Here is a 56,512-nt window from a genome sequence, read left to right as displayed (position 1 = left end):
TGACCGGCGGCATCGGTTCCGGAAAGTCCCAGGTCAGCGCTCTGTTTGAAGCGTTGGATGTTACCGTGGTAGACGCCGACCTGATTGCCCGGGAGGTTGTCGCACCGGGTACTGAGGGACTGGCCGCCATTGCGGAACACTTTGGTGCAGAGATCCTTGAGGCCGATGGCAGCCTTAACCGCGCTGCGCTGAGAACCCGGGTGTTCAATGATGAAGCGGAGCGCCGCTGGCTCAACGCCCTGACCCACCCACTGATTCGGAGTGAGATGGTGCGACGCTGCCGGGAGGCCCCCAGCGAATACGCCTTGATGGTGGTCCCTCTGATGGTGGAAAATAAGCTGCACACTTTGGTGGACCGCCTGTTGGTGGTGGACCTGCCGGAAGATCAGCAGCGCCACCGAACCGCCAGCAGGGACAACACCGAAGGCAGCGAAGTGGATAAGATCATCGCCCGCCAAGCGTCTCGAGCCGAGCGTCTGGCCCTGGCCGATGACGTCATCGACAATAGCGGCTCAGTTGAGGCGCTGTCACCCCAAGTGCGACGTCTGCACCAACAATACCTGACAATGGCGAGGAACCGCTCCAGTGCTACTGGTGTATGAACAACCCCTAAACGAAAAGATCCGCAACTATCTGCGGATTGAAACCGTTGCCGCCCAGGTGGATGCCCACAGCCTGTTTGGCCACCCCGGTGCCGAACTGGCCTTTTTCCGCAGCCTGTTTGAACTGATCGAGCTGATGGAACGCGCGGACCTGCGCACTGACATTCTTAAGGATCTGGAGCGACACCTTGGCCAGATCGCGTTCTGGCGCCAGTCCGAAAACGTCGACCAGACTCAGCTTGAGAGGCTGGAGTCCCAGTTTAAGGGACTTCAACAGCGCCTTCATGGCCAGGCCCGTCCCGGCCAGCTCCTGAAATCGGATCGATTTCTCGGTGCGGTGCGTCAACGCATGAATATCCCCGGTGGCTACGGCAATTTCGACCTGCCGCAACTGCACTTCTGGCAGGCCAAACCTGCTGAGGAGAAGACGCAGGAAGCCAGCCAGTGGCGCCAGGAGCTCTCACCGATGGTGGACAGCATCCGTTTGCTGCTGACCATGCTGCGTGAAACGGCGCGTTGGTGCGACAAGATGGCCATGAACGGCTGCTACCAGGAGAGCTGCGAGCAGGGCCTGGAGCTACTGCGTGTTCAGGTTAAGCAGGAGTACGGGGTGTACCCCACCATCAGTGCTCACCGCCACCGTTTTACCATCCATCTGATCAACTACGAGACCGGCAAAGCGGACACCCGCAACCTGCCTCTGCGTCTGTCTCTGTCCATGGAACCAAAATGACCCTGAAAGTCGAATGCCCCACCTGTCAGGCGGAAGTGACCTGGGATGACCAGCACCCCTTCCGCCCCTTCTGCAGCGAGCGCTGCAAGCTGATTGACCTTGGCGAATGGGCCGAGGAGCGTCACGCCATCCCCGGCAAAACCGAACTGCCCGATGAGTTTGATATCAGTGAGCCGGACTTCTTCCTGCAAGAGGAAGAGGACGATAACGAACGGGACGCTTAAGCGTCCCGTTTCATCTCCCGCACCAGCTTCTCCACCAATGGTCCATTCGCTGCCGGCATCGGCAGCGTCGGCAACTCATTGAGCGGACACCAGCGGATGGGGTTGCCTTCGCGCCCTTCCGCTTCCCCTTCCGCATCCGTGACCAGAAACACATGCAGATGGACCTGACGGTCACCATAGTTGTGTTCAATTCGATCGAACACCAGCGGATTGAGAGGGGTTAATCCCACCTCCTCCTGGCACTCCCGAACCACTGCCTGTTCCGGGGTTTCCCCGTTATCCACTTTTCCCCCCGGGAACTCCCACAGGCCGCCCTGATGCTGAGCTTCATGGCGTCGGGCCACCAACACTTTCCCACCCATCACCACGATCCCTATCGCGACTTGAATCAACGCCATTGCGCGCTCCTTGATATGCCGGAATAAAAAGGGCGGCCCTTTGGCCGCCCTCTCTGGTCACACTGGCCTTAGCTCAGCTTGCCGTGACACTGCTTGTATTTCTTGCCGGAACCGCAGGGACAAGGGTCATTACGGCCCACTTTCGGGCCCTGACGCTGCTCAGGAGCGGCACCGCCCTCTTCGGCCATGCCTTCAGACTGGGCATGCTGGAAGTTGCGCATACGAGCCAGTTGCTCCTCCTGCTCACGGCGCTTGGCTTCCATCTCATCCACGTCGGCCTGGGCCTGAACCTGCACCTTGGAGAGGATGCTGATCACGTCAGTTTTCAGGCTATCCAGCATGCTTTGGAACAGGGCAAAGGATTCGCGCTTGTACTCCTGTTTCGGGTTCTTCTGGGCGTAGCCGCGCAGGTGGATACCCTGACGCAGGTGGTCCATTGCCGCCAGGTGCTCCTTCCAGAGGTTGTCCAGAGTCTGCAGCATGATCGCCTTTTCAAACTGGCGCAGTACCGGCTCACCGACCTGATCCGCTTTCGCTTTGTAGGCGTCGTCCCAGGCCTTCACGATGCGCTCGTGCAGGTTCTCTTCGTGCAGGTCATCCTCCTCCTCGAGCCACTGAGCGATCGGCAGCTTGAGGTTGAAGTCGGAAGCCAGACGCTCCTCCAGACCCGGGATGTCCCACATCTCTTCCAGAGACTGAGGCGGGATGTACTGACCAACCACCTCTTCCAGAACGTCTGCACGTACCGCTTCGATGGTGTCGTGGATGTCACCGGCGTCCATCAGTTCGTTACGCTGGGCGTACACCACCTGACGCTGGTCGTTGGCCACGTCATCGTACTCAAGCAGTTGCTTACGGATGTCGAAGTTACGGGCTTCCACTTTACGCTGAGCGTTTTCGATGGCGCGGTTCACCCAAGGATGTTCAATCGCTTCACCGCGCTCCATACCCAGCTTCTTCATCATGCCGGAGACACGATCGGAGGCGAAGATGCGCATCAGCGCGTCTTCCATGGAGAGGTAGAAACGTGAGGAACCGGCGTCACCCTGACGGCCGGAACGGCCACGCAACTGGTTATCGATACGGCGAGATTCATGACGCTCAGTACCGATGATGTGCAGACCACCCGCTTCCAGTACCTGCTCGTGACGCACCTGCCAGTCGGCTTTGATCTTCTCGATCTGCGCGTCAGTGACGCCTTCGCCCAGGGCATCAATTTCAGACTGCCAGCTGCCGCCCAGCACGATGTCGGTACCACGACCGGCCATGTTGGTGGCGATGGTTACGGCGCCCGGACGGCCCGCTTCCGCCACGATCTCTGCCTCTTTCTCGTGGAATTTGGCGTTCAGCACGTTGTGCTTGATCTTGGCTTTGCGCAGGACGTTGGAAAGCAGTTCGGAAGATTCGATGGAGATGGTACCCACCAGCACCGGCTGACCACGCTCGATGCAATCGCGAATGTCGTTGATGATCGCTTCGAACTTTTCTTCGGCGGTCAGGTAGACCAGGTCCGCCATATCATTACGAATCATCGGCTTGTTGGTCGGGACAACCACGGTATCCAGGCCGTAGATGCTCTGGAATTCGAAGGCTTCGGTATCCGCAGTACCGGTCATACCCGCCAGCTTCTCGTACATACGGAAGTAGTTCTGGAAGGTGATGGAAGCCAGAGTCTGGTTCTCATTCTGGATGCGCAGGCCCTCTTTGGCCTCCACCGCCTGGTGCAGACCATCCGACCAGCGACGGCCCGGCATGGTACGGCCGGTGTGCTCATCCACGATCACCACCTCGCCGTTCTCGCTAACGATGTAGTCCACATCACGCTCGAACAGGGTGTGGGCGCGCAGAGCGGCGTTTACATGGTGCAGCAGGGAGATGTTGGTGGCACTGTAGAGGGAATCGCCTTCATTCAGCATGCCACTTTCCAGCAACAGCTGTTCCACCTTCTCCTGACCGCGCTCGGTCATGTGAACCTGTTTGCCTTTCTCATCCACGCTGAAGTCGCCTTCACCGATGAACTCCTCGCTGTCCTCTTTATCCTGACGGATCAGTTTGGGGATCAGGGTGTTCACCTGAATGTAGAGGGCGGAGCTGTCTTCGGCGGCACCGGAGATGATCAGCGGGGTACGGGCTTCATCGATAAGGATGGAGTCCACCTCATCCACTACCGCGTAGTGCAGTTCGCGCTGCACACGCTCCGGCGCGGAGAACGCCATGTTGTCGCGCAGGTAATCGAAGCCGAATTCGTTGTTGGTGCCGTAGGTGATGTCCGCTTCATAAGCGGCTTTCTTATCACCGTGGGACAGACCCGGTACGTTGATGCCTACGGTCATGCCGAGGAATTCGAACAGCGGGCGGTTCCACTCGGCGTCACGACGGGCCAGGTAGTCGTTCACGGTAATCACGTGAACCCCTTTGCCGGTCAGGGCGTTCAGATAAGCCGGGAGGGTTGCGGTCAGGGTTTTACCTTCACCGGTACGCATCTCAGCGATACGGCCGGATTGCAGCACCATACCGCCCACCATCTGCACGTCGAAGTGGCGCATGCCAAACACACGCTTGGAGGCTTCACGGACAGTGGCGAATGCTTCGGGCAGGACGGAATCCAGGGGCGCACCTTCGGCCAAGCGTTGCTTGAACTCCTCGGTTTTCTGCTTCAACTGTTCGTCGCTCAGCGCTTCCCAGTCCGCTTCCAATGCGTTGATTTGGGCAACCACCTTTTGCAGCTGCTTGAGAGTACGTTCGTTTTTGCTACCAAAAACCTTGGTCAGGAGTTTTCCAAACATTGCCTTACGTCGCTACTGAATTACGGCGGACGCCGGCAAAACGCCGGCGCCCTGAATATTAACTAAGGATCCCCTAACTTCTGGGCTTGCGATACACGTATCGCGCAGGATCCACCTGTTGATCGTTGAGCATCACTTCGTAATGCACATGGGGGCCTGTTGAGCGACCGGTATTACCGATCAGCGCGACGGTCTCCCCCTTGGCCACTACCTGGCCAAGCTCCACCAGATTCTCCTTATTATGCCCGTAACGGGTTTTCACACCGTTACCGTGGTCAATCTCTACCAGATTGCCATAACCGAACATGGTGCCGGAGTAGGATACCACTCCCGCGCCCGTTGCGATCACCTGTCCGCCTTCCGGTCCGGCAAAATCCAATCCCCGGTGCAGCGTGCGACGACCATTAAAGGGATCGTTGCGGTATCCGAAGGAGGAGGACTGCCATCCCTTCACCAGCGGACGGCCGGTCAGGTACGTGTCATCTTCGATATGGTGATTGCGTTCGACAGTTTCAAGTAGGGCAAGTTGATCATCGGCTCTTTCGAGTCGAAGAATCATCTGATCCATCTCTTCGAGCAGCAAGCTGAGCTCAACTTTTTCGGAGGGTTCAGCGCCGCTGCTGCCCAGGCCAACCTCACTTTGGAAGTCGAACTGATCAGCCACTTCAACCCGATCAGCGACGGCCATACCCAGGGATTCGATGCGATTCATGCGGGCCTGCATACGCCCCAGACGGGCCGCCAGCAGGGAAAGTTGCGCCTCGGTGCGATCCCGTAAGGCGGCAATTTCGTTCTGGTGGATCTCAGTGGATGCGGAAGCCGCAGCCAACTGGTGTTCGACGGTGGAGACATCTTCCTTGGCTTGCCACCAAAGAGTGACGCCAGCAGCAATCAGCACCAGCGGCGCCATCAGCCAGCGTTTTCCCGGCTCATAACGGCGTACACCGTGCTTTCGACGAATAAAGACTGTTACACTCATGGTCTGTTCGTTTGAGTTATTTTCCCTGAAATGAAGTCCAAGCCTCAGGATCTGGCGGCACTGATGGGTCAGCAATTTGCGCAGATCCAGGACAAGTCCGGTGCCCTGTCCAAACTCCACCACCACCTGCTTGAGATCCTGGATCCGGCGGTTCGGCCACACTGCGCAGTATCAAACCTGCGCGATGGCGTTCTGGTGGTCGGTGTAAGCTCTGCAGCCTGGGCGACCCGGCTGCAGTACCAGCGTTTGGAACTGCTGTCAGAGCTACGGAGCAAAGGGTTTCCCATGCTCACCAGTATCGAGTTTAAAGTCAACCCGCAGCTCTCCCGCTTACAACTGCAAAAACCAACCAATTCCAATCGGTTAAGTCATCAAGCAAGCGAGCACTTACAACAGCTGGCAGAGAGTATAGGCGGCGATTTAGGCGAGAAGCTGAAACGACTGGCCGCCCATGCAGGGCGGCCAGATAAGGGAACAAAAACCGATTAGGCGGTGGCAGGGACCAGGTAGTCCATCGGAACTTCCTGGGCCTTTTCGAAGCTCACCAATTCCCAGGCCGTTGCATCCGCCAGGACCGCACGCACCATCTGGTTATTCAGGGCGTGGCCGGATTTATGGGCGCGGAACTCACCCAAAATAGCATGGCCAGCCAGGTACAGATCCCCAACGGCGTCGAGGATCTTGTGCTTCACAAACTCGTCCTTATCGCGCAGACCGTCCGGATTCAGGATCCGGAACTCGTCCAGCACAATGGCATTCTCCATGCTGCCACCCAGAGCCAGGTTGTTGGCCCGCAGGAACTCGATGTCCTTCATAAAGCCGAAGGTACGAGCCCGGCTGATTTTGCGGCTGAACGCCCCGGCGGAGAAATCCAGGGTCATTCGCTGGGCACTGCGGCTGATCTCCGGGTGTTGGAAATCGATGGAGAAATCCAGTTTGAAGCCGTGATAGGGACGGAATTCAGCCCACTTGTCACCCTCTTCCACGCGCACGGTCTTGAGGATCCGCAGATACTGTTTGGACGCAGACTGCTCCACAATACCGGCGCTCTGCAGCAGGAAGACGAAGGGGCTGGCGCTGCCATCCATGATCGGAATTTCCGGCGCATCCACCTCGACGTAGGCGTTGTCCACACCCAGACCAGCCAGGGCAGACAGCAAGTGCTCGACGGTCGCCACCTTAACGCCCTGCTCATTGAGCAGGCCGGTACACAGGGTGGTTTCACGAACCAGATCAGCGCGCGCCGGGATCTCCACCGCGGGGTTCAGGTCGACGCGGCGGAATACGATACCCGTATTCACCGGCGCCGGTTTGATCCCGAGTGTCACCTTTTTGCCGGAGTGGAGACCCACACCGGTGGCTTGAATTGGGCGCTGTAGCGTTCGCTGTTTACTCATCTAGCACAATGCTCCTAACATTTCAGGGGCGCATCCTATCACATTTTGACCAACTGCCAAAATCCGGCCTGACCAGTCAGATCGATTGGTTTAATCGGCCTGACGACGCAGAAACGCCGGAATGTCGAGATAGTTGTCCTTGTTCAGGTTCTCGTTGGGCTGCTTGGCGGCTGCCGCGCCACCCTGACCGCCTACGGAACTGCGCATCGGTTCAGCCTGCTCAACCGGCTGCTCTGCCGCAGGGCGGGTCATCGCCGGTGCAGCAGGTTCAGCCACGTAGCTCTCGCGGGCTACCGGCTCCGCTTGCTTAGGTTTAGCGACCGCATTGGAGACCAACTGAATGTCCGGCTTCTTTTCTGCACCGATACCGGTGGCAACGACGGTCACGCGCAGTTCGTCGCTCATCTCCGGATCGATCACGGCACCCACTACCACGGTGGCGTTTTCAGAAGCGTAGGCCTTCACGTGGTTACCCACGGTTTCAAACTCTTCGATGCTGATGTCGAGACCAGCGGTGATGTTCACCAGAACACCACGGGCACCGGACAGGTCGATGTCTTCCAGCAGCGGGCTGGCGACAGCGGCTTCGGCCGCTTCTTCTGCACGGTCTTCACCACGGGCGACACCGGTCCCCATCATGGCGTTGCCCATCTCGGACATCACGGTCTTCACGTCGGCGAAGTCCACGTTGATAAGACCCGGGCGGGTGATCAGCTCGGCAATGCCCTGTACGGCACCCAGCAGCACGTTGTTGGCTGCCTTGAACGCATCCAGCAGGCTGGTGCGGCCACCCAGAACCTTCAGCAGCTTGTCGTTCGGCACGGTGATCAGGGAGTCAACGTGCTTGGACAGCTGGTCGATGCCCTGGTCAGCAAAGGCGGAGCGCTTCTTGCCTTCGAAGGAGAACGGCTTGGTCACTACCGCAACGGTAAGGATCCCCTCCTCTTTGGCCACCTCAGCAACCACCGGGGCTGCACCGGTACCGGTACCACCCCCCATACCCGCAGCGATAAATACCATATCGGAACCCGCAATCGCGGCACGGATGGTTTCACGATCTTCCAGCGCCGCTTCACGGCCCACTTCCGGGTTGGCACCGGCACCCAGTCCCTTGGTGACGTTCTTACCCAGTTGGATGGTGGTGTTGGCGGAAGACTTCCGCAGCGCCTGAGAGTCCGTGTTGGCACAGATGAACTCCACCCCTTCGATGGTTTGCTCAACCATGTGCTCTACGGCGTTACCGCCGCCACCACCGACCCCGATTACCTTGATGACCGCGTCATCATTGTGACTGTCCACAATCTCAAACATACTCGTCTCTCCGTTCAGCCCGCGTCCAAAAGCTTAAAATTCACCTTTGAACCAGCTCTGCATGCGTGTCAGCAGCTGGCTCAAACCATTCTGTGGTGCCCGCTCCTGAGTCTTTTCCATCAGTTGCTGAGCGCCGTGATGCAGGAGACCCACCGCCGTGGCGTAGCTGGGTTCCCGAATGTAATCGTTCAATCCTTTCAATGGCAGTGGCTGTGCCAGACGTACCGGCATACCGAACACCTCTTCAGCCACCACTTCCGCCCCATCGATCTGGGCGGTGCCACCGGTCAGTACCACACCGGCCGCCACCTGGTCTTCCAGACCACTGGCACGAAGGGCGTCAGCCACCAGTTCAAACAACTCCTGGTAGCGAGGCTCAACCACCTCAGCCAGAGTCTGACGTGACATGGTGCGAGCCGGACGTCCCCCAACCGAGGGCACTTCAATGCTGTCTTCGCTGCTCACCATGCCACTGCGGGCACAGGCAAACTGCACTTTGATCTGCTCCGCATGGCTCAGAGGCGTGCGGAAAATCTTGGCGATGTCGTTGGTCACCTGGTTGCCGGCAACCGGAATCACCTGGCAGTGACGCAGGGCGCCGCCGCTGTAGATCGAGATGTCGGTGGTACCGGCGCCGATGTCCACCAGGCAGACACCGAGATCTTTCTCATCCTCGGTCAGCACCGATTCGGCAGAAGCGATGCCGGAGAACACCAGACCATCAACGTGGATGCCGCAGCGTTCTACACACTTGGTGATGTTGCGGGCCCAGTCGGACGCACAGGTCACCATGTGCACTTCGGCTTCCATCCGCATACCGGACATGCCGACTGGGCTGCGGATCCCCTCCAGTTCATCAATGGTGAACTCCTGGGGCAGGACGTGCAGGATGCGACGCTCATTGGGGATCTTCACCGACTGAGCGGTGTGGATAACGTGGTCCACGTCTTCCTGCATCACCTCGGCGCCGTCAATGGACACCATCCCTTTTTCGTTCTGGCAGCTGATGTGGTGGCCAGAGATGCTCAGGTAGACAGACGCCACCTCGCACTGGGCCATGTTTTCGGCCTGGGTCAGCGCGAGACGCACACAGCGCACCACGGAATCCAGGTCATTCACACCACCCTTGTCCATACCTCGGGACAACTGGCTGCCGATACCAATGACGCTGATTTCGCCATCGGGCAACACCTCACCAATCACAGCGGTGACTTGTGCGGTGCCGATGTCCAGGCCAACGACCAAACCGGTTTCTGTGCTCGTGGTCATCCCTTTTGCTTCTCTTGCTCGTTTAGCTGCCAACGCACGGCCAATCCCGTGTCGTATCGTAAATCCACGCGTTCCGGCACCCGGCCGTCACGCTGTAGCTCGGGCCAGACGTCGATAAAACGCTGTACCCGGGCCAGGGTATCTTTTCTGCCCAGCTCCAATGCGATGCCGTTTTCCAGCACCAGCTGCCAGGCGTGTCGCCCGCTGAGACTTAACGCGTGCCCAGCGTGGCCGTTCAGCGCCAGCAGTTCAGAGAGCTGCTGCCACATGTTCCAAACTTTTGCCGCGCTGCCATCCGGCCCACTCAGCAGGGGCAGCGATGCTAAGCCATCACGCGGCGGTGCCATGAAGGGCTCCGCACGGTCATTAAGCCACTGCTCGCCATCCCAATGTGCCACCGGCTGCTGCTCCACCAGAAACACCCGCAACCGATTGGGCCACTCCCGGCGAACGGTCACCCGGTCGACCCATGGCAACGCCGCCAACACGTCCCGGATCTGCCCCACATCTGCGGTAAACAGACTCCATCGCTCCAGGGTGTGCAGCGCATCCCGCACCTCCTGGTCGGCAGTAAACCGCCGCTCGCCAATCAGCGCCACCTCTTCGATGGGCAGCTGATCCGCGCTGGTGGCAAACGCCTTAAGCCAGAACCCTCCCTGCACCAGTCCAATCAGGACCAGTGCCAGGAAAGTGAGCCCAAGCCAGAGGCTCCACCGAATTTCACGCCACTGCGCCAGCACCATGGTGTCGTCGTCAGTAACTGGCCGCCAGGATCCGGGCCACCAGGGTGTCAAAATCGATGCCGATCGCCTTGGCCGCTTTGGGCACCAGGCTGGTTTCGGTCATACCGGGAACGGTATTGACCTCCAGCAGACGCCAACTGCCATCCGCATCACGCATCACATCCACCCGGCCCCAGCCACTGGCACCGACCGCTTTGAACGCCTTCAGCGCCAGAACACGAAGCTCGGTTTCATCTTCATCGCTCAGACCGGCCGGACAGTAATACTGGGTAGTCTGGCTCTGGTACTTGGCTTCGTAGTCGTAAAACACGTTCGGCGTTTCCATACGAATGGCTGGCAAGGCCTCTTCGCCCAGAATCGACACCGTGTATTCGGGACCGTGGACCCAGGCCTCCACCAGTACGGTGTCGTCATAGCGCAAAGCGGTTTCAATCGCGCCCTGCAGCGATGCCGCATCCTCGGCTTTCGCCATGCCGATGGAGGAGCCTTCACAGGCAGGTTTCACCATCACCGGCGAACCCAAGCGGGCCATTATATCCTCAGCCTTGCCCGGACTAAATGACTCTTTATCAACGACTTCAAAATCCGCCGTTGGCAAACCAATCCCGGCCCACAGCCACTTGGTCCGGACCTTGTCCATCGCCAGGGCACAACCCAGAACGCGCGAGCCGGTGTAGGGGATCTTCATCAGCTCCAACGCCCCCTGAACGGTGCCATCTTCACCACCGCGACCGTGCAGTACGATAAAGGCACGGTCGTAGTTTTTCAGGGCATCCAGCGGTTGCTCTGCCGGATCAAACGCGTGAGCATCAATGCCGCCACGTTGCAGGCCCGTCAGTACCGCCGCACCGGAACGCAGAGAGACTTCCCGCTCCGCGCTGGTACCGCCAAAAAGCACCGCTACCTTGTCCTGTTTCACCGCTTCAGTCACCGCTGGGCTCCTGTTTCATCTTGTTCACTGACAGGCCCATCTGGGCCAGATCTTTCGCCAGGGCACCGATGTTACCGGCTCCCTGAGTCAATACGACGTCACCGTCTTTAAGCTGGTCGGCCAACAGAGCAGGCAGCGCTTCCGGGCCCGGAACGTAGACCGGATCGATACCGCGCTGTCGAATCGAGCGGCACAGTGCGCGGCTGTCCGCGCCCGGGATTCGATCCTCTCCAGCGCTGTAGACCTCCATCAGCAACAGGCAGTCCACCTCCGCCAGCACGGCGCAGAAATCGTCATACAGGTCGCGGGTGCGGCTGTAGCGGTGCGGCTGGTAAACCATCACCAGACGACGCTCCGGCCAGCTGGCGCGCGCCGCTTTGATGGTCACCGCCACTTCGCTGGGGTGGTGGCCGTAATCGTCCACCAGCAGCACCTTGCCAGCACCGGTATCAAACTCACCGTACTGCTGGAAGCGACGGCCGATGCCCTGGAACTGGTCCAGTGCCGCCTCAATGGCGCTGTCCTCGACGCCCTCCTCCATCGCCACCGCGATGGCCGCCAGCGCGTTCTGCACATTGTGGCGGCCCGGCAGGTTGAGAGTCAGGGCCAGCGGCGCCCGGTCAGGACGGTGCAGAGTAAACTGGGTGCGGGTACCCACCTGGACAAAATCTTCCGCACGGATGTCCGCATCCGGATGGAACCCGTAGGTGACAATTCGTCGGCCTACACGGGGCAGGATCGTCTGCACACCCGGATCGTCCATACAGAGCACCGCAATGCCGTAGAACGGCAGGTTGTGCAGGAAGTCCACGAAGGTGTCATGCAACTTGTTGATGTCACCGCCGTAGGTATCCATATGGTCCGGCTCGATGTTGGTGACCACCGAGATCATCGGCTGCAGGTGCAGGAAGCTGGCATCGGACTCGTCCGCCTCCGCCACCAGATAACGTCCCAGACCCAGCTGAGCATTGGTGCCAGCACTGTTGAGCTTGCCACCAATCACGAAGGTCGGATCCAGACCGCCCTGACCAAACAGGCTGGCAGTCAGACTGGTGGTGGTGGTTTTGCCGTGGGTACCGGCAATGGCGATGCCATGACGGAAGCGCATCAGCTCCGCCAGCATCTCCGCACGACGCACAACCGGAATGCGCTTCTCCCGGGCCGCTTTGATCTCCGGGTTTTCTTCCCGAATGGCGGTGGAAACCACCACCACATCGGCGTCTTCAACCCACTCGGCACTGTGGCCGATGTGAACGGTGGCGCCCGCCTGAACCAGTCGCTCGGTTACGGGATTCTGAGCGATGTCAGAACCGCTGACCTGGTAACCCTCGTTGGCCAGCACTTCGGCAATGCCGCCCATACCAGAGCCGCCAATGCCCACAAAATGAATGCGTTTTACGCGCCCCATCCCCGGACGGGGGCTGTTGGCGCCAGAGACTTGTACTTTGCTCATCTCAATCTCTCCGTGCCAATGATTGACAGATACCGGCCACCTTATCGGTGGCATCCAGGATGGCGCTGCTTCGCGCCTGCTGCGCCATCTTCACCAGTTGCTCCGGCTGGCGCACCAGGGTCAGGATCTCCTCCGCCAGTTGCTCCGGCGTCAGGCTGGACTGGGGCAGCAGTCGCGCCGCCCCCGCACCGACCAAGGCTTCCGCGTTCTTGGTCTGATGGTCATCCACCGCGTGGGGGAACGGCACCAGCAGGGAGGGCCGCCCGGTGGCCGCCAGTTCGGCAACGGTCAGGGCGCCGGCGCGGCAGATCACCAAGTCCGCCCAGGCGTAGGCAGCCGCCATATCATCAATAAACTCCGCCACCTGCGCGCCAACACCCGGCGCTATCTCGCCCCAGCGCTGGCTTACCGAAGCCTCATTGCCCCGACCAACCTGATGCCAGACAGTGACTGCCGCCTCATTGGCCAGCAGGCCAACCGCCGCAGGCACCTGCTCATTCAACACCTGAGCCCCGAGGCTGCCGCCGACCACCAGCACTTTCAGCTGTTCACCCGGCTCAACCGGATGCGCTTCGCCAATGGCCACCAGCTCATCACGTACCGGGTTGCCGACCCGCTCTTCACCGGGCAACACATTGTTGAACGCCACCAGCACCTTGCTGGCAAAGCGCGCCAGAATCGAGTTGGTGGCACCGGCCACGGCATTTTGCTCATGCAGCACCAGCGGAGTGCGACGCAGCCAGGCAGCAATGCCTCCCGGACCAGCGGCATAACCGCCCATGCCCAGTACTACATCCGGCTGGAACTCAGCCTGGATCTGACGCGCCTGAGCAATCGCCTTCAGGATCTGAAACGGGGCCTTGAGCTTGCGCATCAAGCCATTGCCCCGAACCCCTTTAATGTCGATAAAGCGGATGGCAAAACCATGCTGAGGCACCAGTCGTGCTTCCATCCGCTCGGCAGTACCGAGCCAGAGCACTTCCCAGCCCTGTTCACGCAGACGTCGGGCAACCGCCAGCGCCGGAAATACGTGTCCTCCGGTGCCGCCAGCCATCACCATCAAGCGGGGTGCTTTCGCCTCACTCATCGCTTGCCTCCGTCGCTTTGGCGGGCTGGGTTTGCGCCACCCGCCGCTCGTGATCGATCCGCAATAACATGGCCGAAGCCGCGGTCATCACCCATAAACTACTTCCACCGTATGACACCAGCGGCAATGTCAGGCCCTTGGTCGGCAGCACGCCCACACTGGCCCCGACGTTCACCGCCGTTTGGAAACTGAACCAGATACCGATGCCGTAAGCCAGGTAACCGGAGAACGCTTGCTCCTGCTTCAGAGCCAGGTGGCCAATCCACAGCGCACGAAACGCCAGGGCCAACAGCAATCCCAGTACGGCCACAACACCGATAAAGCCGAGCTCTTCACCCAGCACTGCAAAAATAAAGTCCGTATGGGCCTCAGGCAGGTACTCCAGTTTCTGGATACTGTTGCCAAGACCCTGCCCCAGCCAGTCCCCCCGGCCATAAGCCATCAGCGACTGAGTCAGCTGATAGCCACTGCCAAAAGGATCTTCCCAGGGATCCATAAAGTTCATCACCCGCGCCATGCGGTAGGGCTCGACCACGATAAGCAGAACCACGAGCCCCACGCCTACCAGAGCCAGGGTGACAAATTTGCCCAAACTGGCACCCGCCAGAAAGAGCATGCCCATGACGGTGACGAACATCACCACCACGGTGCCGAGATCCGGCTGCAGCAGGATCAATCCGGCGTACACCGCCAGCACCGCTACCGGCTTCACAAAGCCTTTGATCTCCTCTCGGAGTTCCTGATGTCGTCGCACCAGATAACCCGCCAGGAACACGAAGAGTGCCAGTTTGGCCACCTCCGCCACCTGCAGGTTAAAGGGCCCCAACGGCAGCCAGCGGGTGGCGCCATTGACCGTTCTTCCCCCGATCAACACCACCACCAGCAACACCAGTGCCGCCAGCATCAGTGCCCAGCTGAATTGCTCCCAGCGGGACATGGGCACTTGCAGCACCGCCACCCCGATCATCATCGCCGTGCCAAGAAACAGCAGCTGGCGTTTGACGAAGTGGTAGGGATCGCCGGTGAGTTTGGCCCCCTCCGCCATGGAGGCAGAGGTCACCATCAGCAGGCCGGTTACCGCCAGGGTCAGGATCAGCACCAGCAGAATACGGTCATACAGCTGCATGCCCGGCGCTTTGGCGGGGAACACCCCGGCACGAAACGCCGACCAGCGATCGCTGAACAGACTCAGTTGAGCGGCCGGGGCCTTCACTTCAGCCTCCGAGCGGCGTCAGCAAAACGCTGACCGCGCTGCTCAAAGCTGGCGTACATGTCCAGGCTCGAACACGCCGGTGACAACAGTACGATGTCGCCCTCACGGGCTTTCGCTGCGGCGATCTCCACAGCGGCTTCAATGCCATCCACCTGAATGGCATCCGCGCGCATCGCGGCGATGGCCGGGCCATCCTGCCCCAGGGTGATCAAGCCAGCCAGGCCGGTAATCGCCGGTGCCAGCGGGGAGAGGTCCTGCCCTTTGGCATCACCGCCAGCGATCAGCCACACCCGCGCAATCTCCAGCCCCTCAAGCGCCGCCTGAGTGGCGCCCAGATTCGTGGCCTTGGAGTCGTTGACGTAGCGGACACCCTGGATTTGGGTGATCAGCTCACAGCGATGGGGCAATCCGCGGTAGCTGTCCAACGCAGCCAGCATCGGTGCCATCGCCAAACCAGCTGCATGGCCCAGTGCCAGCGCGGCGAGAATGTTCTGTTCGTTATGCGCCCCGACCAGAGAGAGCGCGTCACGCCGTTTCAGACGTTCGCCCCCCAGCATCAACCAGTCGCCTTCAATGCCAAACTGGCCGTCGGCGGGCGCATCGGGGCCAAAGCTCACCACATGAGCGGATTCGGGCGCCTGTGTATTGGCGTCTGCCCGGTTGACCACGCAGGTGTCGCACTGAGGGTAGAGCGCCAGTTTGGCGTCCCGGTACGCCTCATAGCTGTCATAGCGGTCCAGATGATCGGGGCTGACATTGAGCACGGTGCCCGCCACCGCATTCAGGGAGCGGGTGGTTTCCAACTGAAAGCTGGAAAGTTCCAGCACGTAAAGGCCATGGCCCCGATTCAGCAGGTCCAGAGCCGGAGTACCGATGTTGCCGCCCACTCCGACGCTGGCCCCGCACTCACGAGCCAAATGGCCCAGCAGGGTCGTGACCGTGGATTTCCCGTTGGATCCGGTAATACCGATAACCGGCGCATCCGCCGCCCGGGCGAACAGTTCGATGTCACCCACCACCTCGACACCAGCGGCAATCGCCTGCGCCAGTGCCGGGGTACGAAGGTCCAGCCCCGGGCTGACCACCAGCCGTTTCGCCTGAGACAGCGTTTCGCCGTCAAAGGGGCCGGTGCGCAGCGCCACATCCGGATAACCTTGCGCCAGGGTATCGGCGCCGGGCGGTGTCGCCCGGGTGTCCCACACGGCAAGGGTCTGCCCCTGACCAGCCAGGTGGCGAACCACACTGAGGCCGGTCACGCCGAGGCCGAGGATCCAGGTGTGGGGGACAGGGCCAGTCATCAGCGTACCTTCAGGGTCGCCAGACCCAGCAGCACCAGGCAGAGGGAGATGATCCAGAAGCGTACGATCACCCGCGGCTCCGGCCAGCCCTTCAGCTCATAGTGGTGGTGGATGGGCGCCATGCGGAAGATCCGCTTACGGCGCAGCTTGAAGGAGCCCACCTGAAGAATCACAGACAGGGTTTCGACAACAAACAGGCCACCCATGATCACCAGCAGGATCTCCTGACGGGTCAGTACCGCCAGCGCCCCCAGGGCTGCGCCCAGGGCCAGGGAACCCACATCGCCCATAAAGACCTGGGCCGGATAGGTGTTGAACCAGAGGAAACCCAGACCGGCGCCTACCATGGCGGTACAAACCACCACCAATTCACCGGCCCCCGGCAGATAAGGAATATGGAGATACTGAGCGAAGTTGACGTTACCGCTGAGGTAGGCCACCAGAGCAAACGCGGCCGCCACCATCACGGTCGGTACGATCGCCAGGCCGTCCAGACCATCGGTCAGGTTGACCGCATTGGAGCTGCCCACAATGGTGAAGTAAGCCAGCGCAATGTAGAGCAGACCCAGCTGAGGCATCACATCTTTCAGGAAGGGCACCACCAGCACCTGCTGATCCGGCGCCGTGCACATATAGAGCGCGATTCCCGTTGTCAGCGCGGCGGCGGATTGCCAGAAGTACTTCCAGCGGGCGATCAACCCCTTGGGATCCTTACGGATCACCTTGCGGTAATCGTCGATAAACCCGATAAGACCAAACGCACCGATCACAAACAGCATGGTCAGTACATAGTGGTTGCCCAGATCACCCCACAGCAGGGTGGAGACAAAGATGCCCGCCAGGATCATCAGGCCACCCATGGTCGGTGTGCCCCGCTTACTGAAGTGGGACTCCGGACCATCGTCCCGAACCACTTGTCCAATCTGCAGGCGCTGCAGATAGCTGATCATGCGCGGACCGGCCCATAGGCAGAAAGCCAGTGCGGTCAGCAGGCCAACAATGGCCCGGAACGTCAGATAGGAAAAGACGTTAAAAGCGGTGTAATACTGTGTCAGGTATTCCGCCAGATAAACCAGCATCTATTCGTTTTCCCCAAATTCGTCACGCAGTGCCCTGGCCACATTTTCCATGCGGGCGCTGCGAGAACCTTTAATCAATACCGTGACAGGCCCAGAGAGGGTCGCCAGCTCAGCTTTCAGGTCAGGGAGCAGTTCCGCTTGGTCCCCAAAGTGACGCGCAGCATCATGCTCTTGCGCGGCAAAGCGGCTTAATGTACCCACTGTCAGCAAGCGGTCAATCCCTTTTTCTCTGGCATAGCGTCCAACGCGCCGGTGTTCTGTCTCAGCTTCCTCGCCCAACTCACCCATATCCGCAAAAACCAGCAGGGTAGAACCCTCTCTTTCTGCCATCAGATCGATGGCGGCCATGGTGGAGGCCGCATTGGCGTTATAGCTGTCATCGATCAGCGTGATCTCAGCCCGCAAGGCGTAAAACTGGGTGCGACCCGCCACCGTCGGCGCCAACGCCAGGCCACTGGCGATCTGCTCCAGGCTGACATCCGCAGCCGTGGCCAAGGCCGCTGCTGCCAGCGCATTGTCCACCTGATGGCGTCCAGGCAACGGCAAGCGCACCAGCACTTCGGCTTCGCCGCGATGCAGAAGGAAGTGGTAGCAGCCGTTGTGATCACGCGACAGCGCCGATGCCCATACGTCGGCACTGTTCTGGCTGGAGTAGGTCAGCCGGTTTTGGTCACCCAGTTGCTCCAGCAACCAGGGAGCCCACTCATCATCCAGGTTGACGATCGCCGTGTCGTTTTCCGTCAGATGTTCATAGATCTCGGATTTGGCACGGGCCACGCCCTCAATGCCACCGAACCCCTCCAGGTGCGCACCCCGGATGTTGTTGATCAGCGCTGCCTTGGGTTGCACCAGACTGGAGGTATAGCGAATCTCTCCAGCATGGTTGGCGCCCAGCTCCAAAATGGCAAAGCGATGTTGTGGCTCAAGTTCAAGCAGGGTCAGAGGGACACCAATGGTGTTATTGAGGTTTCCCCGGGTCGCCAGGGTCGGACCCAACTGACTGAAGATGGCGGCAGTCATCTCTTTAACCGAGGTTTTTCCCACCGAGCCGGTGATGGCCAGGCAGGTCGGAGCCAGAGTCTGTCGCAGCCAGGCCCCAAGTTGTCCCAGCGCCATCAGCGTGTCTTCCACCAGGATCTGAGGCAGGGGGCTCTCAACCGGTCGGCTCACCAGCAATGCAGCGGCGCCTGCTGCCTCCGCCTGAGCAACAAACTCATGGCCATCAAAACGCTCGCCCACCAGTGCCAGGAACAGATCCCCAGACGCCAGTGCCCGGGTGTCGGTCCCGATCCGCTCGACCGTAATGTCAGCCCCATTCAGGGTGCCGCCTACCGCTTCAGTGAGGGTACTCAGGGATACCGGGATCATAAGCCCTGCTCCACCAGTTGTTGCGCCAGAGCGCGTTCGTTGTAGTCCAGCCGTTCGCCACCAATGATCTGGTAATCCTCATGGCCCTTACCCGCCAGCAGAATCATGTCTCCCGGCTGAGCTTCCGCAAAAGCCCGGCTAACCGCGCTGGCGCGATCTTCTATCACTTCAGCCTGACCGTTCAGGCCCGCTTCCATCTGCGCCACGATATGCGCGAACTGCTCGCTGCGCGGGTTATCCGCCGTGATGATCAGATGGTCGGCCCCCTGCTCCGCAGCTTGCGCCATCAGAGGGCGTTTACCACTGTCCCGCTCACCACCACAACCAAATACGCACCAGAGTGCGCCCTGGCAGTGGGGACGCAGGGCAGCGAGAGCCTGACTCAGGGCATCCGGTGTGTGGGCATAATCCACCACCAGAGTCGGGACGTCGCCTCCACCAAAACACTCCATCCGTCCGGCAGCGCTGTGCAGCTTAGGCACCACGGCCAGCAGATCGTCCAATGCGTAACCAAGACTCAGCAATGCTCCCAGAGCGGCCAAAAGGTTAGCGAGATTGAATGCGCCGAGCAGGGGGCTTTCCAATGTGCCGTGGCCCAGGTTGGAGATCACTCGGGCACGAACCCCATGATCGTGATACTCGACCCCCTCTACCGTCAGGAAGTCCCCATCACAACGCGCGCCTTCGGCGCTGTAACCCAGGGTTTGGAGTTGGCCAGTCAGCTCCCGATGCCAGCGCATCCCAATTTCATCATCCAGGTTCAATACGCCATGGGTGAGTTCGGGCAGGGTGAACAGCTGACGCTTCGCTGCCGCGTATGCCGCCATATCGCCGTGGTAATCCAGGTGATCCCGGCTGAGGTTGGTGTATACGCCCACCTTCACCGGCAACGCGGCAACCCGGGCCTGACTCAGGCCGTGACTGGAGATCTCCAGCGCAACGGTGTCAGCACCCTCTTTGGCCTGGCGATCCAACTCGCGGGCCACGGTAATCGCGTCAGAGGTGGTGTTGACGGAGGGAGTCAGATCGCCCCATAGGCCGTTCCCAACCGTGCCCATCACGCCAGCCTGACGTCCCAGGGCACTGAGCAGCTGAGCGCAAAGTTGGGTTACGGTGGTCTTGCCGTTGGTGCCGGTAACACCAATCAGTGTGGGCCGAATCGCGGCAGGGTAAGCGCGCAACGCCATCTCGGAGAGGCGCTTTGACAGGTCCTGAAGACCCACCACGATGGCGCCATGGCGATCCGCCAGTCGGCCATCCTGTTCCGCTTCCGCCACCACAGCCACCGCCCCCTGGGCGATCGCTGCATCAATGTAATCGCGGCCGTCCACCAAGTGGCCGGCCACAGCAATAAAACAGTCTCCCGGGCGCACGCGTCGGCTATCCAGTGCCAACTGTTGAAACTCAATCCCGGTGTTCAGCGCCATCCAGGGAGCCAGCAGATCATCGAGTGACGACATTATCGCTCCCCCATACTGATGCCAGGGTGCCCACCTTGGGGCCCCGATGGCTTGGTTCCACATTCAAAAGTTGCAGGGCGCCGGCCATCACCTCGGAGAAAACCGGAGCCGCGACGGTGCCACCGTAATAGGCGTCACCCTGAGGTTCATTGATCACCACCGCCATCGCCAGGCGGGGGTTGTCCGCCGGGGCCAGACCCGCAAACAGCGCCACGTAATCTTCACCGTACCCGCCCGCAACCGCTTTACGGCTGGTGCCGGTTTTCCCGGCCACCTTGTAACCGTCAATGGCCGCACGGGTCGCGGTGCCGCCTGGCTCAGTCACATGAGTCAACATACCGACCATCTGCCGCGCCACCTCGGGCGACAGCACCTGCTCGCCCTGGGGCACCTGCCCCTCACGCAGTTTCAGAATGGAGGCGGGGCGCGCCACGCCGCCGGCCCCCAGAATAGCGTACATCCGGGCCAGTTGAAGTGGGGTGGAGGTCAGGCCATAACCAAAGGCCAGGGTGGCCCGCTCATGTTCAGACCAGCGGCGGCGCTTGGGCACATTGCCGGTGGTTTCACCATCCAGATTGATGCCACTGTAGGTGCCCAGGCCAAACTCGGCGTAGAAGGCGAGCACCTCGTCCACATCCATCTGCAGAGCCATCTTGGCCATACCGATGTTGGAGGATTTCACCAGCAACGTGCTGACATCCTGTTTACCCAGATTGCGACCATCCCGTACCAGGCCACCGCTGACCCGCATCCACCCCGGGCTGGTATCCATCACGGTATCCGGCGTTACCAGCCCCTTTTCCATGGCGGCAGCCACGATCAGCGGCTTGACCACGGAGCCGGGCTCGTAGGCGTCAGTAATGGCGCGGTTGCGCATCTGGTACGCCTGAATGCCGCTACGCTGATTCGGGTTGAAACTGGGGGTGTTCGCCATCGCCAGGATCTCACCGGTCGGAATGTCGATGATCACCAGGGAACCGGACGTGGCCATATGGTACTGAGTGGCTTTTTTCAGTGCGCGGTAGGCCAGGCTCTGAAGGCGCATATCGAGGCTCAGCACCAGATCGTTGGGGTGCTCGCCCTCGGCAACGACCGAGAGGTTCTCTACCACCTCACCGCCCAGGCCTTTACGAACCCGCACCGTTTCCGGAGAGCCGGTCAACCAGTCGTCGTAGTTACGCTCCAGCCCCTCGATCCCCTTATCGTCGATGTTGGTCAGGCCGATCAACTGACCGGTGACCTCTCCGGCCGGGTAGTAACGACGGGATTCCGGCTTGAGGCCGACGCCAGGGATACGCAGTTTGGCGATGTATTCCGCCACGGCCGGCGTCACCTGACGACGCAGGTAGAGGAAGCGACGCTTGGGGTCCTGCTGAACCCGCTCCAACAGCTCCGCTTCCGGCAGATCCAGGACGTCCGCCAGCGCACGCCAGCGCCGCGGATCATCAAAACCATTGCCCTCAAACACACGCTTCGGATCGGCCCATACCGCCTGAACCGGTACACTGACCGCTAGCATCTCGCCGTTTCGGTCGGTGATCATGCCCCGCTGCACATCGCGGGTTTCCAGTCGCAAGGTGCGAAGATCGCTCTCATGGCGCAGCCGGTCAGGCGCAATCACCTGAATGTAGGCTGCCCGGGCCACGATCCCGGTGAAGACCAGCGCGATCGCCAGCGTCACCAGCCGCAAGCGCCACAAAAACGGGGTTGGCTTCAGCTTCTGCTTGGCCTGTTTAGACTTGGTCGGTTTATTGATCTTGCGTCGGTTCATGGCAGCCTCACCACACGCTCTTGTGACGGCTTGGGCCGATGCATATTCAGATCCTTGGTCGCCATCCGTGCTACCCGGCTGTGTTCCGCCAGCGTCTGCTCCTCAAGCAGGAGGTGGCGCCACTGCACATCAAGCTGGTCACGCTGCTGCAGCAGGTCGTTCCAATGGGCGGTGAGATTACGGGACTCCTGCGCGGCCCAGACCACGGAAAGCGCCGAACCCAGCACGCACAAAGCCAGTGCCACCAACCACTTGTGGTGCCACAGGTCTTTGCCAATGATGCGCGCCAGATTGGTGGTCATCGCACTCCCTTACAGTTTCTCGCCCACACGCAGCACGGAGCTGCGGGCACGGGTGTTGTCCTGCACTTCTTCATCGGACGGCTTCATCGCCTTACCGACGGTTTTCAGGCGACGGCTTTTCTTCAGCTGATCTTCGGTCAGTGGCAATCCATGAGGCACCGGATCGCCCTGAGATTCACGACGCATAAAGCGTTTGACCAGTCGGTCTTCCAGAGAGTGGAAGCTGATTACCGACAGACGACCGCCGGGCTTCAGCACTTTCAGCGCGCCGGAGAGCGCTTGCTCGATCTCTTCCAGTTCGCTGTTGATGTAGATGCGGATCGCCTGGAAGCTACGGGTTGCGGGGTGCTTGCCCTGCTCCCGCTTGTGCTTGGGCGTCATCTTCTCAATCAGGCCAGCCAGGTGACTGGTTCGCTCCATCGGCTCACCCGCTGCGATGTGCTCAACAATCTTGCGGGCGATGGGGCGAGAGAACTTTTCTTCACCAAAGGTTTTGAGCACCCAGGCGATGTCATCCGCTTCGGCACGGGCCAGCCACTCGGCAGCGGTTTCGCCACGACTGTTGTCCATCCGCATATCGAGCGGACCATCTCGAAGAAAGCTGAAACCACGCTCGGCGTCATCCAACTGGGGAGAGGAGACACCCAGATCCAGCAGTACTCCGTCGATCTGACCGCTCAAGCCCAGGGCTTCGATGTACCCAGCAATCCCGGAGAAGGGGCCGTGGACAATCTGAAAGCGGGGATCCTCTGCGGACAATTGCTCTGCCACCGCAACCGCCTGGGGATCGCGGTCGATCCCGATCAACCGGCCATTGGGGCCCAGTTGGGAAAGAATGTGACGAGAATGACCGCCACGGCCAAAGGTTCCGTCGACGTAGATCCCGTCCGGCTTAAGTTGGAGCCCGTTGACTGCTTCATCAAGCAGCACGGTAATGTGTCGGAATGACTCAGACATCAGAGTGATAAATCCTGTAGCCGGGGGTTGGAAAGAATGTCGGCCGCACTCACCTGCTGGTGGGCCGCCTGGATCTGGGCCTGCCAGTTGGCTTCGGACCAGACCTCGAATTTGTTCAGTTGCCCCACCAGCATCACCGACTTATCCAGTTCGGCATACTGGCGCAGTGGTGCCGACAGAAGCAGTCGACCGGCTTTATCCAGCTCACCTTCGCTGGCATAGCCGAGTAGCAAGCGTTTGATCGCTCGCTCAGCAGGCTGGGTATCAGACAGGGACATCAGCTTTTGCTCCACGCGCTCCCATTCAGGCAGAGGATAGAGCAGTAGGCAGGGGGAATGGATATCAACTGTGCAGATCAGTTGACCACCACTGCAGGCACGCAGGGGTTCGCGATACCGTGTTGGTACCGTTAACCGACCCTTAGTGTCCATCGTGATGGCGTTGGCGCCGCGGAACATAGCCGCCCTTCCCTGTCGTTACGATCCAGTAAGATCCACAAATAACCACTTTTTCCCACAACTCACCAAGTTTATGGAGAGGGTGTCAAGCTTGTCAAGGTAAGGGCCGCGCCGCTAAAGCCCGTCAACTCGCGCTTTTAACAGGGTTTCTGATGTCGCGCATAAGTCGGGTTCAGAGCAAGCTTCTAAAAAACCAGAAGAAGATCGCCTTCCCCATTTTCGATCCCGTTTGAAACGACGAATACGTCACAAAATACACACAGAATTTTTGTGGCTATTTTAACATCCACGTGGAGGAATCTGCTGCTGCCATCTAGACTCAGATCGGCGGCTTTTTCGCCACCTAAATCACTGGATACACTGACATCCTCTAAGGAGTGTTGTATGAGGTACTCCAAACTTTCCCGCGCTCTGTTTTTGGCGGGTGCTACCGCGTTACTTTCCCCCCTGACTGCCTGGTCCGCTGATCACCTGATGGCGGATTTCTCCGATGGTGTTGAGGGTAATCTGGGCACATCCACCGTGACTGATGCTGACTCTGGCATCACCGCCATGGGCATGTACTTTAACGAGACTTCCGGCCAGTGGGAGATGGCTGACCTGTATCGTCGTGATGAAACCGGCGATGAAGGGTTAGGCGTTTGTAACCCTCTCGAAGGCGCCACCTGTGACACAGGTGGTGGTGACGTCAACGAACTCTCCAATCAATTGGCGCCGGAGTTCATCTACCTGAGCCGTCCTGACGGATACAGTTGGGTCGCCGTCTACCTGTCCTCTCTGGATGGAAATGGCGGGGGGATCCCGGAAACCGGACAGATCTGGTCTGATACTGATGGCGATCCCAATAATGGAGGGTTGACTCTGCTCGCCGACTTTACCGGTAATGACGGCAACGTAGAACAGATGCTGGACATCGTGGCGCTGGGCGCCGCTGACGCCCCCTATCTGGTGTTGCGTCCCTATGACTATACCGGCGGAGAAGACGTCAACAATGACTTCCTCATCAAGGCCGCTGAAATCATGAAGGTTCCCGGTGGGCAGGGTTGTACCCCGGGTTACTGGAAGCAACCCCATCACTTTGATTCCTGGGTAATGTACGCTCCCGAAGACACCTTCTACTCCGCCTTCGGCTCCGACATTTTCGGCATGGATAAGACCCTGCTTGAAGTGCTGCAGACCGGCGGTGGTAAAGAGTACGCCATGGGCCGTCATGCCGTGGCCGCACTGCTTAACAGCCTGAACCCGGACGTCAGCTATAAGTACAGCAGCAGCGATGTTGTGGCTGCGGTACAAGGGGCGACCAGTGGCAGCTACAACGATGTGAAGAATGGCTTTGCCTATCAGAACGAGATGGGCTGTCCGCTTAACTAAGCATGCTGATTAGCTGAAAGTAACAAGCCCGCACCACCTGAGGGTGGTGCGGGCTTTTTGTTCCACCTCATATAAAAAAAACCGCAGTGCCGGTAAGCACTGCGGTTTTCTCACTAATAGGTTGGAGCTGGCCGATAAGCCGGGTTCTGTCTTGGACAATCATTCCTCTAGGCCTGGGATCGCTCCCAGGCTCAAGCAACCTACCCGCCCCCAACGCGGGCCACGCCAATGGGGGCCTATTTGGTCTTGCTCCGGGTGGAGTTTACCGTGCCACGAACTGTTACCAGTCGCGCGGTGCGCTCTTACCGCACCCTTTCACCCTTACCTGTGCCCCGAAGGGCCATCGGCGGTCTACTCTCTGCTGCACTGGTCGTAGGCTTACGCCCCCCAGGTGTTACCTGGCACCCTGCCCTATGGAGCCCGGACTTTCCTCCCCCTCGCCCGTCTGCCGCAGCCCGAAAGCTTTGGCACAACGACAAGGCAGCGATTGCCTGGCCAACTCCAGGCGGCGGATTATAGCGGCAGGTGTCCCGGACTACCAGCCCAGATCCAGCCCGGCCTTGTAAAGGGCGTTCTTCTTCACACCGTGGATCTGTGCAGCGAGGGCGGCAGCCTTCTTCAGCGGCAACTCCTGACACAGCAACTCAGTGGTTCGCAGCGCCTCGGCAGGCAGGGCGTCTTCCGGCGCCCGGTAGGGGCCAATCATCAGCACCATCTCGCCACGAGTGCGGTTTTCATCTTCAGACAACCACTCTCGAAGCTCCGCCACCGGACCACCATGGATGGTTTCAAAACTCTTGGTCAGTTCACGAGCCAGCACCACCTGTCGCTCCGGCCCCATCACCTCAATCACCTCAGCCAGGGTGTCCATCACCCGCCGGGGGGATTCATAGAAGATCAGGGTGCGCGGCTCTTCCTGCAGGGCGGTCAGCGTATCGATGCGCGCCTTACTTTTTGCAGGCAGAAAGCCTTCAAAAGCAAAGCGGTCGGAGGGCAAGCCAGCGGCACACAGCGCGGTGGTGGCTGCGCAGGCGCCGGGCAGCGGCACAACCGCATAGCCCGCTTCGCGAACCTGTGTGACCAGGTGATAGCCGGGATCAGAGATAAGCGGCGTGCCAGCGTCCGACACCAGAGCGATGCTTTGCCCCTGGCTCAAGCGGTGGATGATGCTTTGCGCCCGCTGGCGCTCATTGTGATCATGCACCGACATGGTGGCCGTACCGATACCGAAATGGCTCAGCAGTTTGCCGGTATGGCGGGTATCTTCACAGGCGATCAGATCCACGTCCTGAAGCACTTGCAGGGCCCGATGGGTGATATCGGCCAGGTTACCGATGGGGGTCGGCACGATATAGAGGGTGGCGGAACTGGACATGGGCACCTCAGGGTGGGCAGTAAGCGCGGATTGGTTTACTGCAAACAGGGGGTTAAACTAGTGGCTGCAATTCTATCAGAGTGGATCCCCGTGGTGAAAAGCGTTTCCCAATCCCGGCCCGTGCGCCGGAGGCATCTCGCCCTGGCCCTGGCGTTCGCGGTCCTCGCTGGCTGTGCCAGTGGCCCCCAGACTCCAGCCGCCCCCACAGAGACCCTGTCCCTGGGGCAAGTCAGCCAAACCCCGAGCGCCTATCTGCAGTTGGCCAATAACAGCGAGGGGTCACTGCAGCAAAGCTATCTTCTGCTGGCAGCCCGCGCCTATCTGGTCCAGGGACAGCGAAGTGCCGCTCAGAACCTGTTGACGCCGCTCGCCCCACAACTGCCGGACTCCGGGCCGTTGCAGGCTGAGTACCGTTTGTTGCAGGCCCACATCCTGGCTGACCAGCAGCTGCGCAGCGAAGCGCTTGCGCTGCTGAGCTGGCCCGCAAACTGGAACCTGTCCGCCGCGCAGTGGCGTGACTTCTTTGAGCTTCGGGCCACGCTGCATCACGGCGAAGGCCAACATTTGAGTGAAGCTGCGGCATTGTATGGGCTGGGTCCCTACCTGAATGCTCAGGAGCAGGCCGCCAATGCCGACGCGCTGTGGACCGCCCTGTCCCGTACCGATGAGGATACTCTCAAGACTCAGCAGGCCCAAGCACAAGACCCGGTATGGCGCGGCTGGCTGGAGCTGGCATGGCTGACTCAGCACTTTGCGGTTCAACCCTCCTCTCTGCTGGGCGAACTGGCCCGTTGGCAGCAGGCCAATCCCAGCCATCCGGCAGCACAACGCCTGCCGATGGATCTGGAGCGGGCACTCAGTGTTCAACCCTACCGGCCGCACCAGGTCGCCGTGCTGCTTCCCCTGAGTGGGCGTGTCGCCAGTCAGGCCCGGGCCATCCAGGATGGTCTTCTGGCCAACCTGCTCGCCAATGAGGAGCAGCGGGAGGTGCGTTTTTACGATACCGGCGAAATGGATGCGGTTGAGGCGTACCAGCAAGCGCTCACCGACGGCGCCGAGTTCATTATCGGTCCATTGCTGAAGCCCAACCTGGATAAGGTACTGGCTCAGTATGATGGCCAGGTGCCCCTGCTGGCCCTCAACGCCAAAGAGCCGGACTCGGTAAGCAGTGCCGACCTCTACTTCTTCTCACTGGATCCGGAAACCGAGGCTGCTCAGGCTGCCCAGCGCATCTGGCTGGAAGGCCACAAGCATCCTCTGGTGCTGGCATCCGGCAACGCCATTGGCAAGCGGATGGCGGAGCGATTTGTCGAGCAGTGGGCCGAGTTGAGCGACGACCCGGTGGAGATCCACTACTTCGGAAACCAGGCCAGCATGCGGGGGACAGTACAGACCGCCATGCATGTGGATCAAAGCGAAGAGCGCATCAAGGCGATTAAGGCACTGTTTGGCGCCAACACCCAGGCCGACTTCCGCTCCCGCCGGGACGTGGATGCGCTGTACCTGGTGGCCAATGGCGACGAAGTGCGATTACTCAAACCCTTTGTGGATGTGAGTCTGGCGGTCTTTGCCGATCCTCTGGCACTCTATGCCAGCAGTCGCGCTCATATGGCGCTCAACAACCAACAGAGCCAGGAACTGGATGGCCTGGAGTTGAGCGACATGCCCTGGCTACTCGATTCCAACGAGGCCCGCTTGCAGGCAGAGTCACTCTGGCCCGAACGCCATCAGGCCCTGATGCGCTTGTATGCGATGGGTTACGACAGCTGGAGCCTGATTGACCGCCTGGCGCAGATGCGCGTCTTTTCCGGCTACCGGGTGAAAGGGTTGAGCGGCTTCCTGGCCGTCAGCCCGGACGGCGAACTGGAGCGGGAACTGAGCTGGGCAAAGTACCGCCGCGGCACGCTTCAGGCTGACTGATGCTGCATAAGGGCAAGGAAGCCGAGCGACAAGCCAGTCGCTACTTGCAGCAGCAGGGGCTCACTCACGTTGCTCAGAATGTTCAGTGTCGATTTGGCGAACTGGACCTCATCATGCGCCAGGGGGACACCCTGGTGTTTGTCGAAGTGAAATACCGCCGCGCCGGCGGCTTCGGTGGCGCCATTGCTGCGGTCACACCACAGAAGCAGCAGAAACTGCGGCTTACCGCCAACTGGTACCTGCAACAACAGGGCTTGAGTCAAAGCCCCTGTCGGTTCGACGTACTGGCCATTGACGGTGACACCATCAACTGGATTCAAAACGCTTTTTAACAAGGTCAGGAGACCATGCTGGAACGAATCAAAGAAAGTTTTACCGAGAGCATCCAAACCAAAATCGACGCGTTGGAGGCTCTGCCTGAGTCCATTGAGAAAGGGGCGATGGCGATGGTTCACTGCCTGTTGAGCGGCAACAAGATCCTGTGCTGTGGCAACGGCGGCAGCGCAGGCGATGCTCAGCACTTCTCCAGCGAACTGCTGAACCGATTTGAAACCGAGCGCCCCAGCCTTCCGGCGATCGCCCTGACCACGGACAGCTCCACCCTGACCTCCATCGCCAATGACTACAGCTTCAGCGAAGTGTTCTCCAAGCAGGTACACGCGCTGGGCCAACGCGGTGATATCCTGCTGGCGATCTCCACCAGCGGTAACTCCCAGAACGTCATCAAGGCGATGGAAGCGGCGGTGAACAGGGATATGACCATTGTGGCCCTGACCGGCAACGACGGTGGCGCCATGGCGGGCTTACTCAGCAACAGCGATGTGGAGATCCGGGTACCAAGCCACAGCACTCCCCGGATTCAAGAAGTTCATCTTCTGGTCCTGCACAGCCTCTGCGACGTGATTGACCGAACCCTGTTCCCCCAAGAGGACTGAGCCATGCGCCGGATTACCTTACGCCTGATCGCCCTCATTCTGGTGACCACCACCCTGAGTGGCTGTGCCGGGGTGATCATGGCGGGCGCCGTGGGTGGCGCCGTGATGGTGAATGATCGCCGATCCTTCAGCACCCAGGTCGATGATCACGGGCTGGATGTCGCGATCACCGATGCCCTCAATCAGGATGAAGGGCTCAAGAACCAGTCCCGCATCCGGGTGATCTCCATGAACCGCCGGGTACTGCTGGTGGGTCAGGTACCCAATCAGATGCTGAAAGACCGTGCCGTGCAGATCGCCCGAGCCAACCCGGATGTGTTGCAGATCCACGATCAGCTGCGGATCGGCAATCCGGTGGGGTTCACCACTCGCAGCAACGACACCTGGACCACCACCAAGGTGAAGTCCCGGATGTTTGGTGACAATGAGCTGGACGCTATGCGGATTAAGGTGATCACGGAGAACGGTGAGGTGTTCCTGCTGGGTCTGGTCAACAACAGCGAAGCGGACCTTGCGGTGGATGTGGCCCGGACTACGTCCGGCGTCCGCAAGGTAATCAAGGTGTTTGAATACCAGTAATGGGTTGTTGAGACACAAAAAAGCCGACCATCAGGTCGGCTTTTTTATTGGGCGATCCGCTTAACGCGGCATCTTCGGCAGGCCAACGGCGTCATACACCTTGGCCAGCGTGACGGCAGCGCGCTCGCGTGCCGCTTCCGCACCCGCCTTCATCACCTCGTCCAGGTAGGCCTGGTCGCCACGGATCTCGGCAAAGCGCTTCTGCATCGGCTCCAGCAGGGCAACCACGGACTCCGCTGTTGCCACCTTCAGATGGCCATACATCTTGCCCTCAAACTCAGCCTCAATCTCAGCAAACGATTTGCCGGAGGTGGCAGAGTAGATGCTCATCAGGTTGGAAACGCCCGCTTTGTTCTCCAGGTCGTAGCGCACCAGCGGCGGCTCATCGGAGTCGGTAACCGCTTTCTTGAACTTCTTGGTGATCGCTTTGGGATCTTCCAGCAGCCCAACGCGGTTGTTGGCGTTGTCGTCAGACTTGGACATCTTCTTGTTCGGATCCTGCAGACTCATCACCCGGGCACCCGCCTCAGGGATGTGCGGCTCCGGCACAGTGAAGACGTCCCCGTACAGGTTGTTGAAGCGGGTCGCGATGTCACGGGCCAGCTCCAGGTGCTGCTTCTGATCGTTACCCACCGGCACTTCATTGGCCTGATACAGCAGAATGTCTGCTGCCATCAGTACCGGATAGCTGAACAGACCGGCATTGATATTGGTGGCGTGACGCGCGGACTTGTCCTTGAACTGAGTCATCCGGTTCAACTCACCCATCTGGGTGTAGCAGTTCAGGATCCAACCCAACTGAGTGTGCTCCTGCACGTGGGACTGCACGAATACGGTGCTCTTTTTCGGATCCACGCCACAGGCCAAATACAGCGCCAGGGTGTCCATGCAGGCGTTGCGCAGCTTTTCGGGGTCCTGACGCACGGTGATGGCGTGCAGATCCACGATGCAGTAGAGAGCGTCATGAGTCTCCTGCAGCTTCACCCACTGACGCAGGGCGCCCATGTAGTTTCCAAGGGTGAGGCCACCGGAGGGCTGCGCGCCACTCAATACAACGGGTTTGGTCATACAGATTCAGTCTCTTATCGCGCCGGCAATAACGCCAGCAAGTGTTCAAAATGGTCCAGGGTCTGGGTCGGGTCCAACGCCGCGATGGGTTGCCCGTAGTTGTACCCGTAACTCAGGCCAATACTGGCACAGCCCGCTGCGCGAGCCGCTTCGATGTCATTACGGGAATCCCCCACCATCACCATCTGGTGCGCACCCAGGCCGAAGTGGTCCAATACATGCTCCAACGGCATCGGGTCTGGTTTACGACGAACCAGCGAGTCACCCCCAAGCATCAGCTCAAAGTGATCCGCCAGGCCACAGGTGGCCATCAACTCAGGCAGATAACGGGCCGGCTTATTGGTGATCAGCGCCAGACGGTAACCTCGTGCCTTCAGCTTGGCCAAGGTCTGCTCAACACCGGGATACAGAGGGCTGCCCTTATCCAGGTGCGCTCCGTAGTGGAAGTGGAACCGCTCAAGAGCATGGTCCAGCAGTTCCGGCTCCAGGGTGGGGTCCGGCTCAACATTACCGCTTAGTGCCCGACGCATCAACATCTCGGCACCATTGCCTATCCAACCGCGGGCTGCCTCCTCGCTGCAGGCGGGTCGACCGAGGTCGACCAGCGCAGCACCGGCGGCCTGAGCCAGGGCGGGCACGCTGTCGATCAGCGTCCCGTCCAGATCGAAGGCGATGGCACGAACAGCGGAAAACGGCATCAGGAACGCACCGTGGCCAGCTCTTGGCGCATCTTATCAATCTCGGCTTTGTAGTCCGGCTTACCAAAGATGGCAGAACCGGCCACAAACATGTCGGCGCCGGCCGCCGCAATCTCAGCAATATTGTCTGCCTTAACTCCACCGTCGATCTCCAGGCGGATATCACGGCCGCTGGCATCGATGCGCTCACGCACCTGACGGATCTTATCCAGAGTGCCCGGAATGAAGGACTGGCCACCGAAGCCCGGGTTAACGGACATCAGCAGAATCACATCCAGCTTGTCCATCACGTGGTCAAGGTGGTGCAAAGAGGTGGCCGGGTTCAACACCAGGCCAGCCTGGCAGCCTTCATCTTTAATCAGCTGCAGAGTGCGATCGACATGCTCAGAGGCTTCCGGGTGGAAGGTGATGATAGACGCACCCGCCTTGGCAAAGTCCGGAATGATGCGATCCACCGGCTTGACCATCAGATGCACATCGATGGGTGCTTCAATGCCGTAGTTTCGCAGTGCCTGGCACACCATCGGACCGATGGTCAGGTTCGGCACATAGTGATTGTCCATCACATCAAAGTGCACCACGTCCGCACCGGCGGTCAGCACATTAGCAACCTCTTCACCCAGTCGGGCAAAGTCAGCGGAGAGGATGGAGGGGGCGATCAGAAACTCTTTCATGGCCGGTTCTCTTGTAGGGGGCGATTTTTTTGCCGGCTATTTTAACGCCTACCCGGAAGCACCCCAAGGGCAAATTAATTTACCCTTGCATCTCTCTAGGTTTGCCAATAGGTTAGGAATTCCCCCCAGGTCCATTCCACTTTAAAATCGACGCTTTGGGCACTGCCCATAGACTAGGGAATGGATGATGAAAAAGTTAGCACTTTCCTCTTTGGCTATCGCCCTGATGGCCAGCAGTACTGCCGCCAACGCTGCCGCCGAGTTTGGTGGTGGTGAATTGAGCTTCAACGCCACCGTGGCCAGCAACTACTTGTGGCGTGGTGTTACCCTGACTGACGATGATTTCGCGATTCAGGGCGGCGTAGACTACGAGCATGAGACTGGCCTGTACGTTGGTACCTGGGCTTCCAACTACAAGTATCTGGACGAGAAGTGGGAAGACGATTACGAGATCGATCTGTACGGCGGTTACTACCTGGAAGTGAACGACAACGTCGGCCTCGACTTCGGGGTGATTCGTTACTACTACGGTGATGGCGGCCACTCTACTGAATGGTATGTTGGCGCCGACCTGTACGGCTTTAACGTCAAAGCCAACTACGACCAGCACTATGAGACCTGGTACTACGAGGGTAACTATGACCTCGAACTGCCTGCCGACTTGGTTCTCGGCCTGCACGCCGGTTACTACGATTTCGATGAAGACGGCAGCGCTTACGATTACGGCGCCATGCTGAGCTGGGCCCTGAACGACTACGTAGAGTTCTTCGGTGGCGCGGTTTACCAGGAGTTTGAGAAGGACAACTACGTCGCTGGCGTAAACTTCTACTTCTGATCCCAGCTGGTCAGCAATTGACCAGCTTGCTATACTCGCCTCTATTGCCTAGGCAGGAGGCGAGTATGGCTATACGGAGAGGCACAAAGCGGGGATTACTGGTGTTGACCGGCGTTCTGGCGTTGGCTGCGACCGGCGTTACCCTGCATCACAACAACTGCGATGGTGCCGAAACCGTGGCCCAATGCGCAGCCCAGTCCAGCCTGACCTGGCAAAAGTGGCTTGTAGGCCGCAGTGGCTCCAGCCAATTTCACTTTGTCGACCTGTTAGAACTTCTCTATGGCCACGATGAGCGGCCAACGTCCTCGCCCTCGGGCCCGCTGAATTGATGCGCGTGGTTTTGAGCATTCTGGCGGCGTTTTTCGGCGTTCAGAGTGAAGCCAACCGGCGGCGGGATTTCGCCGACGCCTCCCCAATACCCTACATCGTGTCTGGCATTGTCGGCGTCGTGCTGTTTGTGTTGACGCTGATATGGATCGTCAATCAGGTCCTGTCAGGGCCGGTATAGCGCCATCAGTTCATCCACCTTCTTGCGACCACGGCCATTCTGGCTGATGGAGCGCCCCACCTGAATGGTATCCAGTTTCGCCTTGTCGTAGAGCTTACGGGCCAGCGGCGTGTCGTGGTTACTGATCAACACCGTCAGATTTTTCTCCCGAGCGGCGTCTTCTGCCTGAGTGGCCAGCATCGCCTGATCATCCAGGCTGAAGCCTCCACTGGCGTAGCTGGTGAAGTTTGAGGTGGTTGAGAGTGGCAGGTACGGCGGATCGCAGTAGATCACATCGCCCTGCTGGCAGCGGGCAAAGGTCTGTGCGTATCCCTCGCAAAGGAAGGTCGCCTTCTGTGCTTTCTCGGCAAAGAAGTAGAGCTCTTTTTCCGGGAAGTAGGGCCGCTTGTATGAGCCGAAGGGCACATTAAACCCTCCAGACTTGTTGTAGCGGCACAGCCCGTTATAACCGAAGCGGTTCAGGTAGAGAAACAGCACCGCCCGATCAAAGCGCTCGTGGCTCTGGTTAAACTCCTGGCGCAGACCGTAGTAGGCGTCCTTGCTGTTGTTGCCCTGCACAAACAGCTTGGCGGCTTCACGGACGTAATGCTCCGGCTCCTGCTTGAGGGTGTTGTACAGGCCAATCAGGTCAGGATTGATGTCACTGAGCAGATAGCTGGAAAAGTCGGTATTGAGGAACACCGACCCCGCCCCGACAAAGGGCTCAACCAGACGATCGGCATGGGGCAGCCGAGTGGCAATCTCATCCACCAGCTTGAATTTGCCTCCAGCCCATTTGAGAAAGGCTCTCGATCTTGTCATCTACCGACCATCTTGTGTTGCAAAACCCCAGATTCTACCTTTGTTGGCCGAGGATCTCAGCCAGTTCCAGCTCCTCGGTCAGCTCTTTTTGTACTGTCTCGAGGGATTTGACGTAGGGCGACAGTCGCTTGACCGACATCACCAGAGCGTCCTTAGCTTCCTGCGCAGACTGCTTGTTGGCATAACCGCCCTGAACCAGCACAAACCAAGGCTGGGGCTCCCGCTCAATCCGGTAGACCCTGACCCCATCCTTCAGGCCATGGCTCTCCAGAAAAGGACCGATCAACTGCGGGTAGGAGAACACCGCCAACTGAAGCAGATAGCTGCCACCGGGACGCTCAGCGAGCGGACGGACCGACAGCGGCAGTTCCACCGCGGGTAGCGGGGCGATTTCCGGCTCGTCCTCAATCGGCTCGGGCTGATCCATTTGCGGCTCTGGTATTGGAGTCAGTGCATCGGACTCTCCAGCCTGCACTTCATCCAGCTCGCCTGTCGCAATCGCCTGAGACGCGGGTTCAAGCGGTGCTTCGTCCGCTTCTGCCGCAATCATTAACTCCGGCTCAGACAGAGCCCGCGCAGCCTCGCTTAACCGGTCCGAGGGGGTTTCCCGCTCAGACCAGGGCTTGGCCAGGCCGAGATCCTGCTCCAGCTCGATCGAAACTCCGGCTTCATTGGCAAACCCGGTCGCCTCGCTGTCCTCAGAAGTTTCAGCAAGGCGTGGCAGATCCACAGGCTCCGACGGTGCCTGAGTCGGCTCTTCGGTCGCCACCTCTACCGGTGCTGCCGGCCAGAGGCTCCATAGCAACGCCGCCAGCACTACCGCACCAACAAAGGCCAACGCCCAGCGCTGATTCGGCAGAGCCTCTTTCAGTGGCGGGCGGGATTTTGCAGCTTCCACCAGAGCAACAACCGCCTGAGCGCTGCCATCCTGATCCGCCAGTTGGCGATCCACCGCATTTTGATTGATGAACAGCTTGCCGGTGTAACGGCGGACCAGCTGGTCGTAGAGCTTTCGTCGCTCCCTCACCGACAAAGGTGGAACCTCCACCGGGATAAGGCGATGCTGGTAGGCCTCCGGCAACTGCTCCTGCAGTCGGTTGACCAACTGCTCTGGGGAAACCAGTACCAGAGTGAGTCTCAGCCCCAGCGCCTCCTGCTCCATCATCAGCGCAATCACTTCCGCCAGCAGGGTATCCGCCATTCGGTGCGCATCGTCCACGATCAGCATCAGCCGATTCGGCGACTCAGGCATCACCCGTTCCAGGGTGTCCAGCAGAGGCTCATGGGGATCAAACACTGCGCCGGGACGCCATTGACGAACAATGCGCTCGCGCAGTTGAGCGGGATCCATCCGGGGCTCGACACAGACGTATGCCTGATTGAAGGTTTCAGCACTCTCAAGCAGAGATTGGGCAAGCACCGTTTTGCCAACGCCTTCCGCACCGTGCAGGAGCAGAAGGTGGTCACCGTACTCAGTGAGGTAGCGAAAACGCTCCAGCAGGGCTCGCTGGCTCGGCAAGAGATGGGAAGTGGCAGGACCTGCGATCATGCGCCGTCGATAAGTTGTTGCAGTTGGGGTTCGGTGATGCCTGCCACCACTTCAGCGTGGCCAATGCCCTTAGGCAGGATAAAGCGGATCTGCCCCGCCAGGGTTTTCTTGTCCCGCTGCATATGAGGCAGGAAGTCGGCGCAGGCCATAGAGGGCGGTGGCGCCAGAGGCAGATCAAATGCCGCAAGCAGGCTGCTAACCCGGTCCACTTCCTGTTCCGTCATCCAGCCAAGGTGCGCAGAGAGCTGGCAGGCCAGCACGGTTCCGGCCGCGACCGCTTCGCCATGAAGCCAGCTGCCGTACCCCATCTCCGCCTCAATGGCGTGGCCGAAGGTGTGGCCAAGATTCAGCAAAGCGCGCACCCCCTGCTCCGTCTCATCCTGAGCCACCACTTCCGCCTTGATCTCGCAGCAGCGACGAATCGCATAGGTCAGCGCCGCCGAGTCCCGGGCCACGAGGGCGTCCTGGTTGTGCTCAAGCCATTGGAAGAAGACCGGATCCCAGATGATGCCGTACTTGATCACTTCCGCCATACCCGCAGCAAACTCTCGGTCCGGCAGAGTGTTTAGAGTCGTGGTATCCGCCAGCACCAGAGCGGGCTGATGGAAGGCGCCAATCATGTTCTTGCCCAGCGGATGGTTTACCGCCGTCTTGCCGCCGACGGAGGAGTCCACCTGTGCCAGTAGCGTCGTTGGGATCTGCACGAAAGGCACACCGCGCTGATAACAGGCCGCAGCAAAGCCAACCATATCGCCAATCACACCACCACCCAGCGCCACCATGGTGACATCCCGGCCGAGATTCAGCTCCAGAGCACGAGCAAAAATGCGCTCAAGCGTCGCCAGTGTCTTGTGTGACTCGCCGTCAGGCAGGATCAGATGGTCAAACGGGATATTCAGGCGCTGAAACACCGCCTCAACCGAAGCCAGATACAGAGGGGCAACCACATCGTTAGTAACGATAAGGACACGGCGCAACCTAAGTGACTCGAGCCAGGTCTCGGCTTGGGAGAACAGTTGCTCTCCGATGATGATGGGATAGCTACGCTGTCCCAACTCAACCTGGATCCGTTCCATGGCGCCCCCGAAGGTGGAGTGAGTATTAGAAACCGAGTTTCTCGACGATTAGGTTCGCGACGATCTTGGCGCTCTGCTCATCAGTGCGCACAACCAGATCCGCGATCTCTTCGTACAGCGGATTACGCTCTTCTGCCAGTTGCTCGAGCACTTCACGCGGCTCATCCACTTGCAGCAACGGACGACGCTTATCGCGTTGGGTACGGGCTACCTGCTTGTCGATCGGGGTTTCGAGATACACCACAATGCCACGAGCGGACAGGCGGTTACGTACCTCTTTTGACTGAACAGAGCCACCACCAGTGGCCAGCACAATCCCCTGCTTCTCGGTCAATTCATTGATGACACGAGCTTCACGGTTGCGGAAACCCTCTTCCCCCTCCACATCGAAGATCCAGGAGATATCCGCACCGCTGCGGGCTTCGATTTCCTGATCGGAATCGTAAAACTCCAGATGGAGCATCTGTGCGAGGTGTCTACCGATGGTGCTTTTACCAGCACCCATGGGACCTACGAGAAAAATATTTCTTTTTTCAGCCATTTCAAAAGTCGAATTCTTAAAACTGAGACAAGCGACCGCCGTCACGGCGGTGGAATAACACCCACTATGACGCAAATTTTTGGTGGCAGATTATCGCAGGGAATGCGCCGTTAACGCAATAGAAGGCGGCGCAGGGGCGCCGCCTTGAGATTGAGAATCAGAACTCTTCGATAACAATTTTGGGCGTTACGAAGATCAGCAGCTCCTTTTTCTCAGTGAAATCCTGAGTATTCCGGAACAGCACACCGACCAGCGGGATGTCCCCAAGCACCGGCACTTTGCTCACGGTATTCAGTTGCTGCTGCTGGAAAATCCCACCCAAAACGATGGTCTCCCCATTTTTTGCCAGAACCTGAGTGGAGATCCGCTGTGTATCGATGGCCACTGCCGGTCCGGTGGCAGTTTGCACCGTTTCACCACGGGTATCCTGAGTAACGGTCAGGTCCAGCACAATCCGGTTATCCGGCGTGATCTGCGGCGTCACCGTCAGCCCCAGAACCGCTTTTTTGAACTCCACCGAGGTGGCGCCACTGGAAGTGGATTGCACGAAGGGGATCTCCGTACCCTGTTCGATAAAGGCGGTAAACTGGTTAGCCGTGGTCAGTCGGGGACTGGCGATGATCTCCCCCTTGTTTTCACGCTCCAAAGCCGACAGCTCCAGATCCAACAGGGTGCCGTCGCCCAGTTTGGCAACGTGAAATGCGATGCTGCCCGCGGGCTCGACAACCGGTAGGTTCACGTTCAACCGATCATTCAGAGAGGGGATAATGCCATTGGCAATGTCCTCTGCCCCCGGCAGAGTCCCTGCGGTGCCTTTATCGCCCTGCTGATCGCTGATGCCCCAGCGAATGCCCAGCTCTTCGTTGATATTGTCCCGCACGGTCACCATCCGCGACTCGATCACCACCTGCTTCACCGGAATATCAAGAATATCAACAAGCCGGTGGATATCTTCCAGACGTTCTGCCGTGTCGTGGATCAACAGGGTATTGGTTCGCTCATCAACAGAGACGGAACCGCGCTCGGACAGCAGACTGTTATTTTCACCATCCAACAGAGCGGCAATATCCACGGCCTTGGCGTAGTTGATCTGCAGGTATTCGGAGAACAGCGGCGCCACTTCGCGAACTTCCTGGGCCGCGCGCAGCTCCAGGCTTTCCTGAGCCGCCAGCTCCTCACGAGGCGCCACCAGCAGGATATTGCCCTCAATGCGCTTATCCAGCCCCCGGATCTTGAGGATCATATCCAGTGCCTGGTCCCAGGGCACCTTGTCCAGATGCAGAGTCAGGTTTCCGGAGACGTTCTCGGTGGTGACCAGGTTGAACTTGTTGTGGTCCGCAATGATCTGCAGGACGGTGCGCACCGGCACATCCTGAAAGTTCATCGACAGGGCGCTGCCCGCATACACCTTATCTTCCAGGCGGGGCTGAGTGCGTTCCGCAATCTCGATCAGGAAGCGGTTGCCCTCCTGGCGGGTGTCATAATCGAATTCGCCCTGGGTATCGATGCGGATACGGGTGTTGAAGTTATCGCGGAAGGTCTCGAAACCCCGCACCAGCGTGCTGAAATCCTGAACATCCACAATGTACAGGTCTTCATCCTGGATCTGGGTGTTGTAGAGGGTCAGTTCCAGATCGCTGCCTATCCGCTCAATGTTCGCAGCGGCAGTGGGGTTGCTCAGCGTCAGGGCAAACAGCGCCTGCCCCTCATTACCGCGATGGAAGTTGATATCCTCAATGCGATTCAGGAATTGGCTGGTCTCGGTCTTGCTGACGGCAAAGTTGTCGTTGAAGGTCACCCGGTAGCGGTTGCCGTCCACGGCGCCTTTATAGGTGGTCATCTTCTCCAGCTGGAATACCACATCCAGGCCACCGGCACCTGACCGGGTCTCCACCGCCTTGACCCCTTTCAGGTCGATGGGGATCTGGCTCAACTGCAGCCCGGATACGCCATCCGGAAAGCGGAATCGGATCTCTGCCGGGTTAGCGGAAACCGAGATCTGGGGCTCAGACTCCAGTTGGTCGAAGGTCAGCTCCACTTCCAGCATGCCATCAACCTGCGCCTGGTAGCGCAAATCTTCCAGCGTTCCCGCCCAGACACTGCTGGCAGCGGTTAACAGGGCACCGCCCAGCAACAGACGACGTGCGATGAAGCGATGTTCGAAACGCGGCAGTCCCTGCCGAATCCCTTTAAAAAAACTCATAAGTCGTCCTTGTTATTGATCCTGAGCCAAAACCAATTTTGTATCCCGCTGATTCCAACAACCATTTCCATCGGGGATCCACTCCGACACCATTACCCCGGACTCATCAATGGATGCAACCTGACCGTTGAAGAGGCCCAGATAGTCCCCCTCCTTAACGGTATACACATTGCCATCACCGGCCAGTAATAGGGCCCAGTAACGCTGGGGATCCTGCATGGTGCCTTTCAGATCCAGACTGTCGAGCGCATAGGCCTCCAGATAGGCTCTTTCACGCTGGTGATCCGGCTGCGGACAGTCCGGACGGCCCAATTCGAGTGGTTCGGTGATGCTTCTGACCGACTGCTCGAAGGGGCTGCGCAACTGCGCCACCTGGTAGGGTACAGAGGTAAATTCGGGCGGCACTACCGGCGGCTCAGTAAACGGAACCGGCCGCGCCTGTACGTCGGCCACATACTGGCGCAACTCATCCATATCTCCCGAGCATCCGGCCAGCAGGCCAGTCAACAGAAGTAACCAATATCTCATTGTTTTTTGGCCTCCTGTTCCAGCTCGGCGAAGCGGTAGGTCTTCGCTTGCACGGTCATCGCCACGCCGTCGTCAGAACGCACCATGGTGAAATCATGAAGACTGACAATTCGCGGCAAATTGGCCACGCCCGCAGAAAACTGTCCAAACTCGTGGTAACCGCCCTGAATCTTCATCTCAATCGGCAGTTCCACGTAGAACTCTTTGTGCTGTTCCGGCAGCCAGTTCAGGCTGGAGATCCGCAGGTTCGCGTCGGTTGCCAGAAAGGTGACGTCGTCGAGCAGTCCCGGCATCTCGCTCTGGGTCGGCAGCATCCCCAACATCTCCTGGAACTGCTCCTGCATCTGGGCCAACTGCTCACGATAACGCGGCAGGTTGGCGGCGAGACGATACTTGGCTTCAAAGTCAGCCCGCAGGCTCACCTCTTTGCTCTCCAGGTTTCTCAAGGTATCCAGTGAGTCTTTGATCACCAGAAAATAGCCCGCGACGCCAACCAGCACCGCCAGCACCACCCCGAAAACCACTTTGACTTCCTTGGGCCAGATGGCGATGTTTTCGAAGTCCAGGCCCTCAAACTGTTTGAGATCCATCCCTGTTAACCTCCCACCGCTGAAGCCATGACTTCATCCTGTTTGATTGGCCCATCGCCTTGGTGCAGAACATCCAGTTCCAACTTGAAGGCGTGGATCCGGCCCGGTTGGTCCGTCGGGCCGTTCGCCGCAACAATCTGCTGCACTCTCGGGCTGGCCAGCCAGCGCGCCTGCTCCACTTCTCTCATCAGGTTGGCCAGGTGGTTGTTGGACTCACAGTACCCCTCAACCAGCACCTTACCGTCCATCACTTCCAATTTGGTGAGGAAGACACCAGGCACCATCACTCGGGCCAGTTCGTTCATCACCTGCACCGGCAGGTGACGACGCTGCTGCAACGCCTCAATGACGTCGATTCGACGGGTTAGATTCTTCTTCTGCTCTTTGATCTTGCTGATCTCAACAATCTGCTGTTCCAGCTTGGCGATCTCGGTCTGCAGGTAGCGGTTTCGCTCTTGCTGCAACTCCTGCTTATGACCCACCCAGAAGTTAACGATCATGATCAGGGCCACCGTCGACACGGCCACCGCGCCCAGCAGATACAGATACTCTTTCTTGCGGCGGGCGCGCTCGGTCTCCCGCCAGGGCAATAGGTTTATGTGTGCCATGGTTCAAAGCTCCTTAGCGCCAAACCGCAGGCCACCATATACCGTGGAATCTCTTCCCTGATCTGGGCCGGCAACCGATCGCTGGCCTTCAGGCGACTCTCAAAGGGGGCCACGATGCTGGTTGGGATCCCCAACTCATTGCTGAGCATGGTCGTCAAACCCTCAATGGCAGAGCTGCCACCGCTGAGCAGCAGGTAATCCACCTTCTCCTTGCCCGACGCGTTGCAGTAGATCTGAAGCGTTCGGCGGATCTGCTGAAGCAGTTGAGTCTGGAAAGGGGCCAGTACCTCAAACACGTAGTTGCGGGGCAGCTCTTCATTGACCTTGGCCGCTTCCGCTTCTTCGTAGCTCATGCCGTAGTAGGAGAGAATCGACTGAGTAAACTGCTCGCCCCCAAACGCCTGCTCACGGATAAAGACGGTTTCGCCGTTATCCACCACCGCAAAGGTGGTCATGCTCGCGCCAACATCCACCAAGGCCACGGTTTTGCCCGCGTCGCTATCGGGTACCTGGTCCACCAGCAGTTTGAAGCTTCGACCCAGGGCATAGCCCTCAACGTCGATCACCTTGGATTCCAGTTCAGCGGCTTCCAGTGCATCAACGCGGGCATCAACATTATCGGAACGGCAGGCAGCAAGAAGCACATCCACTTTGGCCGGGTCCCTGTCACTGACCTTCAGCGTCTCAAAGTCGATGTTCACCTCTTCGAGAGGATAGGGGATGAGGTTATCCGCCTCGATCTCAATCTGAGCCTCCAGCTCCTCGTCCGACAGGGTGGCGTCCATCTGGATCACTTTGGTCATCACGGTGGAGCCGGACACGGAAGCAGCGCCGAATTTGACGCCTCGGGGAAGTTGCGCACGGATGCGTGCCATCGCTTCAGAAACGGCGATAGGGTCTTTGATTTCGCGATCGACAACCGCCCCCCGCGGTAACGGGACACGCGCTGCACCATCAACCTGGTAGCCATCGGGGGTCTCAGCCAGTAAGATCGCTTTGACTTCACGAGAACCGATGTCCACCCCAACCATCCGAGGTAAACGGGGTTTGAACAATTTGGAAAGCATGCTCCCTGCCAGTCGTTAAGTCCTTGTTATGTCCGTTGCTAGACTAGCACCACTTTTTACTCGGCGCAGCCCTTTTCCCACCTCAATCAATTCCGGATTGATGCCTTTTTGGTCAAGGTTGAGAAGGGTATACTGTGCCTTTTGTGTTCACCGACAGAGTGGAATCCCGTAACGTGAAATGGCTCAAACGCCTTTTAATTGCGCTTACTGTCCTGGGTCTACTGGGGATCGGCGCCCTCGCCGGCCTCTACTTATGGATCGCACCGACCCTGCCCGGAGTGGAATCTCTGAAGACCGTGCAGCTGCAAACCCCGATGCGCGTCTACAGTGCCGATGGCCTGTTGATGTCTCAGTTCGGTGAGAAACGCCGTATACCTCTGCGCTATGAGGAGATCCCTCAGCCGCTGATCGACGCCGTGTTGGCGACGGAAGATGCCCGCTTCTTCGAACACCATGGGGTGGACCCCATCGGTGTGATTCGTGCTGCCGTGGTACTGGTGACCACCGGCCGAAAATCTCAGGGTGCCAGTACCATCACCATGCAGGTCGCCCGTAACTTCTTCCTGAGTCGCGAGAAGACCTATATCCGTAAGGTGAAGGAGATCTTCCTGGCCCTTGAGATTGAGCGTCTGCTGACCAAAGAGGAGATCCTCGAGCTCTATCTCAACCGAAGCTTCCTGGGTAACCGGGCTTATGGCGTTGGTGCGGCAGCTCAGGTCTACTACGGCCGTGATGTGAGTGACCTGACCCTGGCTGAGATGGCGATGATCGCCGGTCTGCCTCAGGCGCCCTCCGCCGCAAACCCGATCCGCAACCCTGAGCGCGCCATGACGCGCCGCAACGTGGTATTGGGACGGATGCTGGACGTGGGCTACATCACCCGTGCTGAGTTTGATGAGGCCCGTCAGGCGCCGGTAACGGCTCGCTACCACGGTGCAGAGATCGATCTCTACGCCCCTTACATCGCCGAGATGGTGCGTGACTACATGGTCGCCACCTACGGTGAGGAAGCCGCCTACACCAGTGGTTTCAACATCTACACTACCGTTCGCTCAGATCAGCAGCACGCGGCTCAGCGAGCCCTGCTGGACAATCTGTTTGCCTATGACACCCGCCACGGCTATCGCGGTCCGCAAACCCGTCTTTGGGGTGAACCGTTGACAGAGCAGAGCGGCACCCCCAGTGCCGAAGCGTGGACTCCCGAGCAGATCCAGGCCCACCTGAAAGGCGTTAATCGTCACCGGGATATCCATCCTGCAGTGGTTCTGAATGTTGAGGAGAAGCAGGCCGAGGTGATGAACGCCGAAGGCGAAACCCTCACCCTGCCCTGGGAGGGGATCAACTGGGCTCGTGAGTTCATCTCTGACACTCGCCAGGGTAACGCGCCGAAAACGGCGGGCGAGGTGCTGACGCCAGGCGACCAGATCTGGATCCGCCGTCATGACGATCACTGGTGGCTGAGCCAGGTTCCCGAAGTCAGCAGCGCCTTTGTTGCCATGGACCCGGAAGATGGGGCGATCCGAGCCCTGGTTGGAGGCTATGACTTTGGTCAGAGCCAATACAACCGCGTGACTCAGGCAAAGCGTCAGTTGGGCTCCAACATCAAGCCCTTCCTGTACTCCAGTGCGCTGGAGAATGGCTTTACCCTGTCGACGCTGGTGAACAACGCGCCCATCAACCAGTGGGATCGCAGCCAGGGTACCGCCTGGCGTCCGCGCAACTCACCGGACGTCTACACCGGCCCGACCCGGGTTCGCCAGGGTCTGGCGCAGTCGATCAACGTCATGGCGGTTCGGGTGATTCGTGACATCGGCGTGGATACCTTTATCGACCACGCTGCCAAGTTTGGCTTCGATCGCGCGGATCTGCCCCGTAACGAGTCCATCTCTCTGGGCTCCGCTTCCGTCACACCGCTGGAGAACGTGCGGGCTTTCTCGGTATTCGCCAATGGCGGCTTCCTGGTGGACCCCTACTTTATTGAGCGGATTGAAGACCACAGCGGCAACCAGATCTTCGAGGCCCAGCCCAAGATTGCCTGCCTGGACTGCAAGACCGCGCTGGCTGAACAAGCTGCCGGAGCCGATGACAATCTGCCGGAATTTGCTCAGCAGTGTCTCTGGCCCGCAGACCGTCTGGCACCGCAGATCATCAGCGAGCAAAACGCCTTCCTGATCCACGAGACCCTGAAGTCCGTGATCTGGGGTGGTGGTGACTGGAGCCAGGGTACCGGCTGGAACGGTACCGCCTGGCGTGCCGCCCGCTTGATCAAACGTCACGACATCGGCGGCAAAACGGGTACCACTAACGAAGCAAGAGACACCTGGTTCACCGGGTTTGCGCCCGATATGGTCGCCACCGCCTGGGTCGGCTTCGATGACCACGGTCGCCAACTCGGTCGCACCCGCTGGAACCCTTACGGTCCGCAGGACCAGATCACCGCCGGTGAGTCTGGTGCAAAAACCGCAGGTCCGGCCTGGAACCAGTTTATGCATCAGGTGCTTCAGGGGGTTCCCGAGCAGGGAATTGTGGTGCCGGGCGGGATCGTAACCGCGCGGATCGACCTGGCCAGCGGCAAGCTGTCCAACCGCACAGACTCCAGCTCCCGTTTCGAGTATTTCATTGATGGCACCGCGCCCACCGAACTGGCCGAAGCGGTCCAGACGGAAACGCCCATCTTTGAACAGGAAGCCACCGAAGAGCTGTTCTGAGACCACGAAAAAGCCGCCCAATCGGGCGGCTTTTTTATGGCGCTACCGGCTCAATCGAAGCGGTACTGCATCGCCACTTCGTCACAGGCGTGCTTACGTGGGCAGAGCTCGCAATCCTTGATCACTTTCTCCGGTAACCCTTCCATATCGGTTCGCTCAAAGCCCAGCTTGCCAAAGAAGCCCGGTACGCGAGTCAGCACGATAACCCGTTGCAGTTCGAGTTCCCGACCACGCTGGAGCATATAATCCACCAGGGCTCGCCCCTGACCCGCTCCGTGGTGATTCGGATCGATCCCCACTGAACGCATCTCCGCCAATCCGGTCTCGTAGATGTAGAGAGAGGCACAGCCAACCACCTTGCCCTCCTGCTCCGCCACGGAGAAATCGAGGATGTCCCGCAGTACGTCGTCCCGGCTGCGAGGCAGGGTATCCCCCTTCTCAGCCCAGTAAGCGTTGATGGCGTGAATGGCGTCCACGTCAGACAGCTTGGCGTTGCGTACCTTGAGGATCTCAGCCTTGTGAGCGTTCAAACGCTGCTGGCTGGTGTCCAGCGCATGCAGCACCTGCTCAGGCGCCGTGCCGCCCAGTGCATCTCGCTCAGCCAGCGACTCTTTGGCCTCGCGACTTCCCAGTGCCTGCTCCACCTGGATCAGAGCGGTGCCACCCAGGGTGTCCCGCTTGGCCAGACAGGCATCAATGGTGAGGTGCTGGAACACATCGGATTGAATCACCTCGCTGTAGGCCTGAAGCTCCGGCAGGGTAAAGTCTTCCAGTGCTTTCTGAGCGGCAATCGCCGCCACCACGACTTCGCCCACCACATGGTGTGCTTCCCGGAACGGCATCCCCTTGGAAACCAGGTAATCCGCCAGTTCTGTCGCATTGGCGTAGCCCTGCTGGGCGGCCGCCAGAGTCCGTGTTGCATTGACCTTGAGGCCTTCCAGCACCAGGGTCGCCATCTCGGTACAAGCCAACCAGGTGTCCAGGGCATCAAACAGCCCCTCTTTGTCCTCCTGCATGTCCTTGTTGTAGGCCATAGGGAGGGCTTTCATGGTGGTCAGAATGCCAATCAACGCACCGTAAACCCGGCCCGTCTTGCCCCGGATCAGCTCCAGCGCATCGGGGTTTTTCTTCTGCGGCATCAGCGAGGAGCCGGAGGTCACCGCATCGGACAACTCAATGAATCCCGCCTCGCCACTGTTGTAGAAGATCAGATCCTCCGCAAAGCGGGAGAGGTGCATCATCGCTGTCGCCGCCGCGCTGCACAGTTCCACCACGTGGTCGCGGTCAGAGACTGCATCCAGACTGTTGGCGGTTGCACTGGCAAACCCAAGCGCATGGGCCAGGGCCTGACGGTCCACCGGATAGGCGGTGCCGGCCAGAGCGCCACTGCCCAGAGGGCAGCGATCCAGACGCGCTACGGCGTCCTTAACCCGGGTTAGGTCCCGCTCCAGCATCTCCACATACGCCAGACACCAGTGGCCAAAGGTGATGGGCTGCGCCCGTTGCAGATGGGTATAGCCCGGCAGAACCGTTTGGGCCTCCCGCTGAGCCAGACTCAACAGTTGCTGCTGCAGACGAACCAATGCCTCTATCAGCAACTCGCACTGATCTTTGCACCAGAGTTTCAGGTCCGTGGCCACCTGGTCATTCCGGGAACGCCCGGTATGCAGCTTTTTGCCCAGGTCGCCTACCTTCTCGATCAGCGCCCCTTCCACAAAGCTGTGAATGTCCTCGGCACCGGAATCCAGGATCTGTTCGTCAGTCACGGACTCCGCCAGTTCATGCAGTGCCTTGACCAGCGAGCCGTGCTCCAGTTCATTGAGTACTCCCACCTGCTGCAGGGCACCGGCCCAGGCAATGGAGCCGGTAATGTCCTGCTGTACCAAACGGTAATCCACGGGCAGGGAGTCGTTGAACAACTTGAAGCGGCTGTCTGCGGCGCCGCTGAACCGACCGCCCCACAGGGCCCCTTTTTCAGCCATATTACTGCTGCTCCTTGTGCATGGCGGCGATCCGGCTGGACAGGCTGAACAACCGGATAAAGCCTTCAGCGTGCTTCTGGTTATACACCTCATCCTCCTCGAAGGTAGAGAACGCTTCAGAGTAGAGGCTGTTGGGACTCTGACGTTTCACGACGGTGGCATGGCCCTTATAGAGCTTCACCACGATCTCGCCGGTCAGGGCTTCTGCCAGGCTTTGTGCTGCAGCCAGTTGGGCCTTGGCCACCGGGGTAAACCAGCGTCCGTCATACAGCACATGAGAGAACTCCAGGCCGATCTGCTCGCGGAATTTAAAGGCCGCTTTATCCAGCACCAGCGTCTCCAGACCACGCAGGGCATTGTTGATCACCGTGCCTCCGGGAGTCTCGTAGCAACCGCGGGACTTCATGCCCACCAGACGGTTTTCCACGATGTCGATCCGGCCCACCCCATGCTTTGCTGCCACACCATTGAGGTAGTTCAGCGCGTTGTAAGGGCTCATCGCTTCACCGTCCACCGCAGTCAGTACGCCGGATTCGAACTGCAGACTGACGTACTGCGCTTCGTTGGGAGCCTGCTCCGGGGATTGGGTCCAGGTCCATACCTGCTCGCTCGGCTCGCAGTATGGGTCTTCCAGCTCGCCCCCTTCGTGGGAGATGTGCCAGGCGTTGGCGTCACGGCTGTAGATCTTCTCCGCAGAGGCGGTGGTGGGGATGTTTTTGCTGGCCAGGTAGTTCAGCAGATCGGTACGGGACTTCATGGTCCACTCCCGCCAAGGGGCGACCACGGCCAGTTCCGGCGCCAGAGCCGCGTAGGTGGACTCGAAACGCACCTGATCGTTGCCTTTGCCGGTACAGCCGTGAGCGAGCGCGTCCGCGCCCACCTGCAAAGCCAGCTCGACCTGCGCTTTGGCAATGATGGGACGCGCCATGGCGGTACCCAGCAGGTAGGTGCCCTCATAAAGCGCACCGGTTTGAAGGATCGGGTTGATGTAGTCCTCAACAAACGCCTCTTTCAGGTCCACTACATGGCAGCTGGAAGCGCCGGATGCCAGCGCTTTGGCTTCCACCCCTTCGAGCTCTTCTGCGCCCTGACCCACATCGGCAACAAAGGCCACCACCTCGCAGTCATGCTGCTCCTTCAGCCAGGGGATGATGGCAGAGGTATCCAGTCCACCGGAGTACGCGAGAACAACTTTTTTAATTTTGGTCATGGTCTTAGTCCTTCATCAATTCGAGCAAAATGGCGTTCTGGATATGCATCCGGTTTTCGGCCTGGTCCAGGATCAGGGAGGCCGGGGAATCCATCACTTCGGATGTGATCTCCACTTCACGGTGAGCAGGCTGACAGTGCAGTACATGCTTGGCGCCGGTCAGCGTCATCAGCTTGCTGTTGATTTGGTAGGGCATGAACTTGGCTTTGATCGCCTCGAATGGGGTGCTGTCGCCCATGGAGATCCAGGTATCCGCGTAAAGGGCATCGACCCCTTCCAGCGCCGCCAGATCTGAGGAAAGCACCAGGGAGCCGCCATGTTGCGCGGCGATCGCTTGCGCTTCCGTGACCACCTGACCATCCGGGAAGTGGCCAGGAGGGCAAACCACCACCATGGCAGCCCCCAGCTTGGCGGCAGCGAACATCAGTGAATGAGTGACATTGTTGCCGTCGCCCACGTAGCCCAGCTTAACCTTTGACAGATCGTCGTACTGCTCGGACAAAGTCAGGAAATCCGCCAGACCCTGGCACGGGTGATAGAGATCGGACAGCGAGTTCACTACCGGTACCGTCGCGTACTGGGCCAGCTCCTCCAGAGTTTGGTGGGAGAACACCCGGGCCACGATGGCATCGCACCAACGGGACAGGTTCATGGCGAAATCCTTCACCGACTCCCGTTGGCCGAGAGCCCCATTCTGCTGGTCCAGGTAGACGCTGTGTCCGCCCAGCTTGTTGATACCGATGTCAAAGCTGACCCGGGTACGCAAGCTCGGTTTCTCAAACAGAGTGACAACGGATTGGCCCTTCAGGACATCCTGATAGGGGGTGTAATCCGCCTTCAGGGTTTTGGCCAACTGAATCAGTTGATGGATCTGATCCGGGCTCAAATCCTTGATGGTCAATAGATGTTTCATGGTTTCGTTCCTTGTCCGTTGTCGCTCAGGGGTGCACCTGGGTGCCCACCGGCTCGCCCTTTACCAGGGCAGCTAACTGTTCCGGGTAGCGCCAGCTGGCTACCAGTACCCGGTTATTGATGGAGCGGGCCGCTTCCAGAGCCGCTTCCACCTTCACCTTCATGCCGCCCTCGATCACCCCCTGACGGGTCAGCTCTGCGGCCAGGGCGGGATCCAGGTTCGGAACCAGCTGCCCCTTCCCGTCCAACACGCCGGACACGTCTGACAGCAGGGTGAGTTCCGCATTAAGCAGTTGGCAGATCACCGTGGCGGCCTGATCCGCGTTGACGTTCAGGCGCTGTCCCTCGGTATCCACCGCAATCGAACTGATGATGGGCAGCATGCCAAGCTGGATAAGGGTTTGCAGAAGTTCGGGCTGCCCCGGTGTCACCTTCCCAACCGCTCCCAGCTCCGGGTCCAGCACCTGTGCTTCAGTCATCCCGCCATCGGCCAGAGACAGGCCAACAGGTTTCAGACCAGCGGCAATGGCGCCAGCCACCAACTGGGTGTTGGCGCTGCCCGCCAATGCCCCGGCCACCACGTCCATCTGCTCCTCGGGAGTGACCCGCAGACCCTGCTTCTTCTCGGAAACAAACCCATTGGCCGTCAGCTGCTGCTCCACCAATACCCCACCGCCGTGAACCAATACCGCATTCCAGCCAGAGATTTTCAGTTCTTTAAGGGTAGAAAAGAGCCGCTCCACCCCCTTTTCGCAGGCAAGCAACGCCCCGCCCACTTTGATCACCATGGTCTTCATACTTCACCCCCAAGGCCAAACCGAATAACTATGCACTGGAGCGCCTGACTTGCCGCCCCCTTCATCAGGTTGTCAATGGCACTCGCCACCACCAGGATCTGGCGCTCGCTGTCCAGCTTCCAGGCCAGCAGGCAGCGATCCGAACCCGCGACATCATCCACTTTGGGCCACTGACCCTCTGGCAGCAGTTTGACCACCGGGCTGCCCGCATAAACCCCGTAAGCGTCAGCCACATCGGCCTCGGTGCATCCCGGAGCAACCGGCACGGTAATGGTGGCCAGAATCCCCCGTTTGAACGCCCCCAGGTGGGGGGTGAACACCACAGGACAGCCGAGCTGAGTCTCAATCTCCGGCTGATGACGATGCCCCAGCACCCCGTAAGGGGTCAGACTGACCTGACAGAAGCTGTTGGTCAGGCTGGCTTTCCGACCAGCGCCAGAGACACCACTGACCGCATTAATCACCGGAACGCCACTAATAAGGTTATTGTTTTTCAGCGGCTTGAGTGCCGTAAGCGCGGCAGTCGGGTAGCATCCAGGCACGGCGATCAACGCGGCTTCACTCAAGGGTTGACCCGCCCACTCTGCCAACCCGTACACCGCATCGGTCAGCAGCTCGGGGGATGGGTGGGTAAAGCCATAATGGCTGGGGTAGACAGAGGAGTCGGCAAAACGGTGGCCACCGGAAAGGTCAAACACCGTCAGGCCTTGAGCGAGCAGTTGAGGTGCCAGCGTTGCGCTGATCTGGTGCTCCGTCGCCAGACACACCGCTTGAACCTCGCTGCCAAGTTGCTTGATCGCTTCATCGGTCAGAGGTTGCAGGGGCAGATCAACCAGGCCGAGCAACTCAGGATAGAGATGGGAAAGCGGAGTATGCTTATCAACACTGCCCTCAGAAACGTAGCACCCGGCCAGAGTCATCTGAGGATGTTGGGCAATCAATTTAGCCAGGATGGCTCCGGTGTAACCAGAGGCACCAATCACGGCGACCTGGATCATGGTCTTTTTCCTTTATTGTCATAATAAAACGTAGGGTACGGCGAGTGGGCCTGATAGCCCGGGGGGAATCAGGATCGTCGTCGAATGACGGGAAAAGGCAGGGTCCAGCAAGTCATAGTCATGGCATTCACTCCGTGAGATGTGACACAGAGTACCAAGAGTGATTTATTATGCAACCCCAAAGCATTTTTATTTTCTCGAAAAAGCTTGTCGCTCGAGGCGGAAAAAAGGCAGTTTGGGCACAGTGCACAGAATTCCCTTCACAGAGCAGGAAATTCCGAATCGGCCTATTGACCCAGCCGATAGCGGCACTCAGGATCAGAACAAACGGGTATAAGGCAAGGGAACCTCAATGAATGACATGTACGCCCCCCTAAAGGCAAACGTCCATCTGCTGGGCGAGATTTTAGGTGAGACCATCGAAGCTGAGCATGGCGCAGCTTTTCTGAATTTGATTGAGGAGGTGCGTCAGCTCTCCAAGGCGTCCCGTCAGGGCGATGCTGATGCGCAATCCAAGATGCTGGCGCTGCTTTCGCAGTTGCCTGATGAGCAGTTGGTCCCCTTTGCCAGCGCCTTCAACCAGTTCCTGAATCTCGCCAACATTGCCGAGCAGTTCCATACCATCTCACGCAACTGCGACGAGTTGGTGTGTGTGCCGGACCCGGTAGACCTGTTGCTGGGCCGCCTGTTTAACGGCAAAGCCCAACTCAAGCCTGAGCAGTTGATCGATGAGCTGGAGAAGCTGGAGATCGATCTGGTACTGACTGCCCACCCGACCGAGGTTACCCGCCGTACCCTGATCAGCAAGTACGCCGCACTGATTGAGTGCCTGAGCGAGCGTGAGAATCCCCAGCTCAGTGAGCGGGAAATCAAGCGCAATCAGCTCCGTATGCGCCAGCTGGTCGCACAGATCTGGCACACCAACGAGATCCGTAAGCAGCGTCCCACACCGGTAGATGAAGCCCGCTGGGGGCTGGCCACGATCGAGGCGAGCCTCTGGCACGCGGTTCCCGAGTTCCTGCGCCAACTGAACGAGCAGGTTGAGGACCACGCTGGCCGTCAGCTGCCCCCCCATGTCGCCCCGGTGAAGTTTTCCAGCTGGATGGGCGGTGACCGCGACGGCAACCCCTTTGTGACTGCCAAGGTCAGCGAAGAGGTGCTGCTGCGCAATCGCTGCACCGCCGTGCGTCTCTATCTGGAGGACATCAACCAGCTGATCGGCGAACTCTCGATGACCGACTGCGACAAGGCGATCCGGGCCATGGTCGGCGATCATCGCGAACCCTACCGAGTGCTGTTGCGCCAACTGCGTGAACAACTGACCGAAACCCAGGACTACCTGATGGCGCGACTGGATGGCCAGCAGCCAAAGGTGGACCCGAGTACCCTCATCTGGCAGAAGCAGGACCTGCTTAAGCCGCTGGATACCATCTATCAAAGCCTGTTGGACCAGGGCATGCGCCTGATCGCCAACGGTCTGCTGCTTGATACCATCCGCCGCATCCACTGCTTTGGCCTGACGCTGGTGCGGCTGGATATCCGTCAAAGCTCCGATCGCCATGCCTCCGCCATCGCAGAGATCACCCGATATCTGGGGCTCGGTGATTACCTGCACTGGAGCGAAGAGGAGAAACAATCCTTCCTGCTGCGCGAACTGGCCAGTCGGCGCCCGCTGCTGCCGCACCAGTGGCAAGCCTCACCGGAAACTCAGGAGGTGCTGGATACCTGCCGCCTGATCGGCACGCAAAGCCCGGAAGCCTTAGGCTCCTACGTAATCTCCATGGCCAGTGAGGCCTCCGACGTGCTGGCCGTTGCCCTGCTGCTGAAAGAGTGCGACTGCCGTTTTGCCCTGCCGATCGTCCCCTTGTTCGAGACCCTGAGCGATCTCGACAACGCCCCTTCGGTAATGAAGAACCTGCTGCATATCGACTGGTACCTGGGCTACTGCCGAGGCAAACAGCAGGTGATGATTGGCTACTCCGACTCCGCCAAGGATGCCGGGGTAATGGCCGCCTCCTGGGCCCAATACCGAGCTCAGGAAGCCCTGGTGAATGTGTGTAAGGATGCTGGTGTTGCGCTGACTCTGTTCCACGGCCGCGGTGGCTCCATTGGTCGTGGTGGCGGCCCGGCTCACGAAGCGATCCTGTCTCAACCGCCGGGCTCCGTCGACAGCCGCCTTCGTGTGACTGAGCAGGGCGAGATGATCCGCTTTAAGTTCGGCCTCCCGGAAGTGGCAGTGCAGAGTCTGGCGCTCTACACCTCTGCGGTGCTGGAGGCGACCCTGCTGCCACCTCTGTCACCCAAGCCGGAGTGGCGGGATCTCATGGACAGCATCGCAGAAGACTCTGTAAACGCTTACCGTCAGATCGTTCAGGATGAGCCAGACTTTGTCCCCTATTTCCGCGCTGCCACCCCTGAGCTTGAGCTCTCCGCTCTGCCTCTGGGCAGCCGCCCGGCAAAACGCCGCGCCGATGGCGGCGTTGAGTCCCTGCGCGCCATCCCCTGGATCTTCGCCTGGACTCAGAACCGACTGATGCTGCCAGCCTGGCTGGGAGCTGGAGAGAGCCTCCAGAACGCGATTGAGCAGGGCCACAAGGAAACCCTTCGGGAGATGTTCCTGAACTGGCCTCTGTTCCGCACTCGCCTGTCGATGCTGGAGATGGTGTACGCGAAGTCTGAGCCAAACCTCTCCCGCTACTATGAGCAGATCCTGGTGATGCCGGAGCTGCATGCACTAGGTGACGCACTGCGCCACCGCCTGGAAGTGGGTGTACACAGTGTGCTGGACCTGACTCAGGAGCAGGGACTGATGGACCTGACCCCTTGGAACAAAGAGTCAGTGGCCCTGCGTCACCCCTACATTGATCCGCTTAACTTCCTGCAGGCGGAACTGCTGCGTCGCTGTCGCCAGGAGCCGGAAGACCCGGCTCTGCAGCAGGCACTGATGATCACCATCGCTGGCATTGCTGCTGGCCTGCGTAACACGGGGTAAATGATGCGGGTACTGACACTGCTGCTGGTGACATTGGGGTTAGGGGGCTGTGCTGCCTCCTATACCGTGACCGAGAGTGAACTGGAGGGCTACCTCAACGATGCCCTGCGGAAGGAGCAAAAGGCGGAGCTGAGCCCAGGGCTCAGCGCGCGAATGACCCTTTCCGATATTGAGGTCACCATTGGTGAGGAACCAGACCGGGTTGCCATTCATACCCGCAGCAGTGTCAAAGTGAACACCCCGCTTATCCCGCTTCGGGCTGAGTTAGCGTTCACTTTCAACGCAACACCCTGGTACGATAGGAATGATCATAGCCTTTACCTGCGGGATGTCAGCCTGTCTGACGTCAGTGCCAGCCCGAAAGAGCTGGAACAGGCCCTTATCCCGTTAAGCCGGGAGGCGATGCAGGTGGTTCAGTTGTTTCTGGAGAACCAGCCGGTTTACCAGCTCGATCAGCAGGGTTGGCAGGAGGACCTCCTCAGACAATTTGGCCGGGAGCTCAGAGTGCAACCCGGCCAATTGGAGTTCATCCTCAAACCTTAACGGTTTCGGCTATCCACTCGTTTGAGATAGCCGTAATCCGCCAACATTGGCAGCCCCAACAGTGCCCTGCGAACCATGTCGTGGGCCACTGTGGCGGCCAACAGCCGGATGTCGTTACGCCGTCTGGCACCCAGGAACAGGGTCTGAGCGAAACAGCCATCCGGCGTCGCCAAAGCAAAACAAACCGTACCAACCGGCTTCTCTTCCGTTCCCCCATCCGGCCCGGCGATACCGCTGATGCTGACCGCAAAGTCACTGCCCATACGTTGCCGAGCTCCGTCGGCCATCTCAATCACCGTCTCCAGTGACACTGCACCGTAACGCGCCAGCGTGTCATTGCTGACCCCCAGCAATGCGCATTTCGCGTCGTTACTGTAGGTCACCAATCCAGCCAGCAGATACGCTGAACTGCCCGCCAGATCAACCAGCTGACTCGCGACCATTCCCCCGGTACAAGACTCAGCGGTAGCCAGTGTCTGCCCACTGTCTGTCAGGAGTTGGTGCACCACGTCCGGCAGGGATGAGACGTTCTCCCCGACCAGAGCATCACCCAGTGCCTGACGGTAGCTTGCAAGCAACGCTTGCCACGCACCCGCCTCTACCGGCTTACGCTGCAGTAACTTCACCTCGATATAGGGAAGCGATGCGCGAAAGCCGAGCGTCACCCCTTCAGGCAAGGAAATCGGTTCAAGCAGTTGAGCCAGATTGGACTCCCCCTGGCCAATGGTCAGTAAACGATGAAGCCCAACCGGCACCTCAATAGGAAATGCCGTCTTCAGCCAGGGGAGCAACTGCTCCTTCACCATACGCTTGAGCTCTGAAGGCACACCTGGCGTGAAGAAGTACCAGGTGCCCTGGTGGTAGGCGCGAAATCCACAAGCGGTTCCGATTGGGTTATCCACCATCACTGCTCCCTGGGGCAGCATCGCCTGCTTGCGATTCTTATCGGACATGGTGCGGCCCCGGGATTCAAACAGCTGGGTCATGGTCTCCAGCCAGGTAAGATTCAGTTCCAGGGGCACACCAAGCAGCCGTGCCATCGCTTCCGCGCTCAGGTCATCCGCAGTAGGGCCAAGGCCACCATTAACCAGCACCACGTCAGCCCGGCCAGCACAGGCAGCAAAGGCGTCGACCAGGTCTTCAAGTCTGTCCCCCACCGTGGTGCGACGAGCCATCTCAATCCCCTGCTCCATCAACTGCTGGGCAACCCAAACGGCGTTGGTATCGACAATCTGGCCGGACAGCACCTCCTCTCCGGTGCATATCATCTCAAAACGCATGGTGTTCCTTATCCTTATTCAGCACTCGCCTCACGGTAAAGGAGTGCGGAATCACGAACAAGTCCGGAAGTGGTTTGGAAGGGATCGATGACTGGCAGCCAGAAACGACAAAACCCAGCCGATAGGCTGGGTTTTGAAGAATGGTGCTGATACCCAGATTCGAACTGGGGACCTCACCCTTACCAAGGGTGCGCTCTACCAACTGAGCTATATCAGCAAATTAGGAGCCTGGCGGTGACCTACTCTCGCATGGGAACTCCCACACTACCATCGGCGCGGTTGCGTTTCACTTCTGAGTTCGGCATGGGATCAGGTGGGACCACAACGCTATTGCCACCAGGCAAA

At 59.3% G+C, this 56,512-nt stretch carries 53 protein-coding genes, 1 tRNA gene, 1 rRNA gene and 1 other RNA gene (1 of these 56 cut by a window edge); 15 read left to right on the top strand and 41 right to left on the bottom strand.

The window, feature by feature from the left end; translation table 11 throughout:
- The 3 genes in view from coaE to yacG are tightly spaced (each overlapping or abutting the next) and all read left to right on the top strand, a layout consistent with a single transcriptional unit that may run on beyond the window.
- Positions 1-602: the 3' portion of a dephospho-CoA kinase gene (gene coaE, locus KUV52_RS16160; RefSeq protein ID WP_222526978.1), read on the top strand. It extends 22 nt beyond the left edge of the window; only the last 602 of its 624 coding nucleotides appear in the window; its start codon lies beyond the left edge, outside the window; it ends in the stop codon at positions 600-602.
- Positions 586-1,335, top strand: a complete 750-nt coding sequence (locus KUV52_RS16155) for a cell division protein ZapD (RefSeq protein ID WP_222526977.1) — start codon at positions 586-588, stop codon at positions 1,333-1,335. The genes coaE and KUV52_RS16155 overlap by 17 nt, the downstream gene beginning before the upstream one ends.
- The gene (gene yacG, locus KUV52_RS16150) at positions 1,332-1,559 is read left to right on the top strand and encodes a DNA gyrase inhibitor YacG (RefSeq protein ID WP_222526976.1); all 228 of its coding nucleotides are present in this window, start codon (positions 1,332-1,334) and stop codon (positions 1,557-1,559) included. Before KUV52_RS16155 ends, yacG begins: the two co-directional genes overlap by 4 nt.
- Here yacG and mutT read toward each other — a convergent pair.
- The 3 genes from mutT to KUV52_RS16135 all read right to left on the bottom strand — a co-directional run bounded on the left by mutT (position 1,556) and on the right by KUV52_RS16135 (position 5,722).
- The gene (mutT, locus tag KUV52_RS16145; RefSeq protein WP_222526975.1) at positions 1,556-1,957 is read right to left on the bottom strand and encodes an 8-oxo-dGTP diphosphatase MutT; all 402 of its coding nucleotides are present in this window, start codon (positions 1,955-1,957) and stop codon (positions 1,556-1,558) included. The genes yacG and mutT overlap by 4 nt on opposite strands.
- A gap of 68 nt (positions 1,958-2,025) precedes the next feature.
- Positions 2,026-4,743, bottom strand: coding sequence for a preprotein translocase subunit SecA (secA, locus tag KUV52_RS16140; RefSeq protein WP_222526974.1), 2,718 nt, complete (start codon positions 4,741-4,743; stop codon positions 2,026-2,028).
- Positions 4,744-4,816: 73 nt separating this feature from the next.
- A complete protein-coding gene (locus KUV52_RS16135; RefSeq protein ID WP_222526973.1) occupies positions 4,817-5,722 on the bottom strand; it encodes a M23 family metallopeptidase in 906 nt (301 codons plus the stop codon).
- A gap of 63 nt (positions 5,723-5,785) precedes the next feature.
- Here KUV52_RS16135 and KUV52_RS16130 point away from each other — a divergent pair, with 63 nt between their 5' ends.
- Positions 5,786-6,211 carry a DUF721 domain-containing protein gene (locus KUV52_RS16130; protein WP_222526972.1) on the top strand — a complete coding sequence of 142 codons (426 nt, stop codon included), beginning with the start codon at positions 5,786-5,788 and terminating at the stop codon, positions 6,209-6,211.
- Here the strand turns inward: KUV52_RS16130 and lpxC are convergent.
- The 16 genes from lpxC to mraZ all read right to left on the bottom strand — a co-directional run bounded on the left by lpxC (position 6,208) and on the right by mraZ (position 23,819).
- Positions 6,208-7,119 carry a UDP-3-O-acyl-N-acetylglucosamine deacetylase gene (gene lpxC, locus KUV52_RS16125; RefSeq protein WP_222526971.1) on the bottom strand — a complete coding sequence of 304 codons (912 nt, stop codon included), beginning with the start codon at positions 7,117-7,119 and terminating at the stop codon, positions 6,208-6,210. The genes KUV52_RS16130 and lpxC overlap by 4 nt on opposite strands.
- Before the next feature lie 90 nt (positions 7,120-7,209).
- On the bottom strand, positions 7,210-8,430 hold the full coding sequence (ftsZ, locus tag KUV52_RS16120; protein WP_222526970.1) for a cell division protein FtsZ: 1,221 nt from the start codon (positions 8,428-8,430) through the stop codon (positions 7,210-7,212).
- Positions 8,431-8,463: 33 nt separating this feature from the next.
- Positions 8,464-9,699, bottom strand: coding sequence for a cell division protein FtsA (gene ftsA, locus KUV52_RS16115; RefSeq protein ID WP_222526969.1), 1,236 nt, complete (start codon positions 9,697-9,699; stop codon positions 8,464-8,466).
- Positions 9,696-10,442, bottom strand: a complete 747-nt coding sequence (locus KUV52_RS16110) for a cell division protein FtsQ/DivIB (protein WP_222526968.1) — start codon at positions 10,440-10,442, stop codon at positions 9,696-9,698. The genes ftsA and KUV52_RS16110 overlap by 4 nt, the downstream gene beginning before the upstream one ends.
- 10 nt (positions 10,443-10,452) lie before the next feature.
- Positions 10,453-11,373, bottom strand: a complete 921-nt coding sequence (locus tag KUV52_RS16105; protein WP_222526967.1) for a D-alanine--D-alanine ligase — start codon at positions 11,371-11,373, stop codon at positions 10,453-10,455.
- Entirely contained in the window at positions 11,366-12,826 is a 1,461-nt protein-coding gene (gene murC, locus KUV52_RS16100; protein ID WP_222526966.1) for a UDP-N-acetylmuramate--L-alanine ligase, read from the bottom strand. Before murC ends, KUV52_RS16105 begins: the two co-directional genes overlap by 8 nt.
- 1 nt (position 12,827) lies before the next feature.
- A complete protein-coding gene (murG, locus tag KUV52_RS16095; RefSeq protein WP_222526965.1) occupies positions 12,828-13,913 on the bottom strand; it encodes an undecaprenyldiphospho-muramoylpentapeptide beta-N-acetylglucosaminyltransferase in 1,086 nt (361 codons plus the stop codon).
- On the bottom strand, positions 13,906-15,126 hold the full coding sequence (ftsW, locus tag KUV52_RS16090; RefSeq protein ID WP_222526964.1) for a cell division protein FtsW: 1,221 nt from the start codon (positions 15,124-15,126) through the stop codon (positions 13,906-13,908). Before ftsW ends, murG begins: the two co-directional genes overlap by 8 nt.
- Entirely contained in the window at positions 15,123-16,424 is a 1,302-nt protein-coding gene (gene murD / locus KUV52_RS16085; protein WP_222526963.1) for a UDP-N-acetylmuramoyl-L-alanine--D-glutamate ligase, read from the bottom strand. The genes ftsW and murD overlap by 4 nt, the downstream gene beginning before the upstream one ends.
- On the bottom strand, positions 16,424-17,503 hold the full coding sequence (gene mraY, locus KUV52_RS16080) for a phospho-N-acetylmuramoyl-pentapeptide-transferase (protein ID WP_222526962.1): 1,080 nt from the start codon (positions 17,501-17,503) through the stop codon (positions 16,424-16,426). The genes murD and mraY overlap by 1 nt, the downstream gene beginning before the upstream one ends.
- Positions 17,504-18,871, bottom strand: a complete 1,368-nt coding sequence (murF, locus tag KUV52_RS16075) for a UDP-N-acetylmuramoyl-tripeptide--D-alanyl-D-alanine ligase (RefSeq protein ID WP_222526961.1) — start codon at positions 18,869-18,871, stop codon at positions 17,504-17,506. It lies immediately after the preceding gene.
- Complete coding sequence (gene murE, locus KUV52_RS16070; protein ID WP_222526960.1) at positions 18,868-20,331, bottom strand: UDP-N-acetylmuramoyl-L-alanyl-D-glutamate--2,6-diaminopimelate ligase; 1,464 nt, start codon at positions 20,329-20,331, stop codon at positions 18,868-18,870. Before murE ends, murF begins: the two co-directional genes overlap by 4 nt.
- Positions 20,315-22,102 carry a peptidoglycan D,D-transpeptidase FtsI family protein gene (locus tag KUV52_RS16065; protein WP_222526959.1) on the bottom strand — a complete coding sequence of 596 codons (1,788 nt, stop codon included), beginning with the start codon at positions 22,100-22,102 and terminating at the stop codon, positions 20,315-20,317. Before KUV52_RS16065 ends, murE begins: the two co-directional genes overlap by 17 nt.
- Entirely contained in the window at positions 22,099-22,404 is a 306-nt protein-coding gene (gene ftsL, locus KUV52_RS16060; RefSeq protein WP_222526958.1) for a cell division protein FtsL, read from the bottom strand. The genes KUV52_RS16065 and ftsL overlap by 4 nt, the downstream gene beginning before the upstream one ends.
- A gap of 9 nt (positions 22,405-22,413) precedes the next feature.
- Positions 22,414-23,361: a 16S rRNA (cytosine(1402)-N(4))-methyltransferase RsmH gene (gene rsmH, locus KUV52_RS16055; RefSeq protein ID WP_222526957.1), complete on the bottom strand. Its 948-nt coding sequence runs from the start codon at positions 23,359-23,361 to the stop codon at positions 22,414-22,416.
- Positions 23,361-23,819, bottom strand: coding sequence for a division/cell wall cluster transcriptional repressor MraZ (gene mraZ / locus KUV52_RS16050; protein ID WP_222526956.1), 459 nt, complete (start codon positions 23,817-23,819; stop codon positions 23,361-23,363). The genes rsmH and mraZ overlap by 1 nt, the downstream gene beginning before the upstream one ends.
- A 384-nt stretch (positions 23,820-24,203) precedes the next feature.
- On the opposite strand from mraZ, the gene KUV52_RS16045 reads away from it, so the two are divergent.
- Positions 24,204-25,190: a hypothetical protein gene (locus KUV52_RS16045; RefSeq protein ID WP_222526955.1), complete on the top strand. Its 987-nt coding sequence runs from the start codon at positions 24,204-24,206 to the stop codon at positions 25,188-25,190.
- 119 nt (positions 25,191-25,309) lie between these two features.
- Here the strand turns inward: KUV52_RS16045 and rnpB are convergent.
- Both rnpB and rsmI read right to left on the bottom strand, forming a co-directional pair.
- An RNA gene (gene rnpB / locus KUV52_RS16040) (RNase P RNA component class A) lies at positions 25,310-25,693 on the bottom strand.
- 32 nt (positions 25,694-25,725) lie between these two features.
- The gene (gene rsmI, locus KUV52_RS16035) at positions 25,726-26,565 is read right to left on the bottom strand and encodes a 16S rRNA (cytidine(1402)-2'-O)-methyltransferase (protein ID WP_222526954.1); all 840 of its coding nucleotides are present in this window, start codon (positions 26,563-26,565) and stop codon (positions 25,726-25,728) included.
- Positions 26,566-26,658: 93 nt separating this feature from the next.
- On the opposite strand from rsmI, the gene KUV52_RS16030 reads away from it, so the two are divergent.
- From KUV52_RS16030 to dolP, 4 genes are read left to right on the top strand one after another with little or no spacing between them, the layout of a single operon-like run.
- Positions 26,659-28,485, top strand: coding sequence for a penicillin-binding protein activator (locus tag KUV52_RS16030; RefSeq protein ID WP_222526953.1), 1,827 nt, complete (start codon positions 26,659-26,661; stop codon positions 28,483-28,485).
- Positions 28,485-28,817, top strand: coding sequence for a YraN family protein (locus KUV52_RS16025; protein ID WP_222526952.1), 333 nt, complete (start codon positions 28,485-28,487; stop codon positions 28,815-28,817). The genes KUV52_RS16030 and KUV52_RS16025 overlap by 1 nt, the downstream gene beginning before the upstream one ends.
- 15 nt (positions 28,818-28,832) lie before the next feature.
- Complete coding sequence (locus tag KUV52_RS16020; protein WP_222526951.1) at positions 28,833-29,420, top strand: phosphoheptose isomerase; 588 nt, start codon at positions 28,833-28,835, stop codon at positions 29,418-29,420.
- 3 nt (positions 29,421-29,423) lie between these two features.
- On the top strand, positions 29,424-29,999 hold the full coding sequence (dolP, locus tag KUV52_RS16015) for a division/outer membrane stress-associated lipid-binding lipoprotein (protein ID WP_222526950.1): 576 nt from the start codon (positions 29,424-29,426) through the stop codon (positions 29,997-29,999).
- A gap of 60 nt (positions 30,000-30,059) precedes the next feature.
- Here dolP and trpS read toward each other — a convergent pair whose 3' ends face one another.
- Genes trpS through rpe form a run of 3 tightly spaced genes read right to left on the bottom strand, consistent with a single transcriptional unit; the run spans position 30,060 to position 32,439 of the window.
- Complete coding sequence (gene trpS / locus KUV52_RS16010; RefSeq protein WP_222526949.1) at positions 30,060-31,067, bottom strand: tryptophan--tRNA ligase; 1,008 nt, start codon at positions 31,065-31,067, stop codon at positions 30,060-30,062.
- Positions 31,068-31,081: 14 nt separating this feature from the next.
- Positions 31,082-31,765 carry a phosphoglycolate phosphatase gene (locus KUV52_RS16005; RefSeq protein WP_222526948.1) on the bottom strand — a complete coding sequence of 228 codons (684 nt, stop codon included), beginning with the start codon at positions 31,763-31,765 and terminating at the stop codon, positions 31,082-31,084.
- Positions 31,765-32,439 carry a ribulose-phosphate 3-epimerase gene (rpe, locus tag KUV52_RS16000; protein WP_222526947.1) on the bottom strand — a complete coding sequence of 225 codons (675 nt, stop codon included), beginning with the start codon at positions 32,437-32,439 and terminating at the stop codon, positions 31,765-31,767. The genes KUV52_RS16005 and rpe overlap by 1 nt, the downstream gene beginning before the upstream one ends.
- 187 nt (positions 32,440-32,626) lie before the next feature.
- On the opposite strand from rpe, the gene KUV52_RS15995 reads away from it, so the two are divergent.
- From KUV52_RS15995 to KUV52_RS15985, 3 genes are all read left to right on the top strand, one after another.
- The gene (locus KUV52_RS15995; protein WP_222526946.1) at positions 32,627-33,274 is read left to right on the top strand and encodes a TorF family putative porin; all 648 of its coding nucleotides are present in this window, start codon (positions 32,627-32,629) and stop codon (positions 33,272-33,274) included.
- A gap of 65 nt (positions 33,275-33,339) precedes the next feature.
- On the top strand, positions 33,340-33,603 hold the full coding sequence (locus tag KUV52_RS15990) for a hypothetical protein (protein ID WP_222526945.1): 264 nt from the start codon (positions 33,340-33,342) through the stop codon (positions 33,601-33,603).
- Complete coding sequence (locus tag KUV52_RS15985; RefSeq protein ID WP_222526944.1) at positions 33,603-33,782, top strand: DUF2970 domain-containing protein; 180 nt, start codon at positions 33,603-33,605, stop codon at positions 33,780-33,782. The genes KUV52_RS15990 and KUV52_RS15985 overlap by 1 nt, the downstream gene beginning before the upstream one ends.
- On the opposite strand, the gene KUV52_RS15980 is transcribed toward KUV52_RS15985, so the two are convergent.
- From KUV52_RS15980 to KUV52_RS15940, 9 genes are all read right to left on the bottom strand, one after another.
- Positions 33,768-34,583, bottom strand: a complete 816-nt coding sequence (locus tag KUV52_RS15980; RefSeq protein WP_222526943.1) for a Dam family site-specific DNA-(adenine-N6)-methyltransferase — start codon at positions 34,581-34,583, stop codon at positions 33,768-33,770. The genes KUV52_RS15985 and KUV52_RS15980 overlap by 15 nt on opposite strands.
- A 34-nt stretch (positions 34,584-34,617) precedes the next feature.
- Positions 34,618-36,132, bottom strand: a complete 1,515-nt coding sequence (locus KUV52_RS15975) for an SPOR domain-containing protein (RefSeq protein WP_222526942.1) — start codon at positions 36,130-36,132, stop codon at positions 34,618-34,620.
- Positions 36,129-37,208 carry a 3-dehydroquinate synthase gene (aroB, locus tag KUV52_RS15970; RefSeq protein ID WP_222526941.1) on the bottom strand — a complete coding sequence of 360 codons (1,080 nt, stop codon included), beginning with the start codon at positions 37,206-37,208 and terminating at the stop codon, positions 36,129-36,131. Before aroB ends, KUV52_RS15975 begins: the two co-directional genes overlap by 4 nt.
- A 25-nt stretch (positions 37,209-37,233) precedes the next feature.
- A complete protein-coding gene (gene aroK, locus KUV52_RS15965; RefSeq protein WP_222526940.1) occupies positions 37,234-37,749 on the bottom strand; it encodes a shikimate kinase AroK in 516 nt (171 codons plus the stop codon).
- A 157-nt stretch (positions 37,750-37,906) separates the two neighbouring features.
- Complete coding sequence (locus tag KUV52_RS15960; protein WP_222526939.1) at positions 37,907-39,952, bottom strand: type IV pilus secretin PilQ; 2,046 nt, start codon at positions 39,950-39,952, stop codon at positions 37,907-37,909.
- 12 nt (positions 39,953-39,964) lie between these two features.
- Positions 39,965-40,480 (bottom strand): pilus assembly protein PilP, encoded by a 516-nt coding sequence (locus KUV52_RS15955; protein WP_222526938.1) that lies wholly within the window; start codon positions 40,478-40,480, stop codon positions 39,965-39,967.
- Complete coding sequence (locus tag KUV52_RS15950) at positions 40,477-41,070, bottom strand: type 4a pilus biogenesis protein PilO (RefSeq protein ID WP_222526937.1); 594 nt, start codon at positions 41,068-41,070, stop codon at positions 40,477-40,479. The genes KUV52_RS15955 and KUV52_RS15950 overlap by 4 nt, the downstream gene beginning before the upstream one ends.
- A 5-nt stretch (positions 41,071-41,075) precedes the next feature.
- Entirely contained in the window at positions 41,076-41,678 is a 603-nt protein-coding gene (locus tag KUV52_RS15945; protein ID WP_222526936.1) for a PilN domain-containing protein, read from the bottom strand.
- Positions 41,666-42,745, bottom strand: a complete 1,080-nt coding sequence (locus KUV52_RS15940; RefSeq protein ID WP_222526935.1) for a pilus assembly protein PilM — start codon at positions 42,743-42,745, stop codon at positions 41,666-41,668. The genes KUV52_RS15945 and KUV52_RS15940 overlap by 13 nt, the downstream gene beginning before the upstream one ends.
- Before the next feature lie 173 nt (positions 42,746-42,918).
- Between KUV52_RS15940 and KUV52_RS15935 the strand changes: the two genes are divergently transcribed.
- The gene (locus tag KUV52_RS15935; protein WP_222526934.1) at positions 42,919-45,453 is read left to right on the top strand and encodes a penicillin-binding protein 1A; all 2,535 of its coding nucleotides are present in this window, start codon (positions 42,919-42,921) and stop codon (positions 45,451-45,453) included.
- A gap of 50 nt (positions 45,454-45,503) precedes the next feature.
- Here the strand turns inward: KUV52_RS15935 and argH are convergent, their stop codons facing one another.
- Genes argH through argC form a run of 5 tightly spaced genes read right to left on the bottom strand, consistent with a single transcriptional unit; the run spans position 45,504 to position 51,352 of the window.
- Positions 45,504-47,435, bottom strand: a complete 1,932-nt coding sequence (argH, locus tag KUV52_RS15930) for an argininosuccinate lyase (RefSeq protein ID WP_222526933.1) — start codon at positions 47,433-47,435, stop codon at positions 45,504-45,506.
- Between the two features lies 1 nt (position 47,436).
- Entirely contained in the window at positions 47,437-48,645 is a 1,209-nt protein-coding gene (locus tag KUV52_RS15925; RefSeq protein WP_222526932.1) for an argininosuccinate synthase, read from the bottom strand.
- 4 nt (positions 48,646-48,649) lie between these two features.
- The gene (locus KUV52_RS15920; RefSeq protein WP_222526931.1) at positions 48,650-49,558 is read right to left on the bottom strand and encodes an ornithine carbamoyltransferase; all 909 of its coding nucleotides are present in this window, start codon (positions 49,556-49,558) and stop codon (positions 48,650-48,652) included.
- A gap of 25 nt (positions 49,559-49,583) precedes the next feature.
- The gene (gene argB, locus KUV52_RS15915) at positions 49,584-50,354 is read right to left on the bottom strand and encodes an acetylglutamate kinase (protein ID WP_222526930.1); all 771 of its coding nucleotides are present in this window, start codon (positions 50,352-50,354) and stop codon (positions 49,584-49,586) included.
- Positions 50,351-51,352: an N-acetyl-gamma-glutamyl-phosphate reductase gene (gene argC / locus KUV52_RS15910; protein ID WP_222526929.1), complete on the bottom strand. Its 1,002-nt coding sequence runs from the start codon at positions 51,350-51,352 to the stop codon at positions 50,351-50,353. Before argC ends, argB begins: the two co-directional genes overlap by 4 nt.
- A 352-nt stretch (positions 51,353-51,704) precedes the next feature.
- Between argC and ppc the strand changes: the two genes are divergently transcribed.
- Complete coding sequence (gene ppc, locus KUV52_RS15905; RefSeq protein ID WP_222526928.1) at positions 51,705-54,344, top strand: phosphoenolpyruvate carboxylase; 2,640 nt, start codon at positions 51,705-51,707, stop codon at positions 54,342-54,344.
- A 3-nt stretch (positions 54,345-54,347) separates the two neighbouring features.
- Positions 54,348-54,887: a DUF1439 domain-containing protein gene (locus KUV52_RS15900; RefSeq protein ID WP_222526927.1), complete on the top strand. Its 540-nt coding sequence runs from the start codon at positions 54,348-54,350 to the stop codon at positions 54,885-54,887.
- Here KUV52_RS15900 and KUV52_RS15895 read toward each other — a convergent pair.
- The 3 genes from KUV52_RS15895 to rrf all read right to left on the bottom strand — a co-directional run bounded on the left by KUV52_RS15895 (position 54,884) and on the right by rrf (position 56,508).
- Positions 54,884-56,167 carry a competence/damage-inducible protein A gene (locus KUV52_RS15895; RefSeq protein ID WP_222526926.1) on the bottom strand — a complete coding sequence of 428 codons (1,284 nt, stop codon included), beginning with the start codon at positions 56,165-56,167 and terminating at the stop codon, positions 54,884-54,886. The two genes, KUV52_RS15900 and KUV52_RS15895, sit on opposite strands and share 4 nt — an antisense overlap.
- A gap of 141 nt (positions 56,168-56,308) precedes the next feature.
- Positions 56,309-56,384: transfer RNA gene (locus tag KUV52_RS15890), tRNA-Thr, on the bottom strand.
- 9 nt (positions 56,385-56,393) lie between these two features.
- Positions 56,394-56,508, bottom strand: a 5S ribosomal RNA gene (rrf, locus tag KUV52_RS15885).
- Positions 56,509-56,512 lie beyond the last annotated feature (4 nt).

The sequence above is a fragment of the Ferrimonas balearica genome (assembly GCF_019802055.1).
GTDB lineage: Bacteria > Pseudomonadota > Gammaproteobacteria > Enterobacterales > Shewanellaceae > Ferrimonas > Ferrimonas balearica_A.
This window is presented reverse-complemented; position numbering and strand designations above follow the sequence as displayed.

Excerpts from the sequence above, each read along its gene's own strand:
- yacG (WP_222526976.1), top strand. The coding sequence starts at position 1,332 with ATGACCCTGAAAGTCGAATGCCCCACCTGTCAGGCGGAAGTGACCTGG.
- mutT (WP_222526975.1), bottom strand. The coding sequence starts at position 1,957 with ATGGCGTTGATTCAAGTCGCGATAGGGATCGTGGTGATGGGTGGGAAA.
- secA (WP_222526974.1), bottom strand. The coding sequence starts at position 4,743 with ATGTTTGGAAAACTCCTGACCAAGGTTTTTGGTAGCAAAAACGAACGT.
- KUV52_RS16135 (WP_222526973.1), bottom strand. The coding sequence starts at position 5,722 with ATGAGTGTAACAGTCTTTATTCGTCGAAAGCACGGTGTACGCCGTTAT.
- KUV52_RS16130 (WP_222526972.1), top strand. The coding sequence starts at position 5,786 with ATGGGTCAGCAATTTGCGCAGATCCAGGACAAGTCCGGTGCCCTGTCC.
- lpxC (WP_222526971.1), bottom strand. The coding sequence starts at position 7,119 with ATGAGTAAACAGCGAACGCTACAGCGCCCAATTCAAGCCACCGGTGTG.
- ftsZ (WP_222526970.1), bottom strand. The coding sequence starts at position 8,430 with ATGTTTGAGATTGTGGACAGTCACAATGATGACGCGGTCATCAAGGTA.
- ftsA (WP_222526969.1), bottom strand. The coding sequence starts at position 9,699 with ATGACCACGAGCACAGAAACCGGTTTGGTCGTTGGCCTGGACATCGGC.
- KUV52_RS16110 (WP_222526968.1), bottom strand. The coding sequence starts at position 10,442 with ATGGTGCTGGCGCAGTGGCGTGAAATTCGGTGGAGCCTCTGGCTTGGG.
- murC (WP_222526966.1), bottom strand. The coding sequence starts at position 12,826 with ATGAGCAAAGTACAAGTCTCTGGCGCCAACAGCCCCCGTCCGGGGATG.
- murG (WP_222526965.1), bottom strand. The coding sequence starts at position 13,913 with ATGAGTGAGGCGAAAGCACCCCGCTTGATGGTGATGGCTGGCGGCACC.
- murD (WP_222526963.1), bottom strand. The coding sequence starts at position 16,424 with ATGACTGGCCCTGTCCCCCACACCTGGATCCTCGGCCTCGGCGTGACC.
- mraY (WP_222526962.1), bottom strand. The coding sequence starts at position 17,503 with ATGCTGGTTTATCTGGCGGAATACCTGACACAGTATTACACCGCTTTT.
- murF (WP_222526961.1), bottom strand. The coding sequence starts at position 18,871 with ATGATCCCGGTATCCCTGAGTACCCTCACTGAAGCGGTAGGCGGCACC.
- murE (WP_222526960.1), bottom strand. The coding sequence starts at position 20,331 with ATGTCGTCACTCGATGATCTGCTGGCTCCCTGGATGGCGCTGAACACC.
- KUV52_RS16065 (WP_222526959.1), bottom strand. The coding sequence starts at position 22,102 with ATGAACCGACGCAAGATCAATAAACCGACCAAGTCTAAACAGGCCAAG.
- ftsL (WP_222526958.1), bottom strand. The coding sequence starts at position 22,404 with ATGACCACCAATCTGGCGCGCATCATTGGCAAAGACCTGTGGCACCAC.
- rsmH (WP_222526957.1), bottom strand. The coding sequence starts at position 23,361 with ATGTCTGAGTCATTCCGACACATTACCGTGCTGCTTGATGAAGCAGTC.
- mraZ (WP_222526956.1), bottom strand. The coding sequence starts at position 23,819 with ATGTTCCGCGGCGCCAACGCCATCACGATGGACACTAAGGGTCGGTTA.
- KUV52_RS16045 (WP_222526955.1), top strand. The coding sequence starts at position 24,204 with ATGAGGTACTCCAAACTTTCCCGCGCTCTGTTTTTGGCGGGTGCTACC.
- rsmI (WP_222526954.1), bottom strand. The coding sequence starts at position 26,565 with ATGTCCAGTTCCGCCACCCTCTATATCGTGCCGACCCCCATCGGTAAC.
- KUV52_RS16025 (WP_222526952.1), top strand. The coding sequence starts at position 28,485 with ATGCTGCATAAGGGCAAGGAAGCCGAGCGACAAGCCAGTCGCTACTTG.
- KUV52_RS16020 (WP_222526951.1), top strand. The coding sequence starts at position 28,833 with ATGCTGGAACGAATCAAAGAAAGTTTTACCGAGAGCATCCAAACCAAA.
- dolP (WP_222526950.1), top strand. The coding sequence starts at position 29,424 with ATGCGCCGGATTACCTTACGCCTGATCGCCCTCATTCTGGTGACCACC.
- trpS (WP_222526949.1), bottom strand. The coding sequence starts at position 31,067 with ATGACCAAACCCGTTGTATTGAGTGGCGCGCAGCCCTCCGGTGGCCTC.
- KUV52_RS16005 (WP_222526948.1), bottom strand. The coding sequence starts at position 31,765 with ATGCCGTTTTCCGCTGTTCGTGCCATCGCCTTCGATCTGGACGGGACG.
- rpe (WP_222526947.1), bottom strand. The coding sequence starts at position 32,439 with ATGAAAGAGTTTCTGATCGCCCCCTCCATCCTCTCCGCTGACTTTGCC.
- KUV52_RS15995 (WP_222526946.1), top strand. The coding sequence starts at position 32,627 with ATGAAAAAGTTAGCACTTTCCTCTTTGGCTATCGCCCTGATGGCCAGC.
- KUV52_RS15990 (WP_222526945.1), top strand. The coding sequence starts at position 33,340 with ATGGCTATACGGAGAGGCACAAAGCGGGGATTACTGGTGTTGACCGGC.
- KUV52_RS15985 (WP_222526944.1), top strand. The coding sequence starts at position 33,603 with ATGCGCGTGGTTTTGAGCATTCTGGCGGCGTTTTTCGGCGTTCAGAGT.
- KUV52_RS15980 (WP_222526943.1), bottom strand. The coding sequence starts at position 34,583 with ATGACAAGATCGAGAGCCTTTCTCAAATGGGCTGGAGGCAAATTCAAG.
- KUV52_RS15975 (WP_222526942.1), bottom strand. The coding sequence starts at position 36,132 with ATGATCGCAGGTCCTGCCACTTCCCATCTCTTGCCGAGCCAGCGAGCC.
- aroB (WP_222526941.1), bottom strand. The coding sequence starts at position 37,208 with ATGGAACGGATCCAGGTTGAGTTGGGACAGCGTAGCTATCCCATCATC.
- aroK (WP_222526940.1), bottom strand. The coding sequence starts at position 37,749 with ATGGCTGAAAAAAGAAATATTTTTCTCGTAGGTCCCATGGGTGCTGGT.
- KUV52_RS15960 (WP_222526939.1), bottom strand. The coding sequence starts at position 39,952 with ATGAGTTTTTTTAAAGGGATTCGGCAGGGACTGCCGCGTTTCGAACAT.
- KUV52_RS15955 (WP_222526938.1), bottom strand. The coding sequence starts at position 40,480 with ATGAGATATTGGTTACTTCTGTTGACTGGCCTGCTGGCCGGATGCTCG.
- KUV52_RS15950 (WP_222526937.1), bottom strand. The coding sequence starts at position 41,070 with ATGGATCTCAAACAGTTTGAGGGCCTGGACTTCGAAAACATCGCCATC.
- KUV52_RS15945 (WP_222526936.1), bottom strand. The coding sequence starts at position 41,678 with ATGGCACACATAAACCTATTGCCCTGGCGGGAGACCGAGCGCGCCCGC.
- KUV52_RS15940 (WP_222526935.1), bottom strand. The coding sequence starts at position 42,745 with ATGCTTTCCAAATTGTTCAAACCCCGTTTACCTCGGATGGTTGGGGTG.
- argH (WP_222526933.1), bottom strand. The coding sequence starts at position 47,435 with ATGGCTGAAAAAGGGGCCCTGTGGGGCGGTCGGTTCAGCGGCGCCGCA.
- KUV52_RS15925 (WP_222526932.1), bottom strand. The coding sequence starts at position 48,645 with ATGACCAAAATTAAAAAAGTTGTTCTCGCGTACTCCGGTGGACTGGAT.
- KUV52_RS15920 (WP_222526931.1), bottom strand. The coding sequence starts at position 49,558 with ATGAAACATCTATTGACCATCAAGGATTTGAGCCCGGATCAGATCCAT.
- argB (WP_222526930.1), bottom strand. The coding sequence starts at position 50,354 with ATGAAGACCATGGTGATCAAAGTGGGCGGGGCGTTGCTTGCCTGCGAA.
- argC (WP_222526929.1), bottom strand. The coding sequence starts at position 51,352 with ATGATCCAGGTCGCCGTGATTGGTGCCTCTGGTTACACCGGAGCCATC.
- ppc (WP_222526928.1), top strand. The coding sequence starts at position 51,705 with ATGAATGACATGTACGCCCCCCTAAAGGCAAACGTCCATCTGCTGGGC.
- KUV52_RS15900 (WP_222526927.1), top strand. The coding sequence starts at position 54,348 with ATGCGGGTACTGACACTGCTGCTGGTGACATTGGGGTTAGGGGGCTGT.
- KUV52_RS15895 (WP_222526926.1), bottom strand. The coding sequence starts at position 56,167 with ATGCGTTTTGAGATGATATGCACCGGAGAGGAGGTGCTGTCCGGCCAG.